Source organism: Paenibacillus sp. NN59 (assembly GCF_057597225.1).
Map to the genome: position 1 here is coordinate 5,478,523 of NZ_CP199678.1, position 57,671 is coordinate 5,536,193.

Here is a 57,671-nt window from a genome sequence, read left to right on the forward strand (position 1 = left end):
AAGCGAAGTGTTCGCATTTATCACCGGATTTTCCCCTTTAATAGTGGAATCGAAAAATCTGGGGATAACAGCGATCGAAAGGTTATTCTGTCATCGAAGTGTCCGTGTAAATCTGTTCAGTTCAATTTATATAAAAAGAGAAAGAATAGGAGTGCCTTATCGATATGAAAATTACCGGAGACCAGATGCTGGTCAAAAAAATAAACAAATCGATCGTACTGGATACGATTCGCCGTCATGCCCCCCTTTCCCGGGCGAAATTGTCCGAAGTGACCGGTCTCAACAAAGCAACGGTTTCCAATCTGGTAGCGGATCTGATCAGCGATGAGTTGGTGCAGGAGATTGGGCCAGGAGAATCTAGTGGTGGACGTAAACCGCTAATGCTGCTTTTCAGAAGTACGGCTGGATATGCTGTTGGTCTGGAACTGAGCGTAACGCGTTTGAAGGGAGTACTCACCGACCTCGAAGGTCATATCGTTGCCGATTATGCCGTCGATCTGAAGCAGCATGATGCAACGTCTGTATTTGAACAATTAAAGCTGGCCGCTAGTCACCTGATAAAGCAGGCTCCCCCCTCTCCGCATGGAGTAATTGGCATAGGCATCGGTGTTCCAGGGATGGTGGATGAGCAAGGAACCGTACTGTTTGCGCCCAACTTGAAGTGGGAGATGGTGCCTTTGCGATCCATGATGGAAGAAAGCTTCAACCTGCCTGTCACCATTGATAATGAGGCCAACGCGGGAGCACGGGGCGAATTAAACTTTGGTGCAGGTGTTGGTGTGCGTCATCTGATCTATATCAGTGCAGGAATCGGGATTGGTTCAGGCATTATGGTTGATGGTGAATTATATAAGGGTGCGTGGGGTTACGCGGGTGAGACTGGACATATGTCCATTGAAGCAGAGGGTCTGCCTTGTTCTTGCGGTAATCGGGGATGCTGGGAGTTATATGCTTCGGAAAAAGTATACGAACACCCGGATCAGCAGCACTTGCCTGCACATACGACCAAGGAACTGGTTGAACATGCTCAGAATGGACACCAGGACGTGATAGCATTGTACGACATCATTGGACGCAAGCTGGGCGTCGGCATTACCAACATTGTAAATAGCTTTAACCCGCAGCGTATTATTATTGGCGGGCCGCTTTCGGAAGCTAAACCTTGGATTGAATCTGCCCTCAAACAGGTGGTCGAGGAACGTACTCTGCCTTATCACCGTCGAAGTCTGCAAGTGGAATGGGCTGCACTTGGTAGCCGTTCGACTCGAATAGGGGCTGCTTATTCTGCAATATCCCAATTTTTAGGTAATGTAAGGGTCTCTGTTTAATATTTAGCTAAAAATCATTAAAATTGACAAGATTTCGCCCCATTTCCTCCCTTTTTGTTAAAGAAATCCAGAGGTATAATGAGATTATGTGATTTTTGTCATGGCAGCGTTCTCGTTGCCGTGTTATCCGATAATGAAACGGAGTGAAACTCGTGACCTACGTGGATACATCAGATATCTCGGCGCCAGTATTTGTCACCGTACTCCTGTTCCTGATTGTGCTTGCGCCCCTGTTCAGCCTGGGCATACTTCGATTTTTTCAGAGCAAAAAGAAGGCTGGTCTCATGTACATGCTGTCAGGCTTACTGGTGTATGTCGTATTTCAGACATGCATGAGTATTTTTTTCTAGCGGAGAATTCTTTACGCTTGAATGTACTCCTATACTCAAAGGCAAATGATGTTGCTCCGACTAAAAAGGAGACGCTTATGCGCAATGTCCTCAAGTCCAGACGTTGTCTTACGCGTCTTCTTTTTGTTTTCCTCCCATTTCTTTCAACATCAGAAAAATTAAAAAAAGACCGTACCTTATACGGTACGGCCCCTTCCCAATCTTACTTCTATATTCAAACGGCTCGCGCGAACCGGAATAGCTTCAATTCTGTTAAACTACATAGCCAGCAACCATAGCTAGCCAAGCATGAATTAAGCGTCCAATGCTTTAGCAAATTGTGTTTTGTTCATACCCAGAATGCGGTGTTCACCGATTACAGTCAAAGGAACTGCACGTACGCCCATATCCCATACTTGTTGTGCGAACTCGTCGCTTGTCTCGATGTTACGCTCTTCATAAGCAATACCTTTATCAGCCAGGAAAGTCTTGACGGATTTGCAGTTCGGGCAGTTCGTGGATGTGTATACAATTACGTTTTCCATGTTTAGTTCACCTCAGAATTATTATTTGTTATATATGGTTAATTATTTATAAGCTAAATGAAGCACTATTTAAACATCGGGCTTTCCGAATTACAACGCTACTGCGCTGTGCTCCAGGCTTTCAATGAATTTCTCGGTGTCCATTGCAGCCATACATCCGCTACCTGCAGCAGTGATCGCTTGTTTGTAACGTGTATCCTGAACGTCACCACATGCGAATACGCCTGGGATGTTTGTTTCAGAAGTACCTGGAGTTGTCAAAATGTAACCATGCTCGTCTGTAGTAATCTGACCACCCAAGAAACCTGTGTTTGGTGTGTGACCAATCGCTACAAATACACCGCTTGCCGGAATCACTTCTTCTTCACCAGTTGCGTTGTTGAGCACTTTGAGGCCAGTTACGCCGTTGTCGCCAGCAATCACTTCAAGTGGTGTGCGGTTCAGTGCCATTTCTACTTTCTCGTTGCTGCGTGCACGATCTTGCATGATTTTGGAGCCACGCAGTTCTTCACGACGGTGCACCAGTGTTACTTTGGAACCGAAACGGGACAGGAAGCTTGCTTCTTCCAGTGCGGAATCACCACCGCCAATAACGATAATTTCTTTATTACGGAAGAAGAATCCGTCACATGTCGCACATGTGCTGACACCGCGGCCCACGTTTGTTTCTTCTCCTGGGATACCCAAATATTTAGCAGATGCGCCTGTAGACAGAATCAACGTTTCGGATACGAGTTCACCCATACCTTCGACTTGAATTTTGAAAGGACGCTCGCTCATGTCGATGTTGTTTACCCAGCCCGTACGGAATTCTGCGCCAAAACGCTCCGCTTGTTTACGCATGTTGTCCATCAGTTCAGGGCCCATGATGCCATCAGGGAAACCCGGGAAGTTCTCCACTTCTGTCGTTGTTGTAAGTTGTCCACCCGGTTGCGGTCCTTCAATAACGAGTGGGTTCAAGTTGGCACGTGCCAGATAGATTGCTGCTGTCAGCCCTGCAGGGCCTGTTCCAATAATAATTGATTTATACATGTATAGTTCCTCCCCCATGTTCTGCAAAAAGATCAAGCTCTCCGGCATCAAAAGCGCGAGCCTTTGCATACACTAGAACGGATAGCCCACATCATGTCCATAAGAACTGCCTACGAATATGACGATTCACCTATGCAGAAACGGAATTCTAATTTATAATCATTCTAATCTGTTGTTCATTATGATCTCTTTTATGTACGGTGTCAATGCTCGGCAGCGATTATGAAGAAGTCTTCATCAGGAGGGAAAATGGAAGCATGAACGACGCTCTACTCGGCAGTATTATTTCGGCCATGTCTACCGGACTTGGGGCCGTACCGATCTTATTTATGCGTAAAATATCACATCGTCTGCGCGACATTCTGCTCGCTTACGCAGCGGGTATTATGACTTCAGCCTCGGTGTACAATCTCATTCCCGAAGCACTGGGACAATCTAATTTATTTGTCCTTGCTTTTGGCATTATGCTCGGCAGTCTGGTTCTACTGGTGCTGGAGATGCGTATTCCGCACGTAGATCTGGAAAACCCCGAAAAGATGCCTTTCAAAATTGAAGGCAAAGCTTTCATGATTATCGCAGCCATCACAATGCATAACTTGCCGGAAGGCTTGTCTGTCGGTGTAAGTTATGCAAGTACGGATGAAAACTTAGGCAACCTGATTGCCTTTTCTATCGGTTTGCAAAATGCACCGGAAGGCTTTCTGGTCGCTCTCTTTCTCGTCAATCAGAACATCGGTCGCTTTAAAGCACTTGGCATTGCAACATTGACTGGGGCTGTAGAGATTATAACGGCCATGATCGGATATACACTCAGTAGTCTTGTTGCCGGACTGGTGCCTTACGGTCTCGCGTTCGCAGCAGGTGCAATGATGTTTATCGTTTATAAAGAACTCATCCCTGAGAGTCATGGTGACGGCAATGCACGCGCAGCTACGATCTCCTTCCTGTTTGGTCTGATTACGATGATCGGACTAACCGAACTGTTCTAGATGGGTGAAAGGCAAAAGAACCCGGACCACAGCGGATGCTGAAGTCGGGTTCTTTTTTTAGCCACAAATGAAGATTCCATGAAATTACTGAAATTGCTGAAATCATCTGTAAAGCAATTTATATTTTCTTTTTATTTAAACGATCAAGATTGAATAAATCGAATTAGTTCAGCATTGAATTTTTCCAACTCATCGTAAAATGCACCGTGTCCACTCTCTTCAAACACAACCATTTCAGCCGAAGGGATCGCTTTGTGCATCTCTTCAGCGAATTCGAACGGACAGATTTCGTCTTTTTTACCGTGGAAAATGGCTGTAGGCACCTGGATCGTTTCCAATTCCCCGCGCAAATCCTCATCACGCAACGCCATCGCACTGTTAATCGTACCATAAGACGAAGCTTCCATGCCTAGTGCATGGAACCATTGCATGAAAGGCTGGCTGTGCTTCTTCGCAAAAAACATTCCGCCGAACGTATCCAATAGCTTCGCACGATCCGTGAAGATCGGCTCAATAATCTGCTCATTCAGCTCATCCGGCGTTAAACCGTACGGATAACCTTCACGTTGCGTAAATACAGGTGCCGCCGCCGACAGCAGTGCCAGCTTCGATACTCCGTGTCCCTGATGACGCGCCATATAATGTGCCGCGATAGCACCACCCATGGAGAAACCAGCGAGTATGGCATCTGTCAGCCCCAGGTCGTCAATAACAGCACGAACATCGTCTGCCATGCGGTCATAATCATATCCAGTAGACGGCTTATCGGATAAACCATAACCTCTGAAATCCATTGCAATGGTACGAATGCCGTGGTTCGGTAGCACATTCAATTGGTATTCAAACATTTTATAATTGACAGGCCAGCCGTGCAAAAACAGTACCGGAGTCCCTTCACCAATATCTTCAACATATACTTTTACATTCGGTTCAACTTGTACATAACGGCCCATTGTTCACAGCTCCCTTTATCGTTAAAAGTAATTATCGTCAGTGAGATACATTGCATTACATTGTATCGTCTCTTCGACTATTACCCTCTGACAACAGGTTCAAACGGGAGCTGCTGGGGCACTGTGCGTTAAAGCACAACTTAACGCAACAGTCGAAGTCCATTCAGAATCACCAAAATGGTACTGCCTTCATGACCAACCACTCCAAGTGGCAAAGCAATATCTTGTAAGAAGTTACCTGCGATTAACGCTAAAATAACTGTAATGGCAAACCACATATTATGCTTCACCGTGCGTTCGGCTCGCCGAGCTTGCCCGATTACCCAAGCAATCTCTTCGATATTATCATTCATAAGCACCGCATCGGCCACTTCAATTGCTGTCCCACTGCCTGATAACCCCATGCCCATCCCCACCGTTGCTGCCGCAAGCGCAGGCGCATCATTAACCCCGTCACCAACCATCAGCACATGACCATATTGCTCACGGAGCGCTTGCACCTGTGTGACCTTATCTTCAGGTAGCAGATCAGCATAGACCAGACTAACCCCGGTTTCACCGGCAATGACCGAAGCTGAACGGGCACGATCACCAGTTAACATCGCTACTTTGACACCCATGCTCTCCAGCTTCTTCACAGCTTCAACCGCCTGTGGACGGATCATATCCCGCATCGCAATCAAACCCGCAAACTCACCATTGACAGTTACAACAGATATCGTTTTGCCTTCCTGCTCCAGTCGGGTACATACCGCTTCCCAGTCTGCTTCACCGTTTACAAGTACATCATTGGCTATAGACTCCACAGCTTTGCCATTCTTAAATTCGCCAGTTGGCGTTACAGCTAGTGTTTCCGTAGCTTCTCTCTCTTCCATCGTCTGATTCTCTTGTATCTCTTGTGCCCAAACTGTTCCATCCAGCCGCCCAATCTTCCACACGACGCCATTTATGCTTCCTTGAATGCCGTGTCCTGTAATAGACTGCACATGCTCTGCCTCTTGTAGAGGTAAGTTTTCTTTACTCGCCTGTTCCACGATAGCCCGAGCAAGGGGATGCATCGAGAGATTTTCAACAGACGCCACTGCGGACAATAATTGCTCTCTGCTTACGCTCGGTGCAGTTAGGATATCCGTTACTTTGGGAGTTCCCATCGTGAGCGTGCCTGTTTTGTCAAAAGCGACCACTCGGGTATGAGCAATATTCTCCATATGCGCCCCTCCCTTGAACAAAATCCCGCGGCGAGCGCTGCTGGACATTGCAGACAGCATCACAGGCATGATGGAAGACACCAGTGCACAAGGTGATGCCACGACAAGAAAGACCATGGCTTTGTAAAAAGCTTCATTCCACGTCCATCCCAAGAGTAGTGGTGCTCCTACAATAACAAGAAGCGTAACACCTACAACAATTCGTGCATAGATACCTTCAAAACGTTCCATAAAACGTTGCGAATCCGGTACCTCGGCTTGCGCTTCCTCCACCAGCTTGATGATTTTTCCGAATAGTGAGCCCTCGGCCGACTTGGTGACTTCAACATATAACGCCCCCTCACCATTCACTGTACCAGCGTAAACTTCGTCCCCTGCACTCTTATCTACTGGCATCGATTCCCCGGTAATCGACGATTGATTGATAAAAGAACTTCCCCGATAAACAACTCCATCCGCAGGAATCAGCTCGCCTGGCTTCACGAGTAGCAGATCCCCTGGCTGCAAATCCTCAATCGCCACGATATTCATTTGTCCATCCTCGATCCGCAATGCCGTCTCCGGTTTAAGTGCCAGTAAGGATGAGATGTCTTTGTGACTGCGCTCCGTGGCGTAGCTTTCCAATGCTCCACTAAGGGCGAAAATAAAGATTAGCATCGCGCCTTCATTCCAATAACCAATTGTCGCCGCTCCAAGTGATGCGGCAATCATTAGCAAGTTAACGTCCAGATCACGATCCTTAACCAAAGTTTCGACACCTTCTTTGGCCTTCGTCCAGCCACCAATCCCATAAGCGGCAATGTAGATTATCACAGACATCGTGGCAAAATAAGGTGCTATCCCCCATGCAATCAGCATCATAATGCCACTGCCCAGCGCTGCCTGCATCTCCTTGTTCTGCAACATCGCGCGAAAATTCTTTTTCTTGCCCCGTTTGGGTCCAGGAGTATGGGCCGATTGTTGCTTGGCTTGCTGTTTCCCTTGTAAAGGTTGATGTATCGCTTGCATATAAATCACGTTCCCTTCGGAGGTTTTGTTCTCATCTGACTGCATTGCCCAAATTGTATTGAGAATGAGAGCCATTGTTATTGCCCTAAAAATGGCACATGCTGCTGCGGGAATCCCGCAGCAGCATGGTTTAGAGATGATTTGGCATTTTCATAGATCTGTAATCCAGTGAGAATGATAATCATTTTTGCGCTTATGCAATTATGTTTACTCAATACAACTTTAGCTCAATTATATGCCTATGCTGTTGATTTGTAAATGGGTGTTTCAGGCTAACGATCATGAGAAACCTTATTTCATCGAAAAAGCATCATTTTTAATGCTAACGATCACTAGGAACGCTATTCATTGCATTTAGCCCATTTCTCGCCCCTAAATGCTGAAAAATGAATAAATAACATCTCTGCTAATCGTTAGATTTTAAATCTCGGTAAAAAAGGCAAATAAACTCCGTGGAGATCGTTAGCGCTAGCTCCTCATTCTCCTCGTTCCAATGACCTAAAGATAAAGGCATACTCGTTCGTTATGTACCTACCATAAAGCTTTTGCCACAAAGAACTCTCCATACAAAAAGGCCAAAGCCCGCTGAACGTGGCTTTGACCTTTCAAGTACGACATACTTTGATACACCTACAATTGTAACTTACTTTTACGCGCCTACACTTGCACCTTGGCTCGCTTTAATCGCCTGCTCCAGATCATAAATGATATCCTGAATGTTCTCCGTACCAATGGACAGACGAATCAATTCCGGATTTACGCCAGCTGCTGTTTGTTCTTCTTCCGTCAATTGAGCATGGGTTGTGCTTGCCGGATGGATGATCAATGACTTGGAGTCACCTACGTTAGCAAGGTGGGAGAACAGTTTCACGCTTTCGATCAATTTACGCCCTGCCTCTACACCGCCTTTAATGCCAAACGTCAGGATGGCACCTTGCCCTCTTGGCAGATATTTCTGTGCAAGTTCATAAGATGGATGACTTGGCAGACCTGCATAGCTCACCCACAGGACATCCTCATGTTTCTCCAGATACTCTGCAACTGCCAGCGCATTGCTACTATGACGTTCCACGCGAAGATGCAACGTCTCCAAACCTTGTACCAACAGCCAGGAGTTAAATGGTGAAATGGACGCTCCCAAGTCACGTAACAACTGTACACGTGCTTTAATAATATAAGCAATCGGGCCAACCGCTTCTGTGTATACAACCCCGTTATAACTTGGGTCCGGTTCAGTCAATCCTGGGAATTTCCCGCTTGCTTTCCAGTCGAATTTACCACTGTCCACGATGACACCACCGATGGATGTACCATGCCCACCAATGAACTTGGTTGCCGAGTGAACGACAATGTCCGCTCCATGTTCAATTGGACGAAGCAAATACGGGCTTGGGAACGTATTATCCACGATCAAAGGAATGCCATGTTCATGGGCAATTGCTGCCACGGCTTCAATATCAAGTACATTCCCCTTCGGGTTACCAATCGTTTCAGCGTACAATGCTTTTGTTTTCTCCGTAATCGCCGCTCGGAAGTTCTCCGGATCACTGGAATCTACAAATTTCACATCAAGGCCCAATTTCGGCAACGTTGTAGAGAAGAGGTTATACGTACCGCCATACAGACTTGCCGAGGACACGATCTCGTCTCCAGCACCGGCAATGTTCAGCAAAGAGAACGTAATAGCTGCCTGACCCGAAGCCGTAGCCAATGCGCCTGCTCCACCTTCCAGAGCAGCAATCCGCTGTTCAAATACATCCGTTGTTGGATTCATCAGACGCGTATAGATGTTGCCAAACTCTTTCAAACCAAACAGATTAGCAGCATGCTCCGTATCACGGAATCCATAAGATGTTGTCTGATACAAAGGCACAGCTCTAGATTGGGTTGTTGGATCAATCTCTTGACCTGCATGAATAGCTAATGTTTCAAATGAAAGCTCACGTTCGTTTGACATAATACTGAATCCTCCCTTGATATATGCACTCTGGTGCATCCTGATCTCAATTGCTGGCTTCTTGATGTCTCATCATGGCGGCTTATGTTTTCCATATTCTCTCACAAGATGTCGGTTTTGAAAAGAGTTATTTCCGATCTTTCCGATAAGAAATGTTAATATGTAAAATATGATCCTGCTGTACTAAAAAAACCTTTGCCATGGCAAAGGTTTTTCAGTTCATTCATCGTTAGAACTTCTTCTACCTCATCTTACCTTCACAGCGTCCCATACCGCTCGCAGATGCTTGGCAGCAGGCACAGCCTCTTCTGCATTCACACCTTCCAGCGAGATATCAATGTGTGGTTTATACGTCTTGAGCAATTCGAAGAACAACGGATAATCCAGAATGCCCCCACCAGGGACAGGATTATACTTCTCACCCTGTGCATTGAAAGCTACATCTTTCGCATGAATCACGATCATCTTCTCATACAGCTTCTCCATTACTTCACGCAGAAAAGCTCCTTGATCTGCTGTATGATGCTGTTTAATCAGATTGCACGGATCAAACAACATGCCCAGATTGGATGACGGAATCTCTTCAAACAACCGGGTCATATGTTCATGGGTATGAAGCGTATGGGTCGCCACGGGTTCAATGGCAGCATGTACACCCCATTTTTCAGCTTCCTCCGTGATTTCCTCCAGCGTATCTTTCAGAACACTCCATGACTTTTCATCATATGTGTCTGGATGAGAATCCTTATAAGTCGTTCGTTCTCCTGTTTCTGTTGCCACCATACTGCACCCAAAATCCCGGGCATAACGCAGATGTTCCTTGAACCGGTTAATGTCTGCTCGACGGCTTACAGGATCAGGATCAATCGGGTTGATGTAACAGCCTAGAACGGCAATTTTCACCCCGCGGCTAGCAAATTGTTCTCCTACCTCATTAGCGAATCCAGGACTCAATTTGCCGTTCGCTGAATCCATGTCCGACAATGCTTTGGCAAGAGCCAGTTGCACGGAGTTAAATCCGTTGTCCGCAATGATTTGCGCCAGCTCAGCTGTAGGCCGTTTACCAAACGTATGGGCCAGAACACCAAGTTTCATCTCATTGCCTCCTTCTGCAAAACAGATCTTGGATGATGGATTAACGCGCCATCCATCCGCCATCCACATTAAGTACGTGACCATTCAAATAATCCGATGCAGCAGAAGCCAGGAACACCACTGGACCTTTCAAGTCCTCAGGTGTTCCCCAGCGACCTGCTGGAATACGTGCTGTGATATCGCGGTAACGGTTCTCGTCCGCACGAATTTGAGTTGTATTATCCGTTTCCATGTAACCTGGAGCGATACCATTAATCTGAATGCCTTTGCCAGCCCATTCATTAGCCAGGGCTTTCGTCAACCCGGCAACGCCGTGTTTACTAGCCGTGTATCCTGGAACATTAATGCCACCTTGGTAGGAAAGCATCGATGCAATGTTAATGATTTTGCCGCTTCCACGTTCAATCATATGTCTCCCCGCCAGCTGGCTCAGGAAAAATACACTGTTCAGGTTCAACGCGATGACATCATGCCAATCCTGATGTGCGTGATCCGCTGCCGGAGTACGGCGAATAATGCCGGCATTGTTGACGAGAATATCAATTCTGCCTTGGAAAGCGAGCGCTTTTTCAAACACAGCTGACAGTTCTTCTTCTTTGCTTAGATCAGCTTCGATGATATATGCTTTACGTCCCAGTGCTTCAATTGCACTTGCCGTCTCCGCCGGTTTGGAGTAAGATACCAGCACCACATCTGCCCCCGCTTCAGCGAGGCCAACTGCCATCCCTTGCCCGAGTCCTCCTGAAGTACCTGTCACCATTGCAACTTGTCCGCTTAAATCAAATGGGTTCATGAACATTTCCTCCACATGTCTTTGATATGCAAATTACAACTGTATCGTTCGTTATTTCATTCCGTTAAAAATACATGAAGTTAACTTGTGTAATCCACGTTGACACCACTCTGCCTGTATAAAGCCGCTGTCTCTTCGTCCAGATTCCGGTCACTGATAATATAATCCAGTTCAGAGCACTGTGCGAAGGTACGGAGTGCGAATTGCCCGAATTTGTAATGATCCACTACGCCAAATACCTGCTGTGCAGCAGCAATCATTGCTTTCTTCAGAGGAACCAGATCGCCTGTATAGATGGACAAGCCAAATTCAGGATGAAGCGCCGTTGTTGAAATGAAGGCTTTGTGAATGTTCAGACCGGAAATAAATGCCGCCGTATCTTCACCCACCAGCATATTACGCACACGCGCTCCACCAGGAACGACCAGTCGCACCTGTTCCTTTTTCGTCAGCTCTGCAATGATGTACAAATCACTTGTGATCACCGTCAGCGGCTGGTTATCGAGCCGCTTGGCCATCTCTAGCGTGGTGCTGCCACCATCCAGTGCTACAATATCCCCAGGCTTAATATAAGCAAGTGCTCGTTCGGCAATCTCGGTTTTCTCGGACTGGTGTTTCTCCAGTGCCCCGCGGCTGTTCAGAATCCCATATTGGTCATTCTGAGCCAGCATAGCTCCGCCGTGTACACGCACGAGCAATCCCATACTCTCCAGCTTATCGAGATCCTCTCGCACCGTTTTGCCAGTCACCTGCAACAGTTCGCTCAGGTCACTAACCGTGACCTCCTGGCGTTCTAGCAGAGCCTCCATGATCTTTTCATGTCGTTTCAATGGATTCATCTAATCAACTTCCTATTTCTTTCTTATTTCAGATCCTTCATCGCTACGCCGTCCATGTCTTCGAACGTTTGGTTTTCTCCAGCCATTGCCCAGCAAAAAGTGTAATTGCTTGTGCCCACACCGCTGTGAATAGACCAGCTTGGAGAGATGATCGCCTGACGATCACGTACAACGAGATGACGCGTTTCCGTTGGCTCGCCCATCATATGGAATACAACGCCATCTTCAGGCAGGTTCCAGTACAGGTACACTTCGGAGCGGCGGTTATGCGTATGTGCCGGCATCGTGTTCCACATGTTACCTTTGTTCAACTCTGTGATACCCATAACGAGCTGACAGCTCTTGATCCCGCCCTCACCTTGGTGAATGTAACGGTAGATAGTACGTTCGTTGGAGGTTTCGATGCTGCCGAGGTGGTTCGGCTGTGCTTGCTCTTGAGTTGCTTTTACCGTTGGATAGGTATGGTGAGCCGGTGTAGAAACAAAGTAGAACTGAGCCGCCTGCTCTGTGCCATTGCTCTTGAATACCACTTCCTTAACGCCCTTACCGATGTAGAGGCATTCTTTGGCTCCAATCTCATACACTTCTCCGTCCGCTGTTACTGTACCTTGTCCACCCACGTTGATGATACCGATTTCACGGCGCTCCAGGAAGAAGTCTGTTCCGATATCTTTCAGGTTTACTTCAAGAGTGATGTCCTTGCTTTGTGTAACCGCTGTTCCGACAATGTAACGATCCACATGGGAGTACACAGTCACCAGTTCGTCTTTGGCAAACAATTGCTCCATAAGGAATTCCTCACGCAAACGAGCTGTATCATACGTTTTTACTTCATTCGGGTGTGCTGCATAACGGTTTTCCATTTGTAATCCATTCCTTTCGTCATGTGAATTAAGTTTAGAGTTGAACTCATTGTTGCTTTGTGGCATTCAATGAAGTTCACTATGTTTATTAAAGTTCATATGAGTTCATTTTAGTTCATTTCCTATCATTTGTGTACCCTTATTTTTATGATTCAACCAAATCACTGAATTGTGTTGGCTATTTCTAGTAAAACTTGTGACTCCAGTAACAATAAAACTCACTACGAAAAAAAGATGATTTCTGCAAGATGCAGAGATCACCCTTTTTTAGTCAACTCTCTTTTTTTAGATCACTTGATGAATAGAACTGTATTTACATTAGATCAATTCGGACTTTTGAAGAAGCTTCCGGATAATCGTGGCTACCTCAGCTCTTGTAATATAAGCCTTAGGTACAAGTGCTGTGGCACTTCTGCCAGATATGATGCCTGCTTGAACACTTTCCATAACGCTACTTTGTGCCCACTGAGAGACACTAGCCGCATCTTGGAATGAATGAAGTATTCCATCTGTCGATTGTACAGGCTGCTTTTCCTTCAATCTGGTCAGAGTCATTGCCTTGGAAAGGATCACCATTGCCTGTTCACGTGTAATCTTATCCATCGGACGGAAGGTACCATCTGGATAGCCATCAAGCAATTCGTATGCATAAGCCGTACTAATTACACTGCTGTACCAATCGGAAGACTTAACGTCCGAGAAAAGCGTAGTCTCGTTCTCAAGTTTAAGCCCCAGTCCTCGAACAACGCTGGCTGCGAATTCGGCGCGTGTAATATCTTGGTCGGGATTGAACTGTTCATTGCCGATACCGTTGACAATCATTCGGGAACCCATATCGTTCACAGCTTCTTTAGCCCAGTGCTTTGCAACATCACTGAATTCTAGTGGGTGCCAGACAACGCTATAAGTGCTGTTTGTTAAACTGTTGATCTGAGCGTAATACATTCCCTCCTTGAAAATCACTTTGGTTGGTACATGCCTTACCGATCCATCCGGCTCTATCACCAAGCCTGTTGTGATCTTATTCGGATCAATACCGTTCGGAAGAGCAACGCTTCTTTCAACATATGCGTTAAATTTTGATACGTCAATGGTCGTACTTCCATATGTTGCGCTAATCTTGAAATCCGTCGGTGGAGCAACGAGCGTGAGCCCAATCTTCCCTGCCGCTTGGTCTACCACTTGCATCATATCCGTTATTGGAGCGGCAATTTCAATGCGAACTTTGATGTCTTGCAGGTTCAACTCTTTACCCAATTGGGCGGATAGGGCATTAATATTTATTTGTTGAGCTGGCAAGGTATATGTTGCTCGGGCTGTTCTAATCTCCAATGTTGCACTATAGTTTTCCAGATTTTTAATCATCTGACCGTTCAATTCACCAATCACAATATCCGATTTCGTATTAACCGGTAAAGTCACTACGGCTCCTGAACCTTCCGATGCAAGCTTGTTGTCCAGCTTGTTCTGGTCGACGGATATCGTGGTCACGCTTTGATTGTTGCGTTGCGATGTCGTGGCTGTACCCGCACTCTCCACTTTCCCGTTAACAAGAATGTCTACTCCAGTAGTGCCGCTTGAAGGAGCGATGCTACCAGAACTGCTATTTATCGAACTAGTCGGCGAACTTGGTACGTTAGGGTTGTTAGGCACGTTCGGTGCATTATCCGTCGTGATGTTCGAGACAACGTTCGATGTACCGGCATTCGCGCCGCCAGCGACTACGAGGCGGAAATTATATGACGTTGCCGGGTTCAATCCTGTTACGGTTGCACTTGTGGCATTGGACGCAAGGGCTCCGCTTGTAGAGGCCGTTGTCCACGTGTTCGTGCCCGCTGGCGATTGTTCGATCACCAGCCCTGTTGCTCCGCTCGCTGCTGTCCAGCTAAAGCTTGCACTTGTACTCGTCTTCGCCGTATTCGCAAAGTCGGTGAGTGGCACGCTCGGTGCATTATCTGTCGTGATGTTCGAGACCACATTCGATGTGCCTGCATTCATACCGCCAGTGACCACAAGTCGGAAATCATACGATGTGGCTGGGTTCAACCCTGTTACCGTGGCACTTGTGGCGTTGGTCGCAAGGGCTCCGCTTGTAAACGCTGTAGTCCATATATTCGCACCAGCAGCTGATTGTTCGATCACGATTCCGGTTGCTCCGCTGGCTTCTGTCCAGCTAAAGCTTGCCGTTGTACTCGTTTTCGCCGTACTCGCAAAGTCCGTGAGCGGCACGCTCGGTGCATTATCCGTCGTCACACTCGAGACAATGTTTGATGTGCCCGCATTCGCACCGCCAGTGACCACGAGTCGGAAGTCATACGATGTGGCCGGGTTTAATCCTATTACCGCGCCACTTGTGGCATTGGCCGCAAGGGCCCCGCTTGTGGACGATGTTGTCCATGTGTTCGCACCTGCTGGCGATTGTTCGATCACGATTCCGGTTGCTCCGCTGGCTGCTGTCCAGCTAAAACTTGCGCTTGTACTCGTTTTCGCCGTATTGGAGAAGTCCGTGAGCGGCACGCTCGATGCATTGTCCGTCGTGATGTTCGAAACCACGTTCGATGTGCCAGCGTTCGTACCACCAGTGACCACGAGTCGGAAGTCATACGATGTGGCCGGGTTTAATCCTATTACCGTGCCACTTGTGGCATTGGTCGCAAGGGCTCCGCTTGTAGACGTTGTAGTCCACGTGTTCGCACCTGCTGGGGATTGTTCAATCACAATTCCGGTTGCTCCGCTGGCTGCTGTCCAGCTAAAACTTGCACTTGTACTCGTCTTCGCCGTATTCGCAAAGTCGGTGAGTGGCATGCTCGGTGCATTATCTGTCGTGATGTTCGAAACCACGTTCGATGTGCCAGCGTTCGTACCACCAGTGACCACAAGACGGAAGTCATACGATGTAGCCGGGTTCAATCCTGTTACCGTGCCACTTGTGGCATTGGCCGCAAGGGCTCCGCTTGTGGACGATGTTGTCCACGTATCCGTGCCCGCTGGAGATTGTTCAATCACGATTCCGGTTGCCCCGCTGGCTGCTGTCCAGCTAAAGCTTGCCGTTGTACTTGTCTTCGCCGTATTCGCAAAGTCGATCAGCGGCACGCTTGGTGCATTATCCGTCGTGATGTTCGAAACCACGTTCGATGTACCGGCATTCCCACCACCAGTAACCACAAGTCGGAAGTCATACGATGTTGCCGGGTTCAATCCTGTTACCGTGCCACTTGTGGCGTTGGTCGCAAGGGCTCCACTTGTAGACGCTGTAGTCCATGTATTCGTGCCCGCTGGAGATTGTTCGATCACGATTCCAGTTGCTCCGCTCGCTGCTGTCCAGCTAAAGCTTGCACTTGTACTCGTTTTCGCCGTATTCGCAAAATTAGAAATCGGTGCCATCCTGTTGATACTGATCTTGTAGTACAAGGTTGTATTGTCTGCCGCAACAACTTTGATGTATACATCTGTTCCTGAACCGGATGTAAGGTTTACACTGCCGACATCAGGCGTCATGAAAGTACTGTCTGTTCCATAGAAAGTTACCGTTGCTCCTGCGTCGTGCTTGACGATATCCCCGCCCGATACAGTGGATTCTCCGTTTGCTACAGTGATGCTTGCTGTCTTCGGCGCCACACTTGTTCCCGCTTCCGAACCTGAAGTTAGGGTCTGCCCCAATACACTGGTCAAAGTTGCATCACCACTCAAGCCGGAAGAAGCAAAGAAGTCGGTTTGTTTGCCAGAAACATAACCTGCCTCCATGTTGGTCCCATCAAAATACTGCAGCATCAGGTTTCCGGTTGACGGAACGAACGGATACAGCACGTCCAAATTCTTGCCACGCAGGTTATTTAATTCTGAAATATCTATTAAGCCCTTACTCCACGTATTACTTCCTGCAAACTTTCCGTAATAGTACAACGAAGTAGGAGTAAGATCATTTAAATCGATTGAAGCCGCGATAATAAACATATTATTATTCGCATCAATGACCAATTGACCTAATGGTTGGGCTGTCATCCCAGCTATAACAAAGTCAACGTTATCAATCATCGTTGTTTCCCAGGATCCCCCACTTCCCGTATCGGATACGATTCCGAAACCACCATATCCATAGTCGCTGTAAAGAATATGAATGTGACTCGACGAATCTAGTGCGGCACCATAATAAGAATAATAATTACTATCTCCATTTATTAATTCTCTAGATGATGAATATGGGGAACTGGAAACATATATATTTACACCACTAGTTGCTTCGGTTGTATAAATAACATTGGTATTTCCGTTTTCATCACTTAAAATGCTACGAATAATTCCGGCTTTCGGCAAATTTATTACCGTTTCAGACCATATCGTATTGGCATTCGAACCCGTTTGCACTTTTATTTGATGATTCGGTGAAGCTCCATTTTTATATTTGGTATAGGCAACAGTAATCCCACCTGAAGGTTTTACCTGAAGCTCAAGCGAATTATAATAGTCATGGACTACCGTTACAGGTTGTGCTGGAAGACTCTGTGTCTCGATCCCCGTAAATCCACTTGACCATGAGCTACTGTTCGTATTGTATGTACCATAATATACGCCCTTGGAGTAGGAATACCAACCTCCACTATTAATAGAACCCGTCTTTAAGAAAGCGACGTGCATCATACCAGTTGAATCAATTGCCATTTTTAATTCCATGTAATAATCATTAAGCTGGTCCAGCCCTACAACTGCGTTGATACTCGTTTCTAATGAAAAAGAATTGCTCGCTGAAGTCCATTTATATATTTTAAAATCACGAATCCCCTGTCCACCTTGAACAGTTCCCATTTGAGGATATGCGAGATACATATCCCCATTCGAGGCTTTGGTCACTGCCGATGGTATGCCATTAAATTCAGGATATGAATTGCTTGTAATTCCTGAAGCAGCCGATACAGGAAAAGAATGCAAACTAATGAGAAGTACAATTACCATGAAAGAAGAGAACACCTTATTAAGGTAGCTCTTCGCATTTTTTGTTGGATGGGATAAATGTCTTTGCAGCCCGGTTTCCTCAGCTATGGCCTTTTTCATCGCTATTCTCCTTTTTATTGAACCGTAGATTATGCAAGAGTTATTACAAATCTTATTTTGATCGAGATTACATCACTAATTTTAGAATCCTAAATTTAAAGTTTCACCCCAGCCCCTCCCACAAATCATCCCTATAAAGTCTATATCGGTTTGTAACCATACCGCCATCAGACCTAATTGAAAAAAAAAGAACCTTCCTGTCTGAAAATTCAGACAAGAAGGTTCTCGTTAAAGACTATTAATGTGCAACTGCGTTGTTAAGCATGATCCAGATCGAACCAATAACGATAGTCAACATCATCAGCAATCCGAAAATGAGAGCCATCACGTTCCAGCGAGGTTTCTCTGTTTCACGGATATGCATGAAGAAGAAGAGTTGAACGACAAACTGCAGTGCCGCAGTTCCCAGAATAACAATCATCGTTCCTGTTTTGCCCATCATGTCGTTCAGTACCACTACCAGAGGAATGATGGTCAGAACGATGGACAGTATGAAGCCGATGACATAAGACTTCAAGGAACCATGTTGTTCATGGCCATGAGAATCATGTGCGTTGTGCTGTGCCATCTACATCACCCCCATCAGATAGACGATGGTCAGGAGGAAGATCCATACAACGTCCAAGAAGTGCCAGTACAAGCTGATTACGTTGATTTTACCGCGAGTGACATCGGTAATACCCCGTTTTTTCAGTTGGAACATCAGGCCGATCATCCAAATCAGACCGAGCGATACGTGAAGTCCGTGAGTACCCACGAGGGTAAAGAACGCGCCGGATGCTGCACTTGTTGTGTAGCTGAATCCTTCGTGAACCATCTCAACAAACTCATAAATCTCCAGGGCAAGGAAGCCTGCTCCCAGAACGGCTGTAACGATCAGCCAGTTAATCAATTGTTTTACTTTGCCTTGGTTCATTGCCAGAACCGCAAGTCCGCTCGTGAATGAACTTGTGAGCAACAAGAAGGTTTCAGCAATAACACCAGGCATTTTGATCAGTTCAGACAAAATCGGTCCGCCCGCCGTATTGTCACGCAACACAATGAAGGTTGCGAACAATACGGAGAACAGGATAACGTCGGAAATCAGGAAGAACCAGAATCCGAGAATTTTCATTTCCTGTGGATCATGGTGGCCATGGTCATGACCGTGTGCATGATTCTCACCGTGTTTAGCGGCTGCTTGAGCCATCTATACCGACCCCCTTAACGACGCTTCGGTACGCTTGATTTCATCGACCGGAATGTAATAATCCGTATCGTAAGAGAAGGAACGAGCAATCATGCAGATACCCACGCCAGCGAGTCCGAGGATTGCCATCCACAGCCATCCAAAGACGAAGCCGAAACCAGCTACGAACCAGAAGACAGACATAATGAACGGAATCGAGGAATTTTTCGGCATATGAATTGGCTCATATACAGGCTCAGGCGGATGAATGCCTTTCGCACGACGTTCTTTCTCTTCCCACCACTCATCCACATCATCTCCGCGCGGTGTAACAGCGAAGTTGTATTCTGGTGCTGGTGAAGGAATCGACCACTCGAGCGTACGACCATCCCATGGATCGCCAGAAGCTTTGAGTGTTTTGTATTTGCGAATACCGTCTGCAATTTGTGCAACTTGGAACAAGAATCCAACACCCATCAGGAATGCCCCGATTGTGGATACGAAGTTCAGTTCCCACCAGCCGGTATCCCAGCCGTAAGTGCTCAGACGACGAGTCATACCCATCAGACCGACAGCATACTGCGGCATGAAGCACACGTAGAAACCAATATTCCAAGTCCAGAATGCCCATTTGCCCAGTTTCTCTTCCAATTGGAAACCGAACATTTTTGGCCACCAGTAGTACAGACCTGCGAAGTATCCGAAGACAACGCCACCGATCAATACTTGGTGGAAGTGGGCAATCAGGAAGTAACTGTTGTGGAACTGGAAGTCAGCAGGAGCAACGGATAACAGAACCCCTGTCATACCCCCGACGATAAAGCACGGGATAAAGGCAAGTGTCCACATCATCGGAGTGGCCATGCGTATCCTTCCTTTATACATCGTAAACAGCCAGTTAAATATCTTAACCCCTGTTGGAATGGCAATCAACATCGTCGTAACCGCGAAGAATGCATTAACGTCCGCTCCGGAACCCATCGTGAAGAAGTGATGCGCCCAAGTGAAGAAGGACAGGAAGCTGATGATCAGCATCGCGAATACCATCGATTTGTAACCAAACAGTTTTTTCTTCGAGAATGTACTTACAATCTCGGAGAACACACCAAATGCCGGCAAGACGACAATGTATACCTCAGGGTGACCCCACATCCAGATCAAGTTGATATACATCATTGGGTTGCCGCCCAGATCAAGTGTGAAGAAATGCGCCCCGGCAAACCTGTCGAGGAAGAGCAATGCAAGCGTCACAGTCAAGATCGGGAATGCAAACAAGATAATGATACAAGTGGAGAATACCGACCATGTGAACATCGGCAGTTTCATCCATTTCATGCCTGGCGCACGCATTTTAATGATGGTAACCATAAAGTTGATACCGGTTGCCAGGGAACCGATACCCGATATCTGGATACCCCATATATAGAAGTTCTGTCCTACCCCTGGACTGTGTGACAGCTCCGATAGAGGCGGGTAACTCAGCCATCCTGCATCCGGTGAACCACCGATGACGAAGGACAGGTTGAACAGCATTGCGCCCAGGAAGAATAACCAGAAGCTCAGTGCGTTCAGGAACGGGAATGCAACGTCCCTCGCTCCGATCTGTAACGGCACAATAACGTTAAACAAACCGAACATGAATGGCATCGCCATGAACAGGATCATGATCGTACCATGTGTTGTGAAGACCTGATTATAGTGTTCTGGATGTAAGAAATCCATATTAGGCATAGCCAGCTGCAGACGCATCATCAATGCATCCACACCACCACGGAACAACATGATAATGGAAGCAATGATATACATAATACCGATCTTTTTGTGATCGACAGTAGTTAACCAGTTACGCCAGAGCCAGCCCCATTTTTTGAAATAAGTCAGCACCGTTACGATGGTAATCATCGTAATTCCGATCGCCACGTCTGCTCCATAGATCAGCGGGTCGCCGGTAACGAAAAACTCCGATGCAAACTCCTTTAATCTCTCTAACATTGGGGGCCTCCTTTCAAATCTTTAGTTCGTACTTGTATTTAATTTCGGTACAGACAAGGATTTATCTCCAGCAGCAGACTCGTTCGAGCTTGAACCTTCATGCTTGCTGTGAGCACTTTTACCGTCAACAACATATTTAGTTACGATTTTCTGGAACAGTCCTTCAGGGAATGCAGAATAATACGCAACATTGCTTGTTCCTGGCTTAGCCAGTGTGTCATACGTTTCTTGAGTCATTGGCTGGGATTGTTGCTTCACTTCAGCTACCCATTTATCGAATTCTTCATCCGACGTTGCATTAACATCAAAACGCATCTCTCCGAAGTGTTCACCAGTGAAGTTGGCTCCTGAACCCCAATATTGACCTTCATGGTCAGCTTGCAGGTACAAGGTCATTGCCATTCCTGACATCGTGTAAATCTGTCCACCCAGTTGCGGAATCCAGAACGAGTTCATCGGTGAATCCGCAGTGAGCTCAAATTTCACAGGCCGGTCTGCAGGAATATTCAGTGTGTTAACTGTTGCAATGCCCTGCTCAGGATAGAGGAACAACCATTTCCAATCCAGTGAAGATACCTGAATCGTGATGGGCTCTTTCTCATGTGCCAGTGGTTTGGAAGGCTCCAAATCATAGGTGTAGCGCACAGTAACGATGGCCAAAAGTCCGATGATAACAATCGGAATTGTCCACCAGATGACTTCAGCCTTTGTACTATGAGCCCAGTTTGGCTTGTACTCATTTTTGTTTTCTGGTTTGTCGCGGTAACGCCAAACGATTACAGCGGACATAATCAACACAGGGACGATGACAACAGCACACAAAAGAGTTGAAATAATAATCAAATCTTTCTGTGCGGCGCCAATAGGCCCCTTCGGATCCAGAACAACATACTGCCCGCCTGCCAGCATTGGCCAGACAATCAACGCAATTGTAACCAACGTCAGGACAACCGGAATAATAATCCGGATAAGCGACCTAGGTTTCTTGTTCATTTTGATCCCCTCTCCTTAAATATTCGCTAATACTAAAAAATCAGTATACTACTCTCTTCCTACTAAAGATATCAGAAACGAACGACTTTTTTGTTCATGTTAACAAATTTGTCGATTTTACACCCCAAATGTGTGAATTTTTTCTCACAAATCGCTTGATCGGTTGATATTTGTACATTGTAATCTTTACACTCCAGGTCACAAAATAAAACCCTTTGCAGTCCCGTTGAACGATTGTCAACGTATCCGCAAAGGGCTTTATTGACTGGATTTCCGAGGAATACTCCAGTCTTATTATGGACGATATTACGCAAGATTATAATTAATCTGCACCTTCATCTTCATGCCGTGTATGAACCAGACCAATCGATTTAGCAATGACGTAGATAAATACGCTACCTACAAGAAAGCCAATGCCGACCATTAATCCTAAATTGCGATCATTAAAATCATTCAAGTTGATGAGGCACAGTACCACTCCAGTGATGAGCGCAACCCATGCCAGAACTGTCATCGTTAAAACTGCGCGACGCATATTTTTATCTTTACGCTCTAATTGGCTGACCATTGCTGTTTTAGATGCCATAGTAAACACTTCCTTTTCCCTTTTTGTAAGTGCTTTCCTAATACCAATATACCACATCAGTATGAATTTTAGTCAAGAAATGTTCAAATTTATTTCTCATTTTGGACACTTTATTTCTTTCAATTGTATTGACAAAGTTATTATCACCATCTCTATACTTCTTATAACCCAAAAACAATCCATTTATAACAGAAACTTAGTTAACCTTATGAACAGTTTAGTAAATTCCGATTTCACTTGTGACAACAGAGATGCTTAACGATTATCTGGCTCTGTTCTTTTAGTTAAACGAAGAGGAAGTTAGATTGGGAATGCTAAGATGCTGAGACGGCTCGATTTTCTAACGATCACCAGAGACGCTATTTAGGGTATATCACACCTTTTTATTTTCTAACGATCACAGGCTTTAAAGCCCCCTAATCCAATTGGACACTCAAAGCTACCTCAGATACACTAAATGAAATGAGGAGAGTGTTCATGAAAAGACGATTTAGATGCCCAGTTGAGGCGAAAAAGGAGTATGTCGTAGAGGTGCTTTCTGGCCTCCGGACAGAGGTCGTGGCACGAAAGTACGGCATGTCTCCTAAAACGCTGACGACTTGGGTTCGTCAATACGAAGATGAGGTGGGGGAACTGGTGGCTAAAAAACAAAAAGAAACACAACAAATACAGCAAGATGCAGCCAACTATCAAGAATTACAGGAGAAATACAATGAAGCTTTGAAACTTCTTGGCGCAAAAGAATTAGAAAACCAGATTCTTAAGGATCTCGTTAAAAAAAAGTATCCCGACTACAAACCGCGATAGGTTGGATTGAGCGAGGATATCCTGTCCGTACGGTGCTCCGGATCTGCGATGTTCCTCGCTCAACATATTATTATCACTTGAAACACCCTGAACGCCAGCAACCCATAAGTAGCGGACGAAAAATCCCTGGATACTCTTACAACCAGCAAGGGAATCGTATTTCGGACACTCGGATTGTCGGGTTTCTTCGTCGTTTGATTCAAGGGCCAAATGCAGCGTTTGGCTACCGAAAACTAACCGTGTTGTTACGCCGAAAGTACAATCTGGTAATTAACAAAAAGAAAGTATATCGGCTCTGTAAGTCTCTCAGTATCCTTCTCCCTCAGCGCGAACAAATCCATACCGTACCGAGAAAAGTAGCTAATAACCGAACGGTAGATGGGCCTAACCAATTGTGGCAGATGGATATCAAGTACGGTTATGTTGCGGGGAAACGCCGGCACTTTTTCCTCGCAAGTATTATTGATGTTTTTGATCGTCGAATCGTCGCTCACCATCGCGGTAAAGCCTGCGACACGCAGAGCATCCTGCATACGCTCCGGCAGGCTATGGTAACGCGACGTATCCCTAAGACCGAGCCAAAGCTCGTGATTCGTACCGATAACGGCCCTCAGTTTATAAGCAAAGCGTTTTATAACTTCTGTGAAGAAGCAGGTTTAGAGCATGAGCGGACACCCGTTCGAACACCGAATAAAAATGCTTTTATTGAATCGTTTCATAGTGTTCTGGAACGTGAGTGTTACCAGCGACATTGTTTCGAAAGCTACGAAGAAGCCTTTTCCGAGGTAGACCGTTATATCCGTTATTACAACAAAGACCGTATTCACGGCAGTCTACACGACTGGTCGCCGACAGATTACCTGCGCCTGGTCAACGAAGGAACCATAGAGCCCAAATCCATTGCATTATGATGCATCAATCTGAGAAAAAGCTAGCTAGTGTCCAATATTAAGGGGTTGAACCGCAGGAGAGCTTATTTGAGTTGTTTGGCGCTAAAATGGGCTTGTTTCTTCTGTTTTTGTTGAAATAAGCTTTGTGGAGATCGTTACAATTTCAGAAGGCTCTATTTCGCTCAAATAAGCTCATCTGAGATCGTTAGAATAAGAAAAAGACGGTCTGCCTTAGAAGTCCGACAGAACCGCCTATATAATAGTAGAAAAAATAATTTTTGTTAAAGAGACATTCGTTCAAAGTTTAATTCCGGATCTCAAGCCAATTATTTCTAATCACGTTCTGATACCAATAAAAGCTCTCCTTAGGCGTTCTCACAAGTGAACGAAAATCAACATGCACCAAACCAAAGCGCATCCGGTAACCTTCAGCCCATTCATAATTATCCATCAGTGACCAGGCCATATACCCTTTCAGGTTGATGCCGTCATTGATGATGCGGTGGATCTGAGCCAAATGCTGCTCATAATACGAAATGCGGCGATCGTCGTTAATTTTACCATTTTCCAGATCATCGTTAATACATGCACCATTCTCTGTAATATATACATCCACGTTACCGTACTTTTGCAGGTAATGCATGAATTCATACAAACCGCGTGATTCCACAGGCCAGCCGATGTCTGTTTTAATTAATCCCATGTTCATTTCTTCCGACTGAAGCACACCCGCTTCAGGATTATGACGGTTAATGCCCATCGTATAGTAGTTAATGCCAAGCAAGTCAATCGGCTCTGAGATAATTTCCATATCTCCATCTTGAATCGGTACAGTTGCTCCTGCTTCTGCAAACCAATCCACCAGAAACTGAGGATAGGAGCCTTTATAGATTGGATCAAGGAACCAGTCTGTATTCAGCGCGATAGAGCGGTCACACGCTGCCTGATCCTCAGCAGACTTACTATATGGCTCAGCCCAGCATACATTCGGAGCGATACCGATCTGACCCGTAATGCCCATACGGCGGAAAGACTGTACAGCTTTGCCGTGTGCCACGAGCAGACCATGAGCCACATTAATAGCCGTTTGCACATCTTTATTACCCGGCGCATGAATGCCAAGCATATTGGACAGGAAGGCAATACACCATGGTTCATTGAAGGTTAACCAGAAGTTGATCTTGCCTGAAAATTCTTTGAAGATCACTTCAGCATATTTAACAAATGCATCCACCGTTCTGCGGTTTCCCCAGCCCCCGTCATCCTCCAGCGTCTGTGGTAAATCCCAGTGGTACAGTGTAAGGAACGGTTCAATACCAGCATCTAACAGAGCATCTACAAAACGATGATAGAAATCCAGACCTTCACGGTTGATCTCTCCATCCCCATCTGGAATAATGCGTGGCCACGCAATAGAGAAACGATACGTGTTAATACCAAGCTTTTTCATCAGTGCAATATCTTCTTCATAACGGTGGTAACTGTCACACGCAACATCACCATTATCACCGTTAAACACTTTACCAGGAGTACGTGCGAATGTATCCCAGATGGATACTCCACGCCCTCCCTCTTGTGCAGCCCCCTCAATCTGATAGGATGCGGTTGCGGTTCCCCAGCGGAAATCTTGCGGAAATTGAAAAATCGTCATAATTAACTCCTCCATTTCAGATGACGTACGGATCGTGTATCCCACGCCATTCATTAGTAATAGGTTAGTGCATGTGAGGCATGATTCAATCTCGCTTAACACCTATTTTTTTCTTTTTTTGAAATAGGGAGTTAGCGAAACTGGTTTCCTAAAACGTTTTCGAAATTGCGAAAATAAAAAAGTTTCAATGGTGTAAACATGCAAAACTTAAAATTCATCCATTATGTTGACTGGAAGTGCTTACAATAAGAGGATTATATGCGATTTCAAAAATGTCGTCAATGATTCTCGTTACAGAATTCTCAAAAGATACTACTACAGAAAAAAGCCCTCACAATGAGGGCCTTTTCCTATTACTCCGATTCGAAACTGGATAAAGATGAACTCTAAGATGAACTCTTATTATTTAACGTCTTTACCCGTCCACAGGGATACACGATCTTTGATCCATTCCGTGTATTGTTTCTCCATTTCTACTGCACCGGCTTTATCCAGTTCAGCCAGGAATGCATCATAGGTTGCATCGAAGTTCGCTGGTGAAGTCAGAACAGCTTCCGGAATACGTTTGCGCACGATATCCTGTGTTTTCTGGAATTTCACACTGTAATCTGTACCGGAAGGTACGGGCATATTGTACGCTGCCCCCCACTCTTTCAGCTTCAGATCATCTTCAGCAGGATAGAAATCCTTCCAAGTATTAATACCATAAGCTTTCAACGTTTCCTTCTCAGCCGCTGTGTATCCAGCCTGAATCTGCTCAGGGAAGTTGGTCGTGTAATAATTGTCCGTTGCATCCTTCACACCATCACCGTATCTGGCACTGAAAATGTTGTACATGCCAATACCTGTTTCTTTGGTGAATGCGGAGTTATCGTTTACTTTGCGATCCTGAATATCTTGCGGAACGACACGTTTGCCATCCTCTACTTTGTAATGCTCATTTTCAATGCCCCAGTTTCTCAGGACTTGACCTTCATCGGATGCGAGCCAATCCATAAACTTGATGATGCGGACCGGATCTTTGGCAGACGTCGTGATTCCGATACCGTAACCGTCAAAACCGGTTGGCTGGAACGTGTGGTCTACAATGTCCTTGTTCAGCGAGACGGAGAAGTGAGCATACGTGCTGTCATCCTTACCTGCGGATTTGAGCGCATTCTCAGCTTCACCATAGTTCCACTCCTGATCAATCAGACCCAGAACACGGCCGCTAGCGATTTTGGACTTGTACTGGTCATCCTTTTGCACAAATGTATCTTTGTCTAGAAGACCTTCGTTGTACATTTTGTTCAACCAGCGGAAGTATTCTTTCTCCTCTGGACGTTTGTAATGAAGCATCGCTTCATATGTCTCAGGATTGATGTAATACTCTCCATCATCCGGTGCACCCGTTGCCTGGAAGGCCGGATTCGTAACCGTGATCATGATTTTCCAGTCATCGGCATTCAGCGTCAGTGGAATCGTTGGCTGTCCGTCGATGGTAGGATGTTTTTCATAATAGGCACGTAGTACATTTTCATAATCTTCAAGTGTTTTTACTTCAGGGTAACCCAGTTCTTTCAATACCTTTTGCTGGATTTCGAATCCGCCTGTAGCGTCAAAAACAACGTTGTCTACCCCCATGTTGGTCGGGATGGTATAGATCGCCTGATCTTCGGTGCTGTATTTCAGACGATTCATCTGATCACCATAGATTTTTTTCAGGTTAGGAGCATGCTCCTCGATCAGATCGGTGAGGTCAATCATTGCACCTGCATCCACCAGCTTCGATAAGTTTCCTTTTGGGAAAATCATGTCTGGATAGTCGCCGCTTGCTGCCATCAGCGCAACCTTCTGGTCACCGCCATTGTTGACATCATACTCAGCCTCAATCGTAACGCCGGTTTGCTTCGTGATCTCTTTACCAACGGCATCCTGCATGTTGTTCCAGGTTGGACTTGGATCTGCGCCAAAGAACGAGATCGTAATCGGGTCGGTACCACTGGATTCGGTAGTCTCTTTGCTACCGGAGTTACCGCATCCAGCTGTAACCAACATTGCACTAGCCAACATTAACATCGCAAACGTCTTGGGTGTCTTACCTGTCATTCTGCCTTTCATTTTGCCTCTCATTTGTCTATCTCCCCTATTTATGAAGGTTTTATCTGTATAACAGGCTTGGTGCCTGTGAATACCACTTCTTATTTGAGCCAAGCTGCTTAATCTTGAAAAATATAATTAAAATTTTCCTTCAATGCATTTGTCATGCTAAAACTTATTTCACATCTTTACCTGTCCAGAGGGATACACGATCCTTGATCCAGACGGTATATTGTTTTTCCATCTCCACTGCGCCTGCTTTATCCAGTTCAGCCAGCAGCCCGTCATACACACTGTCGAATTGATCCGGTTTCGCCAAGATCGCTTCTGGAATACGTTTGCGGATGATATCCTGTGTTTTCTGGAAAGTCACGTTGTATTCGGTATCGGAAGGCACCGGCATGTTATATGCTGCACCCCAATCCTTTAGTTTCAACTTATCCTCAGATGGGAAGAAATCTTTCCATGTTGTAATGCCATACGCTTTCAACGTTTCTTTCTCAGCTGCCGTATATCCAGCCTGAATCTGTTCAGGGAAGTTCGTTGTGTAGTAGTTATCTGTGGAATCTTTCATACCGTCACCATATCTGGCACTAAAGATGTTATACATTCCGACTCCAGACTCTTTTGTGAACGCGGAGTTATCGTTAGTTTTACGATCCTGCACATCATCTGGTACGATGCGTTTTCCATTCTCTACTTTGTAGTGCTGGTTCTCAACACCCCAGTACCGGAGCACCTGGCCTTCGTCAGAAGCAAGCCAATCCATAAACTTGATGATACGAACCGGATCTTTCGCAGACGTTGTAATACCAATGCCGTAACCGTCAAAACCGGTTGGCTGGAACGTATGATCTACGATGTCTTTGTTCAGGGACACGGAGAAGTGAGCATATGTGCTCTCGCCGTTGTTTTTGGATTTGAGCGCATTCTCAGCCTCGCCATAGTTCCACTCCTGGTCGATCAGACCCAGTACGCGGCCACTGGCGATTTTGGACTTATACTGGTCATCCTTCTGAACAAACGTATCTTTATCCAAAAGACCTTCGTTGTACATTTTGTTCAGCCAGCGGAAGTATTCCTTTTCCTCTGGACGTTTGTAGTGCAGCTTTGCTTCATACGTCTCTGGATCAATATAATATTCACCATCGTCTGGTCCACCCGTTGCTTGAAAGGCCGGGTTTGTAACCGTAATCATAATCTTCCAGTCATCCGCATTCAGCGTGAGCGGAATCGTAGGCTGACCATCAATGGTTGGATGTTTCTCATAATAAGTGCGTAGCACGTTTTCATAATCTTCAAGGGTTTTCACTTCGGGATAACCCAGCTCTTTCAACACTTTCTGCTGAATCTCGAATCCGCCGGTAGCATCGAATGCGACGTTACCTACACCCATATTCGTTGGAATCGTATAAATTTTCTGATCTTCATTGCTATATTTTAGACGGTTCATCTGGTCACCATAGATTTTTTTCAGGTTAGGTGCATGTTCCTCAATCAGGTCGGTTAGATCAAGCATGGCACCTGCATCCACCAGCTTCGACAGGTTTCCTTTAGGATAGATAATATCAGGGTAATCACCACTAGCAGCCATCAGCGGAATTTTCTGGTCTCCACCGTTATTCACGTCAAACTCAGCTTCAAGCGTAACACCGGTTGCCTTCGTAATCTCTTGCCCAACAGCATCCTTCATGTTATTCCAGTTCGGACTTGCATCGGCTCCGAAGAATGTAAAGGTGATTGGCGTGGTTGTATCCCCCGTATCCACCGGTTTTTCTTCAGCTGATTTCCCTCCGCTAGTTCCGCATCCTGCTGTGATCGCAAGAGCGCTCGCTAACAAAAGCATTGCAAATGTTTTTGGTGTTCTGCCCTTCATGTATAATCCCCCTTTGGATAAAATGAAGCTGTGTATTTGTACAACAGGACACGCCTGCTCATACCATATCCGGGTGAATCAAATGCTTTCTCAGATTCAGGTGACATTAAAAGCGCTTACTTTCCCCCCGTCTGTGGGGATGAGAATCTGACCTAGCTGAGCTTTGATGAATCACACGTTCACTCAATTTAGTACTAACGTTTGAGTCTATCCAACAGCGTACAAGTTTTTGTAAGTGCTTTCACAGTTGAATCATAATATCTAAGAATTCCCTTGTCAATAGCTAATTTTAAAAACCTAAAACGGTTTCACTAAAACGTTTTCTGTATAAAACAAACCCGATATTCCGGGTTTGTTTCCATTTTTGAAACAGACAAGTCTGTACTACTCCAACACTAATCAGCGTTCCACAAACGAACGCGATTTTGAATTAAAATGGTATATTGTTTTTCCATTTTTTCTGCTCCTGCCTGGTTTAGTTCAACGATCAAGCCATCATAAATGGCATCAAATTGATCCGGCGAACTTAAAACAGCTTTGGGAATCCGTTTGCGAATGATATCCTGTGTTTTCTGGAAAATGACATTATAATCCGAGTCTCCGGGTGTAGGCATGTTATAAGCTGCTCCCCAAGGTTTAACCGGGAATTCCTCTTCCTTTGGAAACAGGTCCTTCCAAGTGGATGCACCATATGCCCGTAGGGTCTCTTTCTCCGCCTGGGTATATGAAGCCTGAATTTGCTCAGGAAAATTCGTCGTATAATAATTATCAGTCGAGTCTTTTACACCATCCCCGTAACGTCCAGACATATTTTTATATAGTCCAATGCCAGACTCTCTCTGGAAAGCAGAAGCATGGTTTGTTTTTTGATCCTGGACTTCTGCGGGAATTACACGTTTGCCATCCTTGATTTCGTAGTGCTTGCCTTGAATGCCCCAGTTCATCAAGATCTGACCCTCCTCGGAAGCCAAATAATCAAAGAACTTGATGGTACGCACCGGATCAGGGTTAGAAGTCGTTATACCAATTCCCCAGCCTGATACAAATCCCGTGTCTTGAAAAGAATGATCCTTCATGTCTTCGGACAACGTCACCGGAAAATGTGAATAGGTTGCCTCCGCTCTGCCCGCCGATTTCAATGCGTCCTCAGCGTCGGCATATCCCCAATCCTGATCGATCAGGCCCAGTACGCGTCCACTCGCAATCTTGGATTTATACTGATCTGACTTTTGTACAAAGCTTTCCTGATCCAGCAAACCTTCGTTATACATATGGTTCAACCATCGGAAGTACTCCTTTTCCTCTGGGCGCTTATAATGTAGCTTCGCTTCATAGGTAATCGGATCAATGTAGTATTCGCCGTCATCCGGCGCGCCTGTCGCCAGAAACGCAGGATTCGTAACGGTGATCATGATTCTCCAGTTGTCAGCATCCAGCGTTAACGGAATGGTCGGCTGACCATCCGTCATGGGGTGTTTTTCGCTGTAAGCTCGCAATATATTTTCATAATCCTGGAGTGTACGAACCTTGGGGTATCCCAGCTCTTTGAGCACACGATGCTGAATACCGAATCCACCGCCGGCGTCAAAATACTTCTGATCCACCGCATAATACGTCGGCAATACATAAATAGACTGATCCTCGTTGCTATATTTCAACCGATTCATGGAATTACCATATAGCTTCTTCAGGTTGGGAGCGTGTTGTTCAATCAGGTCTGTCAGGTCGAGCATCGCTCCAGCATCAACCAGCTTGCTAAGTTCCCCCTTGGGAGAAACGATATCTGGATAGTCTCGGCTTGCTGCCATTAATGAAATCCTATCCTGTCCCCCGCTAACGGCAAATTCACCGTTCAGGGTGATGCCTGTTTTAGCTGTAATGACCTTGCCCACTTCATCCTTCATGCCATTCCAGTTCGGACTCGGATCAACACTGAAAAAATCGAACGTAAGTGGAGATGGCGCTCCGCTCGTATTCGTAAGTGACGTTTTACCGCCAACGCCTCCATCACAGGCTGTAAGCACAAGTAAAGCCAGAACAGGCGCCAGTGCGACCTTCATTTTGAAACTGGACATAATGGTAATCCTCCCTATTCATACGTCTGTCTTATACGGAACTGTTCTGTTCCTCTCTATAGCTTCATGAGTATCCTCTGCCGCAGTAGCTGAAAATCAAGCCGTTACGGCAGCAGTTCGGATATCCCGAGCTTCTTGTATAAGTACTTTATTATAGGTGTACAATCCATTATTAAGCCAGTCTTTACATCGGATCACAGGTCTATGCTTTTACCGCTCCAAGCGTCATTCCGCCAACAAAATACTTTTGCAGGAATGGATACACAATCAAAATTGGAACGGTAACGACGATTGTAATCGCCATTTTGATCGACTCTGGAGAGATTTGCGTCATTTGCTGTGCCATATCATTCGCATTTCTTCCGGCTCCCGAACCTTGTTGTGTACTTTGCAGTACTTTCATCAACTCGTATTGCAACGTCGTCAGATGTGCTTTTGAGCCGTTATACAGATACGTATCGAACCACGCATTCCACTGACCTACTGCCAGAAACAAAGCAATCGTTGCGAGTACCGGCTTACACAGCGGTAGAATGATCCGGTAATAGATTTTGAAATCATTCGCGCCGTCCAGCTTCGCTGATTCCTGCAAGGCATAGGGCAACCCGTCAATGAATGAACGGATGATAAATACGTTCCAGGCACTGATCATACCAGGCAATACGTATACCCAGAATGTACCGATCAGGTTCAGATCACGCATCAGGATATATACCGGAATCAGACCACCCGAGAAATACATCGTCAGCGCCAGTGTTGTAGATACAAATTTCCGAAGACCGAAGTCAGGTCTGCTTAGCGTAAAGGCGATCATGGATGAACTGATCAGTCCAAGCAGTGTACCTACAAGCGTACGCATAATGGAGATTTTCAAGCCCTGGAGCAGACCTTCATACTGGAAGATCGTCTGATAGTTCTGTAATGTAAATTCACGAGGCCATAAGTAAATTCCGCCGCGTACTGTATCTGCTGAGTTGTTCAGTGAGATCGCCAGTACGTTAAGAAATGGATAGAGTGTTACAATCAGCACCATGGTCATCGCGAGGATATTAAATATATCGAACACTTTATCGCCCCGTGTGGCATTGAATGTTTTGTTCGCCATAATGTCTCCCCCTCCCTACATGATGCTTTCTTTGGTGAATTTTTTGAACAAACCGTTGGCCGTAAACAACAGGATGATACTGACAACAGAGTTGAAGATACCTATCGCTGTACCGTACGAGAATCGGCCCATATTCAAACCGTAATTGAGTGCATAGAGATCAAGGACTTCGGAGTAATCCAGGACCAGACTGTTCTGTAGCAAAAATTGTTTCTCAAAACCGATGCTGATCAGATGTCCGATGGACATGATGAACAATACAGAAATCGTCGTCCGGATACCTGGCAGTGTGATATGCCACATCTGTCTAAAACGGTTTGCACCGTCTACACGGGATGCTTCATACAGTTCTTGGTCAATACCAGTGATGGCCGCCAGATAGATGATCGCATTCCAGCCCGTTTCCTTCCACATATCTGAAGCGGTTACAATGTACCAGAACAGATTTCCCTTGGCCATAAACTGAATCGGCTGATCAATAATATTGAGACCGATGAGCAGGTCATTGATAATGCCTCCATCCGTGGACAGCATCTTGGTAATAATCCCCGCAACAACGACCCAGGATACAAAGTGAGGCAGGTACGATACGGTCTGTACAGCCCGTTTGAAGAACATGCCTTTCATTTCGTTCAGGAGGATCGCGAAGAAAATCGGCACGATAAAACCGACAACCAGTCCCATCAAACTCATCGCAAGTGTATTTCGAAGCACCAGATAGAACCTGTCATCACTGAACAATTCTACAAAGTGTTTAAAACCAACCCAGTCCTGTTCACCAAACGACCTGGCTGGTTTATAGTTTTGAAAAGCCATCGTCCATCCCCACAGCGGAAGATAGTTAAATACAAATACCCAAGCGACGAATGGCAATGACATAAGATAAAGATACTTCTGCTGTTTCATTCTGTCCCAAACTCCGTTACGCCTTGGCTTCAATGGCGGCTGGGAGTCACTGCCTCTTTTCGCGGAAGCGGATTTCTTTGTTAGCGTTTCCATCTCCGTTCCCCCTCCTCTGTTTTTATAAAATAATCATAATCGATAGAGCGTTTTCAAAATACCATCTGGATTTTAGAGAAAATCATATAAAAATTAGATATCCCCCTCTAGAATCAGACATTTATCCGTTAAAATTAGAGATATTAAATACTTATTAGTGTCACAAAATCTATATGAAGTAAAAAATAACTTTTTTAACTAAAATACGAAAACGTTTTTCGGAAATCGTTTACTTTACATTTTATACATCAAAAAAGAGACCTGGTTAGGTCCCTTTAGTGTCTTGATTCGTGTCTTATCACAATGTGAATTGAATAGGTTGAAGTTTGAATACTCCTAGCAACTCGGCGGCTGTAACGGAGCTTTCCGGATGAAACTGCTCTCCGCGGGCATAAGACAACATCTCTTGAAAAAGAAACGCAGCTTCCGGACGCTTCATCAAGGCGCTGTCGGTAAAAGGAAAAGAGGATACCAGGATACGCCCCTTCCCTGCTCTAGCCTCAAAAGCATAAGCGAGCCGTTTCGCCCGGTGAAAATGATCTACCACCTCGATCAGCGGTGTAGCCCCCTGCATGGTATCCAGGCATATGGCCGGCGTATCATTCACAAGATGATACCAATGCCAGTCCGAAGCTCCATCCTGCGGAAAAGCTCCGAGAAGAGCTGTTTCTTTCTCCATATACATACCCATCGTAGCCCCCGGCTGGGTGGCAAACATGAGATAATTCCAGAACACCGGCAGGTACTTCGTTTCCACTGGATCATACAGATCCGTTGCACCCGGCATAAGCCAAACTCTTCCACCATTCAAGAGAAGATCCAGTACATTGGAGGTTAAGGACTTCACGATCAACAGGTCATGCTGATTTTCCTTTAACCATCGGAAGCCATTCACATGATCTACAGCATCATGATAAGAATCAGCGAGTAGGGGCTGTAGTTCTTTTACCGTATTCCAGATGCGTTTCATCTCTCCATAACGTTCGTTTTGCATCTTCATCTGTGGGAAAGACCAACCATGCCACTGATTCCGGGCTATCGTAACGGTTGCTAAACGATGGGAAGAGTACACGGTGGATTGCAGCGGATCATTCACATGGTCGCAACGTAGCTCAGCCTCCACTCGAAACGCAACTACACCTTCGGCCTGAGAGTTAACCATTATACTCCCGAGAGATGTTACTACACCGCACGGCATATCTCCGCAGCTCCATTCTCCTTCAGCCAGCATCCGTTCGTCCGTAACCGTAACCATTCTCCAGTGAATGGAAGCATTTTTTAACACCCTTTTGCCAAAGTGGGATACACGCACTTCGATTTCAATCGGTTCTCCAGCATAGTATGTCCGCTCTCTGGAGCCAAGAAGGATGACTACCTCAGCATTGAATTGTTTTACTTCTTTCGGTGTGGTTATCCCTTTATCTTCCCAAAAGACATCCAGAAAACCCGTGGTGGCGTGTCCCTGTCCCGGGAAATCACGGATATCCAGCAGCTGGATGCCCGCAGCATCTGGCGTACGTCTTACTCGCTCCATTGCTTCTTTAAGAGATCGCATCAGATGTATACCCGTTGCCTGCTGGTATTGTTCCAGCTTTGCCATCATGCCTTTACGTGTAAGCGACTCTTCGACAGGTTCTAACCATGTAGGACGAAGGACACCTGTATACTTCTCTCGTTCCTGCGGACGTACATACATCGTAAATTGCGCATGTTCATGCCCGATCACCGGATGTGATGCAAGCCGTGTAACCGCATGATAATCCAGCGTAGTATCGGGTACCGCCGCCAATACAGATTCCAGCGGGGGATGCCAGTTGAATGATTGAATGAAATAATCGGTCTCTCTACCTTGAGCTGGAAGGTGTCCAAAGCCTGTGTTATCTGTATATAGCCTCGACGGATCTGTATCTCTCGCTCTTGAAATAAGCGCATTCAGTTCTGGATGCCCGTTAGCGCCAATTAACTCATTGCCGAGCGAGAACAGGACAAACGAAGGATGACGATGCAATGCTTCCAGCAACCGATCCAGCTCCTGTGTCAGATACGTCCGTATTTCAACTGGAGCAGGCATATCCCGTTGTTCAAAAAAACGTGACCAATGGGGAAGCTCTGCCTGTACAAGCATGCCCTCTTCATCGGCAGCTTCCCAGAATGGTTCCGGTGGACTCCACCCGTGTAAACGAACATGGTTGAAGCCATATGACTTGGCTATGCGAAATTGTTTCACATAGTACTGTGCATCCCAAACGGGATATCCCGTAAGTGGAAAGATACAACAGTCCACATACCCGCGCAAAAACACTGGTGTTCCGTTCAGGACAAGTTGTTTTCCACTGGATGCAAAAGAACGCATGCCAAACCGCTGCTCCACCTGGTCAAGCTTCTGTTCGTCTGCCTGCAATTGAACTACCGCCCGATATAAGAGGGGATTCTCATCGCTCCACATGGCAATCGCATTCTCGGAGTCCAATGCAATCTGGCATACCCCCGTAACCCAGCCCTTCTCAACACTGCTATTCAAGGAATCATCATCACTTCCAGTGTTTGCACTGTTCCCAGTACAATTGATATCCAAACACTCGCGCTTTAGCCATGAGCCATCCGGATGCTGGATATCGATTAGAAGCTGCAACGGTGCGACTGAGTCTGCAGCTGGATTAATAACCGTGTACCGAACTGCTATCTTTCCGTTAGCAGGATCAGGTTCAATACGCACCGTATGTACCCGCTGCATGGGTTGCCTCTCCAAATAGGCTCCTCCTGTAATACCTCCCCAAGCCGTAGCGGTATGCAAAGAATGAATATGGCTGCCTGCCAGTGGAAGCTTCATCGTGTTATCCACCCAAATCTCTACACGGTTCATCTCGCCAGGCTTCACCCAAGGGGTCACATCCCACGTCTGATCCGTCAGCAGACTATCCCTTTCTCCCGCTTCGTTCCCATTAAACCACAGCCTTGATGTCCAACGTACACCTTTCAGTCTGAATACATAGTGTCCGTTCTGTGGATCAGAGGGAATATAGATGTCCTGCGCATACCATGCTGCCCCCTCATACTCTCGGATTTTTGTCCACGTGTCGATTCTGGTGTACTCCGGCGCTTCCCCGTATCCTTGCTCTTCCCATGACCCCGGAACTTGAATCGTATTCCATAAGACATCATCCCGGTGCGGGGGAATGCATGTCCCAGCATTCTCTCCCTCTCTTCGTTCTCCACTCAGTTCAGTTAATTGAAAATGCCATGTTCCGTTCAAATTGATCGTGTGACGTACAGTTGTTAAATCAGTACGATTCATATCCTGCAGCCATCCCTTCATCTGGACTCTTGTACTTTGTACAATCAGTCTACGGTGTACAGCTTGGACATACCATTGCTTATTCGGGGAAGTACATGGACTATATTATGAAGAACTCCCGCACCACCGCCGGTTATTCATCTTCATTGTCATGGTGATTCGTTTCTCTCGTGTGATTGGGATCTGGATTGTTTATACGCCGAAGGAGATTCTCCTACGTATTTTTTGAATTTACCGTGAAAATAGTCCACATTGGCATAACCGACTCTTGAAGCCACCTGATGCACCTTTAATCCTTCGTCAAGCAAGGCTTTCGCTTTCTCGATTCGAACTTTATCCAGAAAGGCGTTAAAAGATTCGCCCGTGTGGTTCTTGAACAATTTCCCCAGATAACTGCTGTTGTAGTTAAACACCTCGGCCAGAACCTCCAGCTTCAGATTCTCACCGGGATTACGCTGAATGAACTCAATCATCTGTTTCATCACGGTATCTGTACTGCCTCCGCCCATACGCTGAATCAGACGATGCAAATGTTCCGCTGCCATCGCTTTAAGATCAGCCATCGTGAACTGATGATATACCTCATTAATCAGCACAGAGTGATCCTGCATAATGGTTTGCATGTGCTGATTCGCTGCAGCAAGTTTATTGAACGCGAGCGAGAACACCTGCGAAAATGCCGTTTTGATTGCTTGCTCCGTCCAATGATACGGAATCAGTCGCTCCTCCATCTCTCCAAGCACACGCATAACAGATTCACTGCTGCGAATGTCCAAGGCATAATACAGCTTGTCCGCCAGCTCAACTTCATCAGGCTCTTGAATGCCGTCTGCCTGGGCTCCCATACCGTTACTCTCCGCACTTGAAGGAGACAGTCGCCCTTCATCCCAGCGTTTGATCCGTTGCTCTGTGAACAGGAACCGTTCTGCCATAAGGCTACTCGCCTGTGTGTATGATCTGGCAATCTCGGTAGTAGACTGTACCGGTTCTCCAGCGGTAGCGTACATGTGAATGTTCCACTCTGCGAGTAATGTTTGCAATTCATCATATAGATTCTGTGATGAGGTATTCTGAGTAACCGCTTCTTTGATCAATAACCCCAAGCCGGAATGATATGAAAATACGATACCTTTATCCTTCTGGTCGAATGCTTCAATCAGTTTGCGTTTCATCTCATTGCCCCGTTGCAGGTCTAGCGTTGCATGAATCTCCAGCAAAATCACTTGATACTGTGGCCAGTGCAGTCCAAGACTGTCCTCTTCCTTGCTCCCCTTACCTTGTAAAGAGTCATATAACAATGCTTCAATCTGATGTTCTCTGTATGCCGTATCTTCGCCAGCGTAGCGGGCCTGCGTTTCCTGTTCCTGATGAAGCTGTTCCGCAATTCGTTCCAGTTCAGCGATGATCTCTTCTTCGTCAACAGGCTTCAGCAGATAACCATCCACGCCGAAGCTGATTGCTTTCTTGGCATAATCAAAGTCAGCATAACCGCTCAAAATCAAAAAATGTGCGTCAGGTTCATGCTGGCGGATCTCTTCGATGACTTCCAGGCCAGTCATGCCTGGCATCCGTATATCAATAATGGTCAGGTCCGGCTTGATTTCGTTGAAACAGGCGATGGCCTCGCGCCCGCTTCCGGCTGTAGCCATGACCTGGAAGCTGTATTTTTCCCAATCGATAATCGTGGTCAATCCCTCGCGAATGCTTGGTTCATCGTCTACCAACAATACTTTATACATGCTGGTTCCCTCCTGCTGGCAAGGTGAAAGAAACCTCTGTTCCTTCCCCGTACACACTGTTAATCTGTAACCCGGCATTTTCCCCATACGTCAAAGTCAAACGCTGATGCACATTTCGCATGCCAATCCGGCTCTTCTCCTCTTCTTCAGGACCGCTGACAAACTGCATCACTTCTGCAAGTCGTTCCGGCGTGATGCCCGCTCCATCATCTTTCACTTGTACTGTGACCATACGATCCACCATACAAATCAGAATATGCACCCGCACGGTTCCTTCTTTGTTCTCTAGTCCATGCACAATAGCGTTTTCTACAATCGGCTGAATAATCAAAGGCGGGATATACATCCTCTCCACCTCAGGGTCCAGATGAATCTCAAAGGCTAACCTGTCCCCATACCGAAACTTTTGAATCTCCAGATAGGAACGCACCATTTCCAGTTCTGCCCGAAACGTTGTTTTGCCGCTGCCAATCTCCAGGCTTTTCCGCATCAGCTTGCCAAGCAACCTGACAATATTCGCAATCTCTGCTTCTCCCTTGATGTGAGCCTTCATGCGAATCGATTCAAGTGCGTTAAACAAAAAATGAGGATTAATCTGGCTGGCCATCATTTTCAGTTTAATCTCTTTTTGGGCGATTTCCAATTGGTTGTTCTGCTCTGTTGTCTCGACCACCTGAGTCATCAGTTCGTTAATACTTTTCACCATGTAGTTGAACTGACGTGATAATTGCCCGATCTCATCGTTCCCGTCAATACGCGAAGTGACGTTCAAGTCTCCAAGAGCCAGCTTGTTCAGATGTTTACTGAGGCGTAGTAGCCGGTTCGAAGTGAGGAATGAAATAATGTACACTAGCAACAGCGCAATCACCAGCACCATGGTAATAAAAATCATGCCGATCTGGCTAATCTGGTTGGCATCTTTCACGATATTTTTGGTCGCAAACACCGAGATAACCTTCAGTTTGTTAAAGCTTGATCCTGGCCCCAATTCATCAATGACAATATTCGAGGGCTCCCCCTGAAAATCAGCTTCAATGGTACCCTTAGGTTGACTCTGGAGGTCTACGCCAAAATCAAGCTGACCCAGCGTTTTCCCGACCAGGTCGGTATTTTTCGCTGCAACAACGTAACCCTGCTCATCGGTAATCAATGTCTCAAACTGCTCTTGGCGCAACAAACCGTTAAGTTCTTCCTGATTGATTACGATCATCAGCACACCTTCGGTCTTATATTCGGCAAAAGGAACCTTCCGTACCAGACTGAGCCGGTGAACCGGATTGTCTTCGTTGCCAGGGATATAAAACCAGCCGATGCTCGTTGTTTTCAGCGCTTCCTTGTACCAGTAACTCTGCTTGGTTCGCTCATTGACCGGAATAAATTCCAGATTGTTGATCAACGTCGGGTTCGTCGAATAAAAACGTATACCTGCAATTTCCCGATATAACCGCCTGTATTCTTGAAAATCTTTATATGCGAGGTAAGCCGAGGTCAGCTCCACCACACTTGTATACTGTCGATTCACGATCTCCTTGAGATCGGTGTTAAACATGAGCAAGTTGGATATGTCTGTAGGTACGCGCAGCATCGTTGCCGTCTGGCTTTTAATTTTATCCACATTGATGATCGTTTGCCCAATGGCATTATCCAGTGCTTGCTGACGAAAATAACTGGTCACTGCGAGACCAATAATCAGGACGGGAACCATGACAACAAGCACGTAGGAAATGAGCAATTTATGCTTTAATTTGAGATCATTTGTAATACGAATCAGCCGTTTTAACATATCCGCACCTTCCGTCATCTTGTATAAGCGCTTACAACTTGCGATCATCCGAAGCAGGTCACTCTCACCTGCGCATCCATCATACCACATAACTGCAGCCTTCGATTTGACATTAAAGTGGAGATATGGACTTGAGTTGTTATGGATACATCGATGGGATTCAATAAAATATGACTATGCTAAAAAGACACTTCCGCGATTGGAAGTGCCTTTTCATTCAAACTAACGTTAGATTTATCATTAGATCTGAAGTTGTTCTTGACCTTAAGTTAAAGTGAAAGTAAAGCTTTTTATGGACGAGGTGTGCTCACGCCATTGAGGATCAGCTTCGGATGGATATCTGCGCTCAGTGATGCGGAAACGGCGCAGTATTTCTCTTCAGCCATCTGGATGGCTTTCCAGATCCGGTAATCCGGGATATCTCCGTCCACTTTGAAGATCAGGTCAATGGACGTAAAACCTTTGGGCATATCCTCGCTCCGTGTGCCTTGTGCTTCAATCTCAATCGAATCGATCTTGTCCAGAAAAGCATCCAGAATCATCGTGATGTCGATTCCCATACAACCACCAAGTCCAGCGAGTAACAATTCCATCGGCGTAGCGCCTTGGTTATCACCGCCATATGCCGCTGTGGCATCCATGCCTACAGCATACCCAGACGGTCCTTCGGAGGTAAACGCGCGTTTTCCCTTCCATACTGTTGTTACGTTCATGATGTCTTCCTTCTTTCTACAATTAGTTTACACATACACTCCGATGACAGAATAACCTTCCCATCGCTGGGTGGTTTAAAATTCGGTAATCTGCCGCAGGAACTGGCGTGTACGCTCTTGCTCCGGATGTTCGAAAAAGGCTTCAGGGCTAGCTGTCTCCACAATGGAGCCGTCTGCCATAAAGACAATTTTGTTCGCCACGTTCCGGGCAAATTTCAACTCGTGTGTCACGACCAGCATCGTCATGCCTTCCTGCGCCAGCTCTTTCATCACCGACAGCACCTCTCCAACCAGTTCGGGGTCGAGGGCCGAGGTCGGTTCGTCAAACAGCATCACTTCCGGCTCCATCGCCAGTGCCCGTGCAATGGCTACGCGTTGCTGTTGTCCACCGGATAAACGGGAAGGATAAGCATCCTGCTTATCCGACAGCCCTACACGATCCAGCAAAAGCCGGCCGCGCTCGGCGGCTTCGTCCCGCTTTATTTTTTTCACCGTCACAAGACCTTCCATAACATTACCAAGCACCGTCTTGTGCGGATACAGGTTAAACTGCTGGAACACCATACCCGTCTGGCGACGAATCTCCAGCACCCGGGCACGTTGCACACGCAGCGGATCTGCGCTGTTTACCACAATGCCGTTCACTTCGATCTGTCCGCCGGACAACTGTTCCAGTCCATTGAGACAGCGTAGCAGTGTACTTTTGCCTGAGCCACTGGGACCCAGCAGGACAACAATATCCTTGGCATCTACATGCATATCGATATTGGTGAGCACTTCATGATTTTGAAAACGTTTGGTTAATCCAGTTGTAGTAATCACCCGGTTCTCTCCCCCTTTAGTAAGCCCGGGCCAGCCGGCGCTCCACTTGTTCCAGAATGGCCGAGAAACCGATGCTCATAATCCAATAAATCACGCCGATTGCCAGATAAAATGGCATGTTGAGCGCATACTGCGAAACCAGAAGCTGCGCAGACCGCAACAGCTCGGTAACGCCAATTGCAGCAACAAGCGATGTTTCCTTGAGCATTCCGATAAAGGTATTCCCCATCGGTGGAATGGCAATGCGCACAGCCTGCGGGAAAATGATCCGTCTCATCGCCTGTGCTGGAGTCATACCGGTAGCGTATGCCGCTTCCGTTTGCCCTTTCGGTACAGCTTGAATCGCACCGCGGAACGTTTCTGACAGGAAAGCCCCCGCGTTCAGACTGAGACCAAGACAAGCGGCCGTTAGTGACCCGAGAGTTACGCCGTAGTCCACAAGCCCGTAATAGATAACGAATAATTGCACCAGCAGCGGGGTTCCCCGCATGATGGATACATAAAATCTGGCGATCAATCTTAGCCACATCGGTCCTTTAAGCCTGGCAATGGCTACAAGCACCCCGATAATAAAGGCAAAAAACATAGAGATCACCGTAACATAAAGCGTATAATAAGCCCCCTTCAAAAAGAAGGGGATATTTTCGAATATCAGTTCCATGGATCAAACTTCCCTTCGCCTTGCAGGTTCATTATTGCGCAGGCTCTTCACCAAACCATTTTTTGAAAATGGTATTGTACGTGCCGTCATCCTTCATGCCTTTCAGTGCATCGTTCAGTGCCGCTACAAGTTCAGGGTTGTCCTTACGCACCGCGATACCTGCCTGGTCACTCTTGATTGCTTCGCCAACAGCTTTAATTTTGAATCCATTCGCATCTACGATAGGTTTCAACGCATACAGGTTGTTGATCGTTGCATCGATCCGTCCTGCGTTCAGGTCTTTCAGAGATGAGATCACATCATCATACGTTTTGATTGTAAAATCTCCGACTTTGGGCAACACTTCGTTGCGCAGGTACGTTTCATCGTTTGTGCCCAAACCTACACCGATTGTTTTGCCTTTGAAATCTTCCAGTTTCGTAATATCGTTGTTGTCTTCTTTGACAATAATTTTGACCTGGTTGGTGATGTACGGATCACTGAAATCCAGCACTTTTTTACGATCATCCGTAATCGTCATTTGGCTGATAATCGCATCCAGCTTTTTCGCTTGCAGACTTGGAGTCAGACCGGAGAACTCCTGAGATACAAACTCAACCTTAACGCCGAGACGCTTCGCTACTTCACGTGCGATATCCGCATCAAATCCGTCCATTTCTTTCTTGTCATTCAGGAAGTTGTATGGACGATACGTACCCATCATGCCGACTTTCATGACACCTGCTGATTTGATCTGTTCCAGTTCGTTGCCACCAGACTGTGCTGCATTGTTTGTATTGCCATTCTCCGCCGCGGGTTTGCTACCGCAAGCACTCAGTACGAGCACAACCATGAGCAGAATCGCGGTGATAGACCACCCTTTGCGAATTTTAGTTCCATATGTGTTATTCATGACGTTAACTTCCTCTCATTCATCTTATGTTCTCTTGGTGATTCCATTATTCCCTGTGACTGGCTTAATCATGTGAAGAAGTGTGTTAAATGTGAATCCTTCCTGCCTCTTTTGCCTGAAAAATAAAGCCCCGGCCCTTGCCGACATTATGTACCGAGCAGGCCGTAAAACTCAAAACTCGCCGCTTCAGCTGCTAACGCTGTAGCACTCATCTCCGTGAAACGGCTGTGCAGTGCGTCTGAGCCGAATAACCAGCGCGAGATCATGCCCTCGATCATGCTTACAAGCAATGCCGCACGTAAGGGTACATTCATATCTGCTGGCAACATCCCCAGTTCAATGGCACGCTCCATATTGTGACGGAATGCTGTCTCCACGGCATTACGAGTCTCTTCAACTAGCCTCTGGACGGATTCCTCGGTCACGATTCCCTTAAGCAACAACTCCATGAAATATCGGTTCTGCGCAGCAAAGGTGAACAAATTGGTAAACAACTTCTCCGAGGCCTTCACCATATCTTCAACCGACCCGGCATCCTTCCGGTACCCCTGCCCGATTGCTTCAAGTAGTTGTTCTCTGCCCGTTAACAAAATCTCGGAAGCAATGGCTTCCTTGCTCTTGAAGTGCCAGTAAAAGGTGCCTTGAGCGACTCCAGCTTCGCGAACAATATCAGAGATTTTCGTCTGATGGTACCCTTGAGTTGCGAATCGTTCCATCGCTATGCGAATAATTTGGTCCCTTCGTTCTTCTCCGGGTCCCAAACCGTTAACTTTGGCCATGCTTTTTACCCTCCCGATTGATCAGTCAGTCAGTTAATGTATATCCTATTGGATAACTAGGTTTTTGTCAATATAGTTTTAAACAACGGGTTACAAGCATAGAGTTGAAGTGGGAGGCAATTCTGAGCATAATAGAGGATAGTCTTGTTCGAGAGGACAGACATCGTTATAGCAGGACAGGCCTTATGGCTGTCATCTGCATTTCAAGGAGGAAGAGAATTGGACTTTATATCATCCATAATTATGGGCATCATCGAAGGTTTGACTGAGTTTTTGCCCGTGTCCTCAACAGGACACATGATTCTGACAGCTCACTTGCTGGGTTTATCAGAGGACAACGAGTCAGTCAAAACGTTTGAGGTGGTTGTCCAGCTTGGTGCTGTACTGGCTGTTGTTGTACTGTACTGGAACAAATTCATTGATATGTTTCGCTTCACCGGGGGCAAAAGGCCGTATTCCCGACGCCTTAATCTGGGACATATCATTCTGGCGATGGTTCCTGCTGTTGTCATCGGACTTGTGTTCCGGGACTGGATCAAGGCTCACTTGTTTGGTCCGCAAACCGTACTGTACAGCCTTGTGATCGGTGGTATATTGATGATCGTAGCTGAACGCTGGAGCCATAAGAGCTCACGGATTACCACACATGATGTAGACGATATTACCTACAAACAGGCATTTGCTGTGGGGATGTTTCAGATTTTGGCGTTGTGGCCAGGCTTCTCCCGTTCAGGCTCTACGATCTCGGGCGGCTTGTTTGCCGGAATCAGCCGGGTAGCTGCGGCAGAGTTCACCTTCCTCGTGTCCGTTCCAATTATGATTGGTGCCACTGGATATGATATGTACAAAAGCATCGATCATCTGAACAGCGATGATTTTCTGATCTTTGCGATCGGATTTATCGCAGCGTTCATCGTTGCCATGCTGGCGATTAAGACATTCCTGTCTATTTTGAAAAGATTGAGCCTGACTGTCTTCGCTGTGTACCGCTTTGTACTGGCAGCTGTATTCTTTGTGATCCTGATGATGTAATGGAATCTGTGTAAACACAGTTCAATTCATATCAAACATCAAACAGATCCGTTGATTTTAATTGGAAAATAGCGTCCCTGTCTTCCTCACGGAAGCAGGGACGCTATTTTGCTATCACTTCATATGTAAATGTACCATCATGATATTTCTATGGCATGTTCAGGAAGTTAGATCGTTACTCCCATCGGTCAGCCTGTATGTTTCGCTGTCTCTTCCGCTCCTTCAGTCTTCCTAACCAACGATATCTGTTCAGCTTCTGTTCATGTAACATTTGCTTGACACCAGCCATAAGTAAGTGATACCTACGATCATCATTATGGCTTAATTGGTGCATCTCATCCAATATTTCTCTGTTCATGTGGCTCTTGTTCACTCCAATATTCAGTTTGTTCTATTAAGTATAACGAACGATACTGAACAAATTCTAAACAAGGTGCTATAGCAGAACTAAAGAATCCCCTAAATGTCTGGGAACACGTAGGGGATGAGGTTACGCTCCGAAACAATACAAAATTCCATCGAGCCATATCAATATCAATTGTCACATATAAGGCTATTCCGCTTAGACTTTGGACTCAAGTGTCTCCAGATACTCCGAGATTTGTGCAGGGGTTTTTGCCCATTTGCTGTGAAGATGTGCAAGCTTTTTGCCGTTCTGGAATACCAGCAGGCTTGGAATGCCACGTACACCGTTCTCTTCAGCAAACGGCTGGAATTCTTCTGCATCCAGTGCATAGAAGGTTTTATCCGTATGCTGATCAATAACGTCACCGATGAACCGATCCAGGTTTTTGCAGTCCGGACACCACGTTGTATCAAATTTAATGACCGTCATACCGTCGGAGTTAATCAGGTCGCGATATTGCTGTTCACTTTGAATTCTTTCCATTATCTATTCTCTCCTTATGTCGTTCTAGTTAATAGTTGTACTTTGTGTAGAGATGGTGCTCTTATTGTACCTCAAATAGTTACACTTGAAAACAGGTAACCCACCCATTAACGATGCTGCGTGTAACGGTTAGCAGGACTCTGCTCCCGTATGACCTGAATCTCGGCAGTGGTGAGCGGGGCAGATGAAGCAGCCGCAATGTTATGCAACAATTGTGTTCTGGAACTGGCTCCTGGAACGACAGCAGCAACGGCAGGTTGCGCAAGCGCATAACGGATTGCCGTCTGTGCCATGCTGCGATCGTCTGTGACCAGTCCAGCCAGGCCTTGACGGATGTGATGCAACTGCTCTGGCGTATAATCCAGATACCCTTTATCCGCCTTCGCCGTTCCCGATGCTGCCAGTACACCACTGGCAACCGGGCCGCGAGCGATGACGCTGATTTCTTTTTGCTCAAGTAAAGGTAATACTTCCTCTTCCGCCCGGCGATCCACTACACTGTATTGATTCATCACGCTGACAATGGATGATTTCTCTACATACTCCCGAATCACGTTCGGACGAATGGAAGAGATGCCGTAGTATCGGATAAGTCCTTCCTTCTTCAACTCCTCAAACGCTTCAATGGTCTCAGCGATTGGATCATCCAGCGTGCCACCATGAAGCTGATACAGATCAATGTAATCGGTCTGCAGTCGTTTGAGGCTTTCATGCACGGCCTGTTTAATATAAGCTTTGGACGGGTCCCATGACCAGCCCTCTTTGCCAGGAATACGGCGGTTCCCCACTTTGGTTGCCAGAATGACTTGATCCCGGCGCCCTTTGATCGCTTGTCCCACAATCTCTTCGTTCCGTCCGGCATCATACAGATCAGCTGTGTCCAGCAGATTAACCCCGAGATCCAATGCTTCGTGAATCAGCTCCACTGCAGGTTTCAGTTCCGTTCCGAGCGACATACAGCCCAGTCCGATCTCCCCCACCATCAATTCCGAAGTACCCAAACGATTTTTCTTCATAGAATTGCCCATTTGACCTTTATCCACAAGTGCATCTCCTCTCCATACGTTCTGCAAGTATTCATTGTATCATTCTTCATGGAAAAAATCGCATAGTGTGCAATCTCCAGTGATGCTCAGACGCACATAAGAAAAACCCGGAACGATCGTCCCAGGTCTCTTTGATGTTGCTCACCATATGCGCCTGCTAGTAGCAAGCAAGTACGTTTATTTACTTTTACGTGTATCGAACAGATAACAGGGCTTCCTTACACTGCCCACGCTATTGGTTAGCCGTCATGTAAGACTCCTGGATTACTCAATTTCTCCACTCTTGGTTGCTAACCTCTACCCGCGGTCTTGCGGTACGAGATGATGATCCGTTCTTTTTCACCATATTAGATACGGTGCTAATGACTTTGTCCCTGGCCTGTTTATTCCTCATCAGATACGTCACGCCAGCTCCAATCGCCGTCATGAGCAATTTGCGTTTCGACATGTAACTCTCCTCCTTCTGGATTCATGTACATCGTGTCTTGTTTGAGTTTTACCCGATCTAGCACAAACGAAACGATATCCAAGCTTGCCTGCCTGTAAAAAATAAAATATTTCTCCAACTGGCACACCCAGTTATACGATTGAGCAGTACAAAAAAAGATGATCACCGAAATGAAGAATGGTTCGGTAATCATCTTTTGCTCGGTTATTATGCTCCGTAACGTGAGCCTATATGAGCCATACAGGACTTTATTTTGAATCCATATGTGAGCCATTAGGTTAGGAGCTTATAAGGAAACATGTAGTGGTTTCATATGCTTTATTGAGTTCTGTTGCCCTAACCCCGCGTCATCAGTCGGATGGTCGGGCTACTTGGCTCATCTCTTCATGCTTGTAGGTCGAGCCATCGGCGGTCAGATAAAAATGACCGGTCGGGTGCAACTCTTCGTTCAACTCATAGACCAGCGGAATGCCTGTCGGGATGTTGAGCGCCATCACGTCTGCTTCGGACAATTGGTCCAGATGCATGACAAGTGAACGGAGCGTATTGCCATGCGCGGAGATCAGCACTCTTTTTCCCGAAGAAACCATCGGTTTAATCTCTGCATCCCAGTACTCCAACACCCGCTTGGACGTATCCATCAAATTCTCCGTATGCGGGATGGTGCAACCAAGGCGCTTGTACTTGTCCAGATCCTGCACATATCTGTCGTCATTCTCATCCAGAGGTGGTGGGGAAATGTTAATGGAACGACGCCATTCGTGAACCTGATCCTCCCCGTATTTCAAAGCCGTCTGCTGCTTGTTCAATCCTTGTAGCGCACCATAGTGGCGCTCGTTCAGCTTCCACGTCTTCTCAATCGGAATCCACATCAAGTCCATTTCATCCAGCGCAATGTCGAGTGTACGAATGGAACGTTTCAATACCGAAGCGTAGGCACAGTCAAAATCAAACCCCTGCTCTTTCAGGATTTTCCCGGCCTTGCGTGCTTCGCCATACCCATCCTCGGTCAGATCCACGTCTGTCCAACCCGTAAAGCGGTTTTCCACGTTCCACATGCTCTGTCCATGGCGAATCAACACTATCCTGTACATCACGTGACCCTCCTTCCTTGGATACATTACCCGCAGAACCAGCGAAATTATATATCATTAGCCCTGCGCGTAATTGGTGGATATCGTTAATGGCATAAAAAGAAATCAATAATACGGTGCCATCATCAAGTAAACGACTACACCTGTAGAACTAACATATAACCAGATTGGCATGGTCCAGCGTGCGATTTTACGGTGTTTCTGCAACTGGTTTGTCCATCCCCATACGAGCGTAAAGAGCGCAAGTGGCACAATCAGGGCAGCCAGAATGCTGTGTGTGATCAAAATGAAGAAGTAGATCGAACGAACAATACCTTCGCCACCAAACTTGGACGTTTCCGGAGACAGATAATGGAACGTCAGATACGTCACCAGGAACAGCAACGTGGTTGAAAATGCCGCCAAAATAAAGCGTTTATGCAGCTTGACGTTACGTTTGATAATCGCAATCAGCGCAGCCAGCAAAAAGATAAAGGTAAAGCTGTTAAACACGGCATTGAAGCGTGGCAACACGGTGATGTCGAACGTAACCTCACCTTTGTACCCGATCGATGGTGCGAAAAACAATAACAAGATGATAACGTTAGCAAGAATGGAGATGGTAATAATGATACCTGCGAAATTTTTATTACTGGTCGGGGTTGTCTGATTCGATGAAGCATTCAGATTCCCTCTTTCCTTGTTAGCCAATGCAAAATCCTCCTCATATCCTAACTTTCTGTGTTCTATATCATTATATCGCGGCAAATCAGGGCTGTTAAGTGACAACACTCTGAACAAAAGCTGCTCGGTAACCACATGTTTACGATACCTCTAATTTGTGTTATAATTAATATAATTAATCACATACGCGTTTGAAACTGGAGGAGCCTGTCACCAAGGGCCCTCCTTTGTCTTTTTTAAGGCTTGGAACGGCACGATTTTCGTTGCCCTTTTATGCCTTTTTTTGTTTTCACCCCTTAGGATAAGGGGCTCTTGGCTAGGAAAACCTACACGAAACGCACAGTTGGGGAGGAGTCTGCTATGGAATTCATGTTAGTTCTTGCACTTATTTTGATCTTTACCAAACTTGCTGGTGATCTGTCCGTCAGATTAGGCCAGCCCTCCGTACTCGGAAAACTTATTGTGGGTGTTGTTCTTGGGCCTGCATTGCTTGGTTGGGTTCAGCAAACGGATTTCGTTCATTACATGGCTGAAATCGGGGTACTATTACTTATGTTCATTGCGGGTCTCGAAACTGACCTGGAACAATTGAAGAAAAACTGGAAGGCAGCCTTTGCTGTGGCAGTCGGGGGTATTATTTTACCTTTTATCGGCGGATATGGATCAGCTATTGCTTTCGGCATGTCAACAACTCATGCATTGTTCTTTGGATTATTGTTCTGCGCAACGTCAGTAAGTATTTCCGTACAAACTTTGAAGGATATGGACCAGCTTAGTTCCCGCGAGGGTACAACGATTTTAGGAGCTGCTGTTGTGGATGACGTACTTGTAGTCGTTTTGCTCGCTGTCATGATGAGTGTGCTTGGAACAGGTGGCGGAGATGTCTCCATCGGCTTGTTAATTGGTAAAAAACTGTTGTTCTTTGTCATTATCATTGCGGCCGGCTGGTTGCTGGTGCCACGCATTATGAAATGGATGGCTCCTCTCCGAGTAACGGAGACCGTCATAACGGCGGGTTTGATCATCTGTTTTGGTTTCTCTTACTTTGCAGAGTGGATGGGCGTTGCAGGCATTATTGGTGCATTCGCAGCAGGTATTGCAATTTCTCAAACGGACTTTAAACACGAAGTTGAGCATAAGGTTGAACCTATTGCTTACAGTATTTTCGTACCTGTGTTCTTCGTTAGCATTGGGCTTAATGTGACTTTCGAAGGTGTTGGCTCTCAAATTTGGCTCATTGTGGTCATCAGTATAATAGCTATTATTACCAAATTGCTTGGTGGAGGTGCCGGTGCTCGTTTAACCGGTTTTGATCGTTCTTCTTCCATTGCTATCGGAGCAGGCATGATCTCCAGAGGGGAAGTTGCCTTAATCATAGCTTCAACAGGTCTGGCTTCCGGATTACTTGATCCTGAATACTTTACCAGCGTAGTGATCATGGTCATTGTCACTACACTTGTCACTCCACCGTTGCTCAAAATCACGTTTGCTCGTAAAAAAGGTGAAAAACGTGTAGAACGGGGTATTGAGGAATCTTATCTGAACGGGTGAGGTAAATGGTACGTTGAAGCGTTGCTCTCTTTTAGCAGATACGGTTAAACGACTTGGTTGTTCATCCAATCCGACATAAACTTACTCATAGTAAAAGTGGTACTTCTGTGTTAAGCCCAAGACATCCTTACCATAATGAACTCACTCTTAACTAGGCGCTGGAGGTAAGCGGGAGTAGCATCAATACCGGGTCTAGGTTATACTTGGAATTATTGTAGAAAAAGCAACTATAGATGTTAGTAAATAGATATTAATTAATCGGTCGTGAAGCACACGCCGCTTTGTCCATTTTTCCCACCTTCCAATTATGGAGGCAGGAAAGATTGGGTAAAGCGGCTTTTTACATTTTCCCGCTAACTTTTCTAGGAGGTTTTCATGCCATGAGCACAAAAAGCCAAAACTTTGATGAGGCATATGAGGAATGGACTAAAGCGCTACTTGCAAAAGAAACCAACCCCCGCGTTCGATCACGGATTGAACATGGGCTTGAACATGGTACATTGGAATTTTTGCGCTCCGTCTGGTTTCCCGTCATGAAAAATTTCAACCATTTGCACCCCGAGTGGGAAGTTCGAGATTTCCACAACGGTTATCGTTATCTGGATCTTGCCTACTTACCAGGGAACGGTGTGAAAGGCGGTATTGAGATTCAGGGTTATGGGCCTCATGCTCGTGATCTTGATGTGAGACGTTTCAAAGATCTATGCTGGCGACAATGTCTCCTAACATTGGAAGACTGGCTTTTCCTGCCGATTGCCTACCTCTCCATTAAAGATGAACCAAAACAGTGTCAGCAACTGGTGCTAGCATTTATGGGAAAATTTATGGCTTCAGATGCGCCCGCAGCCCTCAACTGGTTGGATGCTGAGGCCGTGCGGTATGCGAGACGTATAATCCGGCCGTTTACACCTTTGGAATTGGCAACACATCTGCGAATCTCTGACGCACATACGAGAAGAGTCCTCCGCAGCCTGTTGGATCAAGAAATTATATATGTTGCGAGCGGCATTCAGCGGTATCGAACTTATGCTCTACGAACGTAAACGGGTGGAGTGCGGGTGGCTCGGATGTGGCTACGTCAGACAATCGAATTTGCTCAGTACAGTGTAGCACTTGTTACAAACCTAGCGAATGTAGTTCCGTAGTGTAGTAGTTGGATGCTCTTGGAGAACGTTGTCCCACGGCAAATTGGTTGGACGTGCTTGGAGGAAGTTGTCCCACAACGTAGTAGTTGGGTGTGCTTGATCGCGTAGTCGTGGCAAGGTGGATGTAGCATGGCAGTATTTATGTTTATGTTAATGATTACTTGCTCGTGGCTGATTTATGAGTGAATGAGGCTACGCTATGTCACGTTGGAAGTATTTCCTTATGTGTGAGCTTATCTCCGCAATTCTAACGATCACCAGAGACGCTATTCGGCGTATATCACACCTTTTTATATTCTAACGGTCTCAGGGAAGCTTATTTCGATAATTTAGTGCGAAAACAGACCTAATTCATGGGTTTTGCTGAAATAAGCTCCCTGGTGAGCGTTAGAATTTCAGAGAGCTCAGGATCGTGCAAATAAGCTCATCTGTGATCGTTAGAATTTTCAGGAGGAGTTTTATATTTCATTGGCTTTACTCTAGCAGGTTTGTGGAGACTTCTAATGGAGATTTGTACTTTCTGTGTATTACGTTTTGTTTTGTTTCTGAGTTTCCATCTGTATGGTAGTGATGTCCTCAGATGTTTGCAATGTGCAAATCAGATCGGCTCCCTGGTTGGCACAGATAAGAGGGGTGGGTTAGGTTGTCTCGAATGGAAAACAAAAACAAAAAAAGACCACCTTACACACGAAGAGGTCTTTCATCCTAAGTTGTATTTGTCAATTTTCTGAGTCGCTTCTTACCCGTTTGTTGCTACTTGTACGTTCACTTTGCAGAGGATTTCACTAACTATCAGAACTCATTCATGCAACAGTATCTCCGTCTGCTATTAGACTTGTCCAGCCTAAGTTAACACACCTACATAGAAACCAATCGAGATAAACAGAACGCACCAAACAAATGCACCGATTCCAGAAATAACAGCATATCTCCCCATCCTCATGCGGCTCATGCCAGAAAAACAGCACATTAGATTACGCACGCCTGGGATGAAGTAACCCAGAATAACGGACCAGGACCCATATTTGAGAAACCACGTTTCTACCCTGCTAAATCGCTTGGCATTTACCCCAATCCATTTACCATACTTATCAAATAGGGGCCTGCCGGCTTTTCGGCCAATCGTATAACTCAGTATGCCTCCCGTAAACGCCCCGCCAAAACAGACAGCGATGGATACGGAATAATCCAGAACGGAGATCGAGGCGAGATAACCCACAAAGGTCATCAACACCTCATCCGGAATCGGTAGCCCAATAACACCAAGAGCGAGTAAACCATATATTGCGAAATACCCATATTGACTAATAATTTCTTTAGCAAATTCCATAACTTAACTCGCTCCTTATTTCGGTTCCACAATATCCTTCTCATGAGAGGGCAGTATTTGCTTCAATGAAGGGAAACGGATTTGACTAACCATGAGACCGGATAATACCACAATAACAAGATATGCTACAGCATGATTAAAATAAGGACTCCATAGAGCGAAGAAGGACATCAGTCCACCTGCAAATGTAATCGGCATTCCGACAAAACCACTAACTGGTGTTTTCTGGCAGTTATATCTTGCAAGACGAAGCGCTCCGCACACCGGGAACAGTGCTGTCAATGCCATGCCCAGCATACCAACTTCAGTCATCGAATTAAGGTACAGAATTAGCACAGGTGCTGTCCCGAAGGAAACGACATCAGCGAGTGAATCAAGTGCTTTACCAAATTCCCCTTCACAATTAAGCTTGCGTGCCGCATATCCATCAAATAAATCAAAGAACATCGCTACCCATATCATTGTCACAGCCAAGGCAAATTCCCCATGAATCGCCATAATGACCGCGAGCATCCCCGAACTTAAATTCCCCAAGGTTAAAATGGATGGTAAAGACTTCATAAAATTTAACTTCCTTTCATACTAGGCTTTAGGAAATGTAATATAAAAACGTACGCCATCCGGTGTATTCTCCACTCCATAACCACATCCGTGCAGATCGAGAATCTGTTTTGAAATGGCCAGGCCTAGCCCGGTCCCTCCCATTTTGCGATTGCGCGAGCGCTCTACACGGTAGAACCTCTCCCATATATATTGCCGTTCCTCTTCCGCAATGTGTTCACCTTTATTCTCAATCGTGACGTGAACACAACCTTCATGCCTGTTAATCTCAATGATTATATCGGTTTGCGGAACCGCGTGACGTATAGCATTCATCATAATATTGTAAAATACTTGCTCTAGCTTGCTTCGATCCCCTTCGACCGTCTGCTCCGTCGTGGATATAAGCACCACTTCGAGCCCTTTATCTTTCAGCTGAGGCCCGAGGCGCCCAGCAATATCTTCAATCATGTCAGCCAAAGCAATCGCTCCGGTATTCAGTTGAATCGCAGCAGATTCCAGTCGGACCAGATCCAGCATTTCTTCAACCATCGTTTCCATCTTAATGGCTTCATCTACAATGACTTCAATGTAGCGCTCCCGTTTGTTTTCACTCACACCGTCTTTCAGCCCTTCAGAATATCCTTTGATAATACTGATCGGTGTTTTGAGTTCATGAGAAGCATCGGCAAAAAACTTACGCTGACGCTGTTCAATCTGCTGTTTCAATTCCATATCGGTACGCATCTGTTCATTCGCCTGTTTAAGCTCTTCCAGCGTCTGACCCAATGTGCCTGATAGAGCATTCAGACTATCAGAAAGGCTACCAATCTCGTCCTTGCGCCGGATCGATGATCTCACCGTGAAATCCAGCGTGGACATCTTTTTCGCCACATGATTCAAAGCGAGCAGCGGCTTCGTTATGATTTTGGACAATAACAGGGCGAGCAACAGAATCAGCACAAACGCGCCCATACCGAAGTATGCATAGAATAAACGAGTAGCCTCATTCGCTTCCCGAACCTCCTGCAGGGAGGTGAGCGAGAAAATCAACTGTTGTTCCGCGCCGACACGTTGCACAGGAGCAATGGTAACGACGTTACGCACTCCGCTCCAGCTTTCCTTCCATTCTTCATTAATCATTTTGCCATTAGACAGCTTTTGCTGATCTTCTGACGACAACGGGAACCGACTGTCCAGAGCCTGCACGAGCAGGCCTTGTCTCTGACTCCAGGTAGCAAGATCCGGTAACACAACCTCCGTCAGAACTCCCGTCCATTCCTGCACAGGTAGCAACGATTCTTGAAAAGTTTCTGTGCCCCATGCAGCAGAAGCTGCATCTTGAATTTTGAAGGGATATACCGTAGGCTCAGCTTTACCCTGATCGCTGGAAGATCCCTTTACGGTCAGTTTTTGTCCAAATTTGAGATGTGACCTGATCCAGCCTGCGTTTTCACCATTAATGAACAACGACAGAGATACCTTCACACGTTTGCCATCTTCCTGAAGAAGCGTGATATGAAAGGGATCATCCACCAGCTTGCCTGTGTTCGTTAAAATAATGAGATGAGACTGATTTTGCCGCATGAATCTGCCCATTTCCTTTGCGAGTTGCATATCACTCCAGTGACTGGCAGAGAATTGCTGTTCAAACTTGGACAGCTTCTTTTTCATACTGCTAATCTTCTGATGCTGGTAAAAATCGGGGAACCAGATCAGTTGGGCAAGCACCGTTGTCCCATACAGCAGGACCACAAATCCGGCCATGACCAGAAACAGCTTCATCGTTACACCATTTCTTCTCATTCTTCTGCCTCAAAACGGTACCCCGTACCAATCACAGTACGAATGCACTTTGCTTCATCGCCCAGTTTACTGCGAAGCTTTTTGATATGCGTATCTACCACACGAGAATCCCCTTCAAAATCAAATCCCCACACCCGATTTAATATGGCTTCACGGGATAAGACAATGCCAGCATTCCGAGCCAGATAGAGTAGCAGATCATATTCCTTCGGTGCAAGCTCAACTTCAATCCCATTTCTCTCCAAACGTCTACCCCATGGATCGAGAATAACATCGCCAAAACGAATAACCCCCTGCTCCCGCCCCATCGCACCTTCCACTCGTTTCATCAGCGTCTCAGCCCGTGCAACCAGAACCCGGGGACTGAACGGCTTGGTAACATAATCGTCTACACCTAACTGAAATCCATGGATTTTGTCATCGTCTTCCGACCTTGCGGTTAGCATGATAATAGGTACGGCAGAAGTAGAGCGAATATGACCACATAATGTCCATCCGTCCATTTCAGGCATCAGTACATCCAGAATGACCAGGTCTACCTGATGCAAAGCCAGCTGTTCCAGCGCTTGGACTCCATCTTCCGCTTCAATAACATTCCATTGTTCTTTTATAAAATAATCGGCCACAATCTCACGAATGCGGCTTTCGTCTTCTACCAGAAGCACGGTTCTGATCATGACCGACTCTCCTTCTTTATTTCTATAGATAACATACCTGCTCAATGTGTCGTTCGTGTGTCCTGATTCATCCAGATCAATCCAGTTATACCGAGTAATCGACTCCACCATATATACGATTAATATATACCAAAAGTTACTATTTTTTATCAAAAATACGCAAAAAAGAAGCAGCCAACTAGTATTACACTGTTCGTTGACCGCTCCTGAGATGAAATTTGGGATATGCTTTATTCAAATTATGCGCTCTGATGCGGCCCGTCCTGTTCTGGACAAGTGCATTCCAAACGCTGATTAACGTTGGTGCTCCAAACGATGTGCCACATGCAGTGTAGGTCCAACGAAGCGGTTCAACGGGAACCCGCCAGCAATCGCTTTGGTTACAAAAGCTTTCCCTTCACGTACAGCCTCTTTCACGGAAAGTCCGCGAGCGAGCCCGGCAGTAACGGCTGCAGATGTTGTGCAACCTGCACCATGGGTATAACCGGAACCTACAACATCAGCTTCGAACCAATCATAATTGGTTCCGTCATAGAGCAAGTCCATGGCTTTACCCG

The 57,671-nt window shown here is 46.1% G+C and carries 48 protein-coding genes (1 of these 48 running past the window's edge); 8 read left to right on the top strand and 40 right to left on the bottom strand.

The annotated features are described in order from the left end of the window. Positions 1-164 precede the first annotated feature (164 nt). Both ACT89M_RS24035 and ACT89M_RS24040 read left to right on the top strand, forming a co-directional pair. Positions 165-1,328, top strand: coding sequence for an ROK family transcriptional regulator (locus ACT89M_RS24035; protein ID WP_154891738.1), 1,164 nt, complete (start codon positions 165-167; stop codon positions 1,326-1,328). A 152-nt stretch (positions 1,329-1,480) separates the two neighbouring features. Further along, a complete protein-coding gene (locus ACT89M_RS24040; protein WP_090924452.1) occupies positions 1,481-1,678 on the top strand; it encodes a hypothetical protein in 198 nt (65 codons plus the stop codon). Between the two features lie 293 nt (positions 1,679-1,971). On the opposite strand, the gene ACT89M_RS24045 is transcribed toward ACT89M_RS24040, so the two are convergent. Next, positions 1,972-2,202, bottom strand: coding sequence for a glutaredoxin family protein (locus ACT89M_RS24045; protein WP_090924451.1), 231 nt, complete (start codon positions 2,200-2,202; stop codon positions 1,972-1,974). Positions 2,203-2,292: 90 nt separating this feature from the next. After that, complete coding sequence (gene trxB, locus ACT89M_RS24050; protein WP_090924450.1) at positions 2,293-3,234, bottom strand: thioredoxin-disulfide reductase; 942 nt, start codon at positions 3,232-3,234, stop codon at positions 2,293-2,295. Between the two features lie 257 nt (positions 3,235-3,491). Here trxB and ACT89M_RS24055 point away from each other — a divergent pair, with 257 nt between their 5' ends. Further along, on the top strand, positions 3,492-4,223 hold the full coding sequence (locus tag ACT89M_RS24055; RefSeq protein WP_090924449.1) for a ZIP family metal transporter: 732 nt from the start codon (positions 3,492-3,494) through the stop codon (positions 4,221-4,223). Positions 4,224-4,366: 143 nt separating this feature from the next. Here ACT89M_RS24055 and ACT89M_RS24060 read toward each other — a convergent pair whose 3' ends face one another. The 13 genes from ACT89M_RS24060 to ACT89M_RS24120 all read right to left on the bottom strand — a co-directional run bounded on the left by ACT89M_RS24060 (position 4,367) and on the right by ACT89M_RS24120 (position 22,727). Further along, entirely contained in the window at positions 4,367-5,176 is an 810-nt protein-coding gene (locus ACT89M_RS24060; RefSeq protein WP_154960170.1) for an alpha/beta fold hydrolase, read from the bottom strand. A 140-nt stretch (positions 5,177-5,316) separates the two neighbouring features. Further along, on the bottom strand, positions 5,317-7,392 hold the full coding sequence (locus tag ACT89M_RS24065) for a heavy metal translocating P-type ATPase (RefSeq protein ID WP_308723213.1): 2,076 nt from the start codon (positions 7,390-7,392) through the stop codon (positions 5,317-5,319). A gap of 649 nt (positions 7,393-8,041) precedes the next feature. Beyond that, on the bottom strand, positions 8,042-9,349 hold the full coding sequence (locus tag ACT89M_RS24070) for a homocysteine synthase (RefSeq protein ID WP_154891739.1): 1,308 nt from the start codon (positions 9,347-9,349) through the stop codon (positions 8,042-8,044). A 246-nt stretch (positions 9,350-9,595) separates the two neighbouring features. Then, positions 9,596-10,444, bottom strand: coding sequence for a sugar phosphate isomerase/epimerase family protein (locus ACT89M_RS24075; protein WP_253491350.1), 849 nt, complete (start codon positions 10,442-10,444; stop codon positions 9,596-9,598). A gap of 40 nt (positions 10,445-10,484) precedes the next feature. Then, positions 10,485-11,237 (bottom strand): 2-dehydro-3-deoxy-D-gluconate 5-dehydrogenase KduD, encoded by a 753-nt coding sequence (gene kduD / locus ACT89M_RS24080; RefSeq protein WP_090924445.1) that lies wholly within the window; start codon positions 11,235-11,237, stop codon positions 10,485-10,487. A gap of 80 nt (positions 11,238-11,317) precedes the next feature. Further along, positions 11,318-12,076, bottom strand: a complete 759-nt coding sequence (locus tag ACT89M_RS24085; protein WP_145334811.1) for a DeoR/GlpR family DNA-binding transcription regulator — start codon at positions 12,074-12,076, stop codon at positions 11,318-11,320. A 23-nt stretch (positions 12,077-12,099) separates the two neighbouring features. After that, positions 12,100-12,939 (bottom strand): 5-dehydro-4-deoxy-D-glucuronate isomerase, encoded by an 840-nt coding sequence (gene kduI / locus ACT89M_RS24090; RefSeq protein WP_090924443.1) that lies wholly within the window; start codon positions 12,937-12,939, stop codon positions 12,100-12,102. A 318-nt stretch (positions 12,940-13,257) separates the two neighbouring features. Next, the gene (locus tag ACT89M_RS24095; RefSeq protein WP_487344856.1) at positions 13,258-17,988 is read right to left on the bottom strand and encodes a fibronectin type III domain-containing protein; all 4,731 of its coding nucleotides are present in this window, start codon (positions 17,986-17,988) and stop codon (positions 13,258-13,260) included. A gap of 238 nt (positions 17,989-18,226) precedes the next feature. Beyond that, the gene (gene cyoD, locus ACT89M_RS24100; RefSeq protein ID WP_090924960.1) at positions 18,227-18,556 is read right to left on the bottom strand and encodes a cytochrome o ubiquinol oxidase subunit IV; all 330 of its coding nucleotides are present in this window, start codon (positions 18,554-18,556) and stop codon (positions 18,227-18,229) included. Further along, entirely contained in the window at positions 18,557-19,177 is a 621-nt protein-coding gene (cyoC, locus tag ACT89M_RS24105; RefSeq protein ID WP_090924959.1) for a cytochrome o ubiquinol oxidase subunit III, read from the bottom strand. Next, complete coding sequence (locus ACT89M_RS24110; RefSeq protein ID WP_090924958.1) at positions 19,178-21,148, bottom strand: cbb3-type cytochrome c oxidase subunit I; 1,971 nt, start codon at positions 21,146-21,148, stop codon at positions 19,178-19,180. It abuts the gene before it with no gap. 21 nt (positions 21,149-21,169) lie between these two features. After that, positions 21,170-22,141, bottom strand: a complete 972-nt coding sequence (gene cyoA / locus ACT89M_RS24115; RefSeq protein WP_154891743.1) for a ubiquinol oxidase subunit II — start codon at positions 22,139-22,141, stop codon at positions 21,170-21,172. Between the two features lie 322 nt (positions 22,142-22,463). Beyond that, positions 22,464-22,727 carry a hypothetical protein gene (locus ACT89M_RS24120; RefSeq protein WP_090924956.1) on the bottom strand — a complete coding sequence of 88 codons (264 nt, stop codon included), beginning with the start codon at positions 22,725-22,727 and terminating at the stop codon, positions 22,464-22,466. 477 nt (positions 22,728-23,204) lie between these two features. On the opposite strand from ACT89M_RS24120, the gene ACT89M_RS24125 reads away from it, so the two are divergent. Continuing rightward, a complete protein-coding gene (locus ACT89M_RS24125; RefSeq protein WP_221789174.1) occupies positions 23,205-23,534 on the top strand; it encodes a transposase in 330 nt (109 codons plus the stop codon). 5 nt (positions 23,535-23,539) lie between these two features. After that, the gene (locus tag ACT89M_RS24130) at positions 23,540-24,445 is read left to right on the top strand and encodes an IS3 family transposase (RefSeq protein WP_308723561.1); all 906 of its coding nucleotides are present in this window, start codon (positions 23,540-23,542) and stop codon (positions 24,443-24,445) included. A 283-nt stretch (positions 24,446-24,728) separates the two neighbouring features. Here ACT89M_RS24130 and ACT89M_RS24135 read toward each other — a convergent pair whose 3' ends face one another. The 14 genes from ACT89M_RS24135 to ACT89M_RS24200 all read right to left on the bottom strand — a co-directional run bounded on the left by ACT89M_RS24135 (position 24,729) and on the right by ACT89M_RS24200 (position 44,893). Next, positions 24,729-26,075, bottom strand: a complete 1,347-nt coding sequence (locus ACT89M_RS24135) for a GH1 family beta-glucosidase (RefSeq protein WP_154985110.1) — start codon at positions 26,073-26,075, stop codon at positions 24,729-24,731. A gap of 402 nt (positions 26,076-26,477) precedes the next feature. Continuing rightward, positions 26,478-28,163 (bottom strand): ABC transporter substrate-binding protein, encoded by a 1,686-nt coding sequence (locus ACT89M_RS24140; protein WP_090924964.1) that lies wholly within the window; start codon positions 28,161-28,163, stop codon positions 26,478-26,480. Positions 28,164-28,329: 166 nt separating this feature from the next. Then, on the bottom strand, positions 28,330-30,030 hold the full coding sequence (locus tag ACT89M_RS24145) for an ABC transporter substrate-binding protein (protein ID WP_154891745.1): 1,701 nt from the start codon (positions 30,028-30,030) through the stop codon (positions 28,330-28,332). Between the two features lie 395 nt (positions 30,031-30,425). Continuing rightward, positions 30,426-32,105, bottom strand: a complete 1,680-nt coding sequence (locus tag ACT89M_RS24150; RefSeq protein WP_341181271.1) for an ABC transporter substrate-binding protein — start codon at positions 32,103-32,105, stop codon at positions 30,426-30,428. Between the two features lie 202 nt (positions 32,106-32,307). After that, positions 32,308-33,210 carry a carbohydrate ABC transporter permease gene (locus ACT89M_RS24155; protein WP_090924952.1) on the bottom strand — a complete coding sequence of 301 codons (903 nt, stop codon included), beginning with the start codon at positions 33,208-33,210 and terminating at the stop codon, positions 32,308-32,310. 15 nt (positions 33,211-33,225) lie between these two features. After that, a complete protein-coding gene (locus tag ACT89M_RS24160; protein ID WP_145334795.1) occupies positions 33,226-34,209 on the bottom strand; it encodes an ABC transporter permease in 984 nt (327 codons plus the stop codon). Between the two features lie 298 nt (positions 34,210-34,507). Beyond that, entirely contained in the window at positions 34,508-37,504 is a 2,997-nt protein-coding gene (locus tag ACT89M_RS24165) for a glycoside hydrolase family 2 protein (RefSeq protein ID WP_308723207.1), read from the bottom strand. Positions 37,505-37,653: 149 nt separating this feature from the next. Continuing rightward, positions 37,654-39,243, bottom strand: coding sequence for a response regulator transcription factor (locus tag ACT89M_RS24170; RefSeq protein WP_186809836.1), 1,590 nt, complete (start codon positions 39,241-39,243; stop codon positions 37,654-37,656). Further along, complete coding sequence (locus ACT89M_RS24175; protein WP_154891770.1) at positions 39,236-41,026, bottom strand: cache domain-containing sensor histidine kinase; 1,791 nt, start codon at positions 41,024-41,026, stop codon at positions 39,236-39,238. The genes ACT89M_RS24170 and ACT89M_RS24175 overlap by 8 nt, the downstream gene beginning before the upstream one ends. A gap of 290 nt (positions 41,027-41,316) precedes the next feature. After that, positions 41,317-41,739 (bottom strand): OsmC family protein, encoded by a 423-nt coding sequence (locus ACT89M_RS24180; RefSeq protein ID WP_154891749.1) that lies wholly within the window; start codon positions 41,737-41,739, stop codon positions 41,317-41,319. A 75-nt stretch (positions 41,740-41,814) separates the two neighbouring features. Then, positions 41,815-42,561: an amino acid ABC transporter ATP-binding protein gene (locus tag ACT89M_RS24185; protein ID WP_145405987.1), complete on the bottom strand. Its 747-nt coding sequence runs from the start codon at positions 42,559-42,561 to the stop codon at positions 41,815-41,817. A 16-nt stretch (positions 42,562-42,577) separates the two neighbouring features. After that, complete coding sequence (locus tag ACT89M_RS24190) at positions 42,578-43,222, bottom strand: amino acid ABC transporter permease (RefSeq protein ID WP_123065900.1); 645 nt, start codon at positions 43,220-43,222, stop codon at positions 42,578-42,580. A 31-nt stretch (positions 43,223-43,253) separates the two neighbouring features. Continuing rightward, on the bottom strand, positions 43,254-44,114 hold the full coding sequence (locus ACT89M_RS24195) for a transporter substrate-binding domain-containing protein (protein ID WP_090924945.1): 861 nt from the start codon (positions 44,112-44,114) through the stop codon (positions 43,254-43,256). Between the two features lie 146 nt (positions 44,115-44,260). Continuing rightward, positions 44,261-44,893, bottom strand: coding sequence for a TetR/AcrR family transcriptional regulator (locus tag ACT89M_RS24200; protein WP_154891750.1), 633 nt, complete (start codon positions 44,891-44,893; stop codon positions 44,261-44,263). 243 nt (positions 44,894-45,136) lie between these two features. On the opposite strand from ACT89M_RS24200, the gene ACT89M_RS24205 reads away from it, so the two are divergent. Next, positions 45,137-45,925 carry an undecaprenyl-diphosphate phosphatase gene (locus tag ACT89M_RS24205; protein ID WP_240037061.1) on the top strand — a complete coding sequence of 263 codons (789 nt, stop codon included), beginning with the start codon at positions 45,137-45,139 and terminating at the stop codon, positions 45,923-45,925. 175 nt (positions 45,926-46,100) lie between these two features. On the opposite strand, the gene ACT89M_RS24210 is transcribed toward ACT89M_RS24205, so the two are convergent. The 6 genes from ACT89M_RS24210 to ACT89M_RS24235 form a co-directional block, all read right to left on the bottom strand. Then, positions 46,101-46,283, bottom strand: a complete 183-nt coding sequence (locus ACT89M_RS24210) for a hypothetical protein (RefSeq protein WP_090924942.1) — start codon at positions 46,281-46,283, stop codon at positions 46,101-46,103. Positions 46,284-46,487: 204 nt separating this feature from the next. After that, entirely contained in the window at positions 46,488-46,814 is a 327-nt protein-coding gene (locus ACT89M_RS24215) for a thioredoxin family protein (RefSeq protein WP_123065907.1), read from the bottom strand. Between the two features lie 107 nt (positions 46,815-46,921). Further along, complete coding sequence (locus ACT89M_RS24220; RefSeq protein ID WP_154891771.1) at positions 46,922-47,830, bottom strand: aldo/keto reductase; 909 nt, start codon at positions 47,828-47,830, stop codon at positions 46,922-46,924. A 298-nt stretch (positions 47,831-48,128) separates the two neighbouring features. Beyond that, positions 48,129-48,308: a hypothetical protein gene (locus ACT89M_RS24225; RefSeq protein WP_090924938.1), complete on the bottom strand. Its 180-nt coding sequence runs from the start codon at positions 48,306-48,308 to the stop codon at positions 48,129-48,131. A 350-nt stretch (positions 48,309-48,658) separates the two neighbouring features. Continuing rightward, positions 48,659-49,402: a 2,3-diphosphoglycerate-dependent phosphoglycerate mutase gene (gene gpmA / locus ACT89M_RS24230; protein ID WP_154891751.1), complete on the bottom strand. Its 744-nt coding sequence runs from the start codon at positions 49,400-49,402 to the stop codon at positions 48,659-48,661. A gap of 105 nt (positions 49,403-49,507) precedes the next feature. Next, complete coding sequence (locus ACT89M_RS24235) at positions 49,508-50,092, bottom strand: DUF420 domain-containing protein (RefSeq protein WP_373323292.1); 585 nt, start codon at positions 50,090-50,092, stop codon at positions 49,508-49,510. A gap of 333 nt (positions 50,093-50,425) precedes the next feature. Between ACT89M_RS24235 and ACT89M_RS24240 the strand changes: the two genes are divergently transcribed. Together ACT89M_RS24240 and ACT89M_RS24245 are read left to right on the top strand one after the other, a co-directional pair. Then, entirely contained in the window at positions 50,426-51,616 is a 1,191-nt protein-coding gene (locus ACT89M_RS24240) for a cation:proton antiporter (RefSeq protein WP_154891752.1), read from the top strand. Between the two features lie 380 nt (positions 51,617-51,996). After that, positions 51,997-52,659, top strand: a complete 663-nt coding sequence (locus tag ACT89M_RS24245) for a transcriptional regulator (RefSeq protein WP_154891753.1) — start codon at positions 51,997-51,999, stop codon at positions 52,657-52,659. 946 nt (positions 52,660-53,605) lie between these two features. Here the strand turns inward: ACT89M_RS24245 and ACT89M_RS24250 are convergent. From ACT89M_RS24250 to thiD, 5 genes are all read right to left on the bottom strand, one after another. After that, a complete protein-coding gene (locus ACT89M_RS24250; protein ID WP_090924292.1) occupies positions 53,606-54,091 on the bottom strand; it encodes a DedA family protein in 486 nt (161 codons plus the stop codon). A gap of 15 nt (positions 54,092-54,106) precedes the next feature. Next, complete coding sequence (gene pssA, locus ACT89M_RS24255; protein ID WP_090924293.1) at positions 54,107-54,652, bottom strand: CDP-diacylglycerol--serine O-phosphatidyltransferase; 546 nt, start codon at positions 54,650-54,652, stop codon at positions 54,107-54,109. A 21-nt stretch (positions 54,653-54,673) separates the two neighbouring features. Next, positions 54,674-56,437 carry a sensor histidine kinase gene (locus tag ACT89M_RS24260; RefSeq protein ID WP_154891754.1) on the bottom strand — a complete coding sequence of 588 codons (1,764 nt, stop codon included), beginning with the start codon at positions 56,435-56,437 and terminating at the stop codon, positions 54,674-54,676. Further along, complete coding sequence (locus ACT89M_RS24265) at positions 56,434-57,114, bottom strand: response regulator transcription factor (protein ID WP_090924295.1); 681 nt, start codon at positions 57,112-57,114, stop codon at positions 56,434-56,436. The genes ACT89M_RS24260 and ACT89M_RS24265 overlap by 4 nt, the downstream gene beginning before the upstream one ends. Positions 57,115-57,408: 294 nt before the next feature. Next, positions 57,409-57,671, bottom strand: the 3' end of a protein-coding gene (gene thiD / locus ACT89M_RS24270; RefSeq protein WP_090924296.1) for a bifunctional hydroxymethylpyrimidine kinase/phosphomethylpyrimidine kinase. It continues 550 nt past the right edge of the window; only the last 263 of its 813 coding nucleotides appear in the window; its start codon lies beyond the right edge, outside the window — the gene reads right to left on this strand; its stop codon occupies positions 57,409-57,411.

What these genes read in the sequence shown, in the direction of transcription:
- ACT89M_RS24245 (WP_154891753.1), top strand. Translation starts at nt 51,997, where the DNA reads ATGAGCACAAAAAGCCAAAACTTTGATGAGGCATATGAGGAATGGACT.
- ACT89M_RS24035 (WP_154891738.1), top strand. Translation starts at nt 165, where the DNA reads ATGAAAATTACCGGAGACCAGATGCTGGTCAAAAAAATAAACAAATCG.
- ACT89M_RS24210 (WP_090924942.1), bottom strand. Translation starts at nt 46,283, where the DNA reads ATGAACAGAGAAATATTGGATGAGATGCACCAATTAAGCCATAATGAT.
- cyoC (WP_090924959.1), bottom strand. Translation starts at nt 19,177, where the DNA reads ATGGCTCAAGCAGCCGCTAAACACGGTGAGAATCATGCACACGGTCAT.
- ACT89M_RS24125 (WP_221789174.1), top strand. Translation starts at nt 23,205, where the DNA reads ATGAAAAGACGATTTAGATGCCCAGTTGAGGCGAAAAAGGAGTATGTC.
- ACT89M_RS24165 (WP_308723207.1), bottom strand. Translation starts at nt 37,504, where the DNA reads ATGAATCGTACTGATTTAACAACTGTACGTCACACGATCAATTTGAAC.
- ACT89M_RS24240 (WP_154891752.1), top strand. Translation starts at nt 50,426, where the DNA reads ATGGAATTCATGTTAGTTCTTGCACTTATTTTGATCTTTACCAAACTT.
- cyoA (WP_154891743.1), bottom strand. Translation starts at nt 22,141, where the DNA reads ATGAACAAGAAACCTAGGTCGCTTATCCGGATTATTATTCCGGTTGTC.
- trxB (WP_090924450.1), bottom strand. Translation starts at nt 3,234, where the DNA reads ATGTATAAATCAATTATTATTGGAACAGGCCCTGCAGGGCTGACAGCA.
- kduD (WP_090924445.1), bottom strand. Translation starts at nt 11,237, where the DNA reads ATGAACCCATTTGATTTAAGCGGACAAGTTGCAATGGTGACAGGTACT.
- ACT89M_RS24065 (WP_308723213.1), bottom strand. Translation starts at nt 7,392, where the DNA reads ATGCAAGCGATACATCAACCTTTACAAGGGAAACAGCAAGCCAAGCAA.
- ACT89M_RS24225 (WP_090924938.1), bottom strand. Translation starts at nt 48,308, where the DNA reads ATGTCGAAACGCAAATTGCTCATGACGGCGATTGGAGCTGGCGTGACG.
- cyoD (WP_090924960.1), bottom strand. Translation starts at nt 18,556, where the DNA reads ATGGCACAGCACAACGCACATGATTCTCATGGCCATGAACAACATGGT.
- ACT89M_RS24175 (WP_154891770.1), bottom strand. Translation starts at nt 41,026, where the DNA reads ATGTTAAAACGGCTGATTCGTATTACAAATGATCTCAAATTAAAGCAT.
- ACT89M_RS24110 (WP_090924958.1), bottom strand. Translation starts at nt 21,148, where the DNA reads ATGTTAGAGAGATTAAAGGAGTTTGCATCGGAGTTTTTCGTTACCGGC.
- ACT89M_RS24135 (WP_154985110.1), bottom strand. Translation starts at nt 26,075, where the DNA reads ATGACGATTTTTCAATTTCCGCAAGATTTCCGCTGGGGAACCGCAACC.
- ACT89M_RS24195 (WP_090924945.1), bottom strand. Translation starts at nt 44,114, where the DNA reads ATGAATAACACATATGGAACTAAAATTCGCAAAGGGTGGTCTATCACC.
- gpmA (WP_154891751.1), bottom strand. Translation starts at nt 49,402, where the DNA reads ATGTACAGGATAGTGTTGATTCGCCATGGACAGAGCATGTGGAACGTG.
- ACT89M_RS24200 (WP_154891750.1), bottom strand. Translation starts at nt 44,893, where the DNA reads ATGGCCAAAGTTAACGGTTTGGGACCCGGAGAAGAACGAAGGGACCAA.
- ACT89M_RS24170 (WP_186809836.1), bottom strand. Translation starts at nt 39,243, where the DNA reads ATGTATAAAGTATTGTTGGTAGACGATGAACCAAGCATTCGCGAGGGA.
- ACT89M_RS24070 (WP_154891739.1), bottom strand. Translation starts at nt 9,349, where the DNA reads ATGTCAAACGAACGTGAGCTTTCATTTGAAACATTAGCTATTCATGCA.
- ACT89M_RS24260 (WP_154891754.1), bottom strand. Translation starts at nt 56,437, where the DNA reads ATGAGAAGAAATGGTGTAACGATGAAGCTGTTTCTGGTCATGGCCGGA.
- ACT89M_RS24160 (WP_145334795.1), bottom strand. Translation starts at nt 34,209, where the DNA reads ATGGAAACGCTAACAAAGAAATCCGCTTCCGCGAAAAGAGGCAGTGAC.
- pssA (WP_090924293.1), bottom strand. Translation starts at nt 54,652, where the DNA reads ATGAAGTCTTTACCATCCATTTTAACCTTGGGGAATTTAAGTTCGGGG.
- ACT89M_RS24045 (WP_090924451.1), bottom strand. Translation starts at nt 2,202, where the DNA reads ATGGAAAACGTAATTGTATACACATCCACGAACTGCCCGAACTGCAAA.
- ACT89M_RS24205 (WP_240037061.1), top strand. Translation starts at nt 45,137, where the DNA reads ATGGGCATCATCGAAGGTTTGACTGAGTTTTTGCCCGTGTCCTCAACA.
- ACT89M_RS24250 (WP_090924292.1), bottom strand. Translation starts at nt 54,091, where the DNA reads ATGGAATTTGCTAAAGAAATTATTAGTCAATATGGGTATTTCGCAATA.
- ACT89M_RS24075 (WP_253491350.1), bottom strand. Translation starts at nt 10,444, where the DNA reads ATGAAACTTGGTGTTCTGGCCCATACGTTTGGTAAACGGCCTACAGCT.
- ACT89M_RS24120 (WP_090924956.1), bottom strand. Translation starts at nt 22,727, where the DNA reads ATGGCATCTAAAACAGCAATGGTCAGCCAATTAGAGCGTAAAGATAAA.
- ACT89M_RS24140 (WP_090924964.1), bottom strand. Translation starts at nt 28,163, where the DNA reads ATGACAGGTAAGACACCCAAGACGTTTGCGATGTTAATGTTGGCTAGT.
- ACT89M_RS24055 (WP_090924449.1), top strand. Translation starts at nt 3,492, where the DNA reads ATGAACGACGCTCTACTCGGCAGTATTATTTCGGCCATGTCTACCGGA.
- ACT89M_RS24150 (WP_341181271.1), bottom strand. Translation starts at nt 32,105, where the DNA reads ATGTCCAGTTTCAAAATGAAGGTCGCACTGGCGCCTGTTCTGGCTTTA.
- ACT89M_RS24220 (WP_154891771.1), bottom strand. Translation starts at nt 47,830, where the DNA reads ATGAAGAAAAATCGTTTGGGTACTTCGGAATTGATGGTGGGGGAGATC.
- ACT89M_RS24095 (WP_487344856.1), bottom strand. Translation starts at nt 17,988, where the DNA reads ATGAAAAAGGCCATAGCTGAGGAAACCGGGCTGCAAAGACATTTATCC.
- ACT89M_RS24180 (WP_154891749.1), bottom strand. Translation starts at nt 41,739, where the DNA reads ATGAACGTAACAACAGTATGGAAGGGAAAACGCGCGTTTACCTCCGAA.
- ACT89M_RS24155 (WP_090924952.1), bottom strand. Translation starts at nt 33,210, where the DNA reads ATGGCGAACAAAACATTCAATGCCACACGGGGCGATAAAGTGTTCGAT.
- ACT89M_RS24085 (WP_145334811.1), bottom strand. Translation starts at nt 12,076, where the DNA reads ATGAATCCATTGAAACGACATGAAAAGATCATGGAGGCTCTGCTAGAA.
- kduI (WP_090924443.1), bottom strand. Translation starts at nt 12,939, where the DNA reads ATGGAAAACCGTTATGCAGCACACCCGAATGAAGTAAAAACGTATGAT.
- ACT89M_RS24190 (WP_123065900.1), bottom strand. Translation starts at nt 43,222, where the DNA reads ATGGAACTGATATTCGAAAATATCCCCTTCTTTTTGAAGGGGGCTTAT.
- ACT89M_RS24215 (WP_123065907.1), bottom strand. Translation starts at nt 46,814, where the DNA reads ATGGAAAGAATTCAAAGTGAACAGCAATATCGCGACCTGATTAACTCC.
- ACT89M_RS24145 (WP_154891745.1), bottom strand. Translation starts at nt 30,030, where the DNA reads ATGAAGGGCAGAACACCAAAAACATTTGCAATGCTTTTGTTAGCGAGC.
- ACT89M_RS24265 (WP_090924295.1), bottom strand. Translation starts at nt 57,114, where the DNA reads ATGATCAGAACCGTGCTTCTGGTAGAAGACGAAAGCCGCATTCGTGAG.
- ACT89M_RS24060 (WP_154960170.1), bottom strand. Translation starts at nt 5,176, where the DNA reads ATGGGCCGTTATGTACAAGTTGAACCGAATGTAAAAGTATATGTTGAA.